Source organism: Vreelandella nigrificans, assembly GCF_002374315.1.
Lineage (GTDB): Bacteria > Pseudomonadota > Gammaproteobacteria > Pseudomonadales > Halomonadaceae > Vreelandella > Vreelandella nigrificans.
In genome coordinates this window covers 1-55037 of the sequence record NZ_NWUX01000024.1, presented here as the reverse complement: position 1 = coordinate 55037, position 55037 = coordinate 1, and the positions used below count along the sequence as shown (strand labels likewise).

62 protein-coding genes, 3 tRNA genes and 1 rRNA gene (1 of these 66 running past the window's edge) are annotated in these 55037 nt (G+C 52.3%); 13 read left to right on the top strand and 53 right to left on the bottom strand.

Translation table 11 applies throughout. The features are described from left to right. Positions 1-192, bottom strand: the start of a protein-coding gene (locus CPA45_RS19155; RefSeq protein WP_133066801.1) for a FitA-like ribbon-helix-helix domain-containing protein. The gene continues 462 nt to the left of window position 1, outside the view; the window shows 192 of its 654 coding nt (coding positions 1-192); it begins with the start codon at positions 190-192; its stop codon lies beyond the left edge, outside the window. A 262-nt stretch (positions 193-454) separates the two neighbouring features. Here CPA45_RS19155 and CPA45_RS19150 point away from each other — a divergent pair, with 262 nt between their 5' ends. From CPA45_RS19150 to CPA45_RS19140, 3 genes are all read left to right on the top strand, one after another. Then, positions 455-817: a toxin-antitoxin system TumE family protein gene (locus CPA45_RS19150; RefSeq protein ID WP_244287657.1), complete on the top strand. Its 363-nt coding sequence runs from the start codon at positions 455-457 to the stop codon at positions 815-817. Positions 818-824: 7 nt separating this feature from the next. After that, entirely contained in the window at positions 825-1226 is a 402-nt protein-coding gene (locus CPA45_RS19145) for an HVO_A0114 family putative DNA-binding protein (RefSeq protein WP_165771589.1), read from the top strand. A 107-nt stretch (positions 1227-1333) separates the two neighbouring features. Continuing rightward, positions 1334-1795: a hypothetical protein gene (locus CPA45_RS19140; RefSeq protein ID WP_096654326.1), complete on the top strand. Its 462-nt coding sequence runs from the start codon at positions 1334-1336 to the stop codon at positions 1793-1795. A gap of 51 nt (positions 1796-1846) precedes the next feature. On the opposite strand, the gene CPA45_RS19135 is transcribed toward CPA45_RS19140, so the two are convergent. From CPA45_RS19135 to CPA45_RS19125, 3 genes are read right to left on the bottom strand one after another with little or no spacing between them, the layout of a single operon-like run. Continuing rightward, complete coding sequence (locus CPA45_RS19135) at positions 1847-3388, bottom strand: conjugal transfer protein TraG N-terminal domain-containing protein (protein ID WP_096654324.1); 1542 nt, start codon at positions 3386-3388, stop codon at positions 1847-1849. Beyond that, on the bottom strand, positions 3388-3747 hold the full coding sequence (locus tag CPA45_RS19130; RefSeq protein WP_096654322.1) for a hypothetical protein: 360 nt from the start codon (positions 3745-3747) through the stop codon (positions 3388-3390). The genes CPA45_RS19135 and CPA45_RS19130 overlap by 1 nt, the downstream gene beginning before the upstream one ends. Continuing rightward, positions 3747-5198, bottom strand: coding sequence for an integrating conjugative element protein (locus CPA45_RS19125; protein WP_096654320.1), 1452 nt, complete (start codon positions 5196-5198; stop codon positions 3747-3749). The genes CPA45_RS19130 and CPA45_RS19125 overlap by 1 nt, the downstream gene beginning before the upstream one ends. Before the next feature lie 197 nt (positions 5199-5395). On the opposite strand from CPA45_RS19125, the gene CPA45_RS19120 reads away from it, so the two are divergent. Further along, complete coding sequence (locus CPA45_RS19120; RefSeq protein ID WP_096654318.1) at positions 5396-5671, top strand: hypothetical protein; 276 nt, start codon at positions 5396-5398, stop codon at positions 5669-5671. Positions 5672-5688: 17 nt separating this feature from the next. Further along, complete coding sequence (locus CPA45_RS19115) at positions 5689-6606, top strand: hypothetical protein (RefSeq protein WP_096654316.1); 918 nt, start codon at positions 5689-5691, stop codon at positions 6604-6606. 62 nt (positions 6607-6668) lie between these two features. Here CPA45_RS19115 and CPA45_RS19110 read toward each other — a convergent pair whose 3' ends face one another. From CPA45_RS19110 to CPA45_RS19055, 12 genes are all read right to left on the bottom strand, one after another. Beyond that, positions 6669-7634 carry a TIGR03756 family integrating conjugative element protein gene (locus tag CPA45_RS19110; protein ID WP_096654314.1) on the bottom strand — a complete coding sequence of 322 codons (966 nt, stop codon included), beginning with the start codon at positions 7632-7634 and terminating at the stop codon, positions 6669-6671. Then, the gene (locus tag CPA45_RS19105; RefSeq protein WP_096654312.1) at positions 7634-8083 is read right to left on the bottom strand and encodes a TIGR03757 family integrating conjugative element protein; all 450 of its coding nucleotides are present in this window, start codon (positions 8081-8083) and stop codon (positions 7634-7636) included. The genes CPA45_RS19110 and CPA45_RS19105 overlap by 1 nt, the downstream gene beginning before the upstream one ends. Positions 8084-8179: 96 nt before the next feature. Next, entirely contained in the window at positions 8180-8974 is a 795-nt protein-coding gene (locus CPA45_RS19100) for a thioredoxin fold domain-containing protein (RefSeq protein WP_096654310.1), read from the bottom strand. Beyond that, positions 8971-11901, bottom strand: coding sequence for a conjugative transfer ATPase (locus CPA45_RS19095; protein ID WP_096654308.1), 2931 nt, complete (start codon positions 11899-11901; stop codon positions 8971-8973). Before CPA45_RS19095 ends, CPA45_RS19100 begins: the two co-directional genes overlap by 4 nt. A 3-nt stretch (positions 11902-11904) precedes the next feature. Then, complete coding sequence (locus tag CPA45_RS19090; RefSeq protein ID WP_096654306.1) at positions 11905-12414, bottom strand: TIGR03751 family conjugal transfer lipoprotein; 510 nt, start codon at positions 12412-12414, stop codon at positions 11905-11907. Then, complete coding sequence (locus CPA45_RS19085; RefSeq protein WP_096654304.1) at positions 12377-13819, bottom strand: TIGR03752 family integrating conjugative element protein; 1443 nt, start codon at positions 13817-13819, stop codon at positions 12377-12379. Before CPA45_RS19085 ends, CPA45_RS19090 begins: the two co-directional genes overlap by 38 nt. Beyond that, positions 13816-14652 (bottom strand): TIGR03749 family integrating conjugative element protein, encoded by an 837-nt coding sequence (locus CPA45_RS19080; RefSeq protein ID WP_096654302.1) that lies wholly within the window; start codon positions 14650-14652, stop codon positions 13816-13818. Before CPA45_RS19080 ends, CPA45_RS19085 begins: the two co-directional genes overlap by 4 nt. Continuing rightward, a complete protein-coding gene (locus CPA45_RS19075) occupies positions 14649-15290 on the bottom strand; it encodes a PFL_4703 family integrating conjugative element protein (RefSeq protein ID WP_096654300.1) in 642 nt (213 codons plus the stop codon). The genes CPA45_RS19080 and CPA45_RS19075 overlap by 4 nt, the downstream gene beginning before the upstream one ends. After that, positions 15287-15667: a TIGR03750 family conjugal transfer protein gene (locus CPA45_RS19070; protein WP_096654298.1), complete on the bottom strand. Its 381-nt coding sequence runs from the start codon at positions 15665-15667 to the stop codon at positions 15287-15289. Before CPA45_RS19070 ends, CPA45_RS19075 begins: the two co-directional genes overlap by 4 nt. A gap of 23 nt (positions 15668-15690) precedes the next feature. Next, complete coding sequence (locus CPA45_RS19065) at positions 15691-16062, bottom strand: TIGR03745 family integrating conjugative element membrane protein (RefSeq protein WP_096654296.1); 372 nt, start codon at positions 16060-16062, stop codon at positions 15691-15693. 81 nt (positions 16063-16143) lie between these two features. Further along, the gene (locus CPA45_RS19060) at positions 16144-16383 is read right to left on the bottom strand and encodes a TIGR03758 family integrating conjugative element protein (protein ID WP_096654294.1); all 240 of its coding nucleotides are present in this window, start codon (positions 16381-16383) and stop codon (positions 16144-16146) included. Continuing rightward, complete coding sequence (locus CPA45_RS19055; RefSeq protein WP_096654292.1) at positions 16383-16751, bottom strand: integrative conjugative element protein, RAQPRD family; 369 nt, start codon at positions 16749-16751, stop codon at positions 16383-16385. Before CPA45_RS19055 ends, CPA45_RS19060 begins: the two co-directional genes overlap by 1 nt. Before the next feature lie 343 nt (positions 16752-17094). On the opposite strand from CPA45_RS19055, the gene CPA45_RS19050 reads away from it, so the two are divergent. Continuing rightward, positions 17095-17445, top strand: a complete 351-nt coding sequence (locus tag CPA45_RS19050; protein ID WP_208858556.1) for a hypothetical protein — start codon at positions 17095-17097, stop codon at positions 17443-17445. A gap of 40 nt (positions 17446-17485) precedes the next feature. Here CPA45_RS19050 and CPA45_RS19045 read toward each other — a convergent pair whose 3' ends face one another. The 32 genes from CPA45_RS19045 to CPA45_RS18890 form a co-directional block, all read right to left on the bottom strand. Next, on the bottom strand, positions 17486-18184 hold the full coding sequence (locus CPA45_RS19045; RefSeq protein WP_096654288.1) for a TIGR03747 family integrating conjugative element membrane protein: 699 nt from the start codon (positions 18182-18184) through the stop codon (positions 17486-17488). Positions 18185-18223: 39 nt separating this feature from the next. Continuing rightward, the gene (gene traD, locus CPA45_RS19040) at positions 18224-20416 is read right to left on the bottom strand and encodes a type IV conjugative transfer system coupling protein TraD (RefSeq protein ID WP_096654286.1); all 2193 of its coding nucleotides are present in this window, start codon (positions 20414-20416) and stop codon (positions 18224-18226) included. Beyond that, positions 20413-20940, bottom strand: coding sequence for a hypothetical protein (locus tag CPA45_RS19035; protein ID WP_096654284.1), 528 nt, complete (start codon positions 20938-20940; stop codon positions 20413-20415). Before CPA45_RS19035 ends, traD begins: the two co-directional genes overlap by 4 nt. Before the next feature lie 11 nt (positions 20941-20951). Continuing rightward, the gene (locus CPA45_RS19030; RefSeq protein WP_244287656.1) at positions 20952-21542 is read right to left on the bottom strand and encodes an integrating conjugative element protein; all 591 of its coding nucleotides are present in this window, start codon (positions 21540-21542) and stop codon (positions 20952-20954) included. Positions 21543-21557: 15 nt separating this feature from the next. Next, a complete protein-coding gene (locus tag CPA45_RS19025; RefSeq protein ID WP_208858555.1) occupies positions 21558-22388 on the bottom strand; it encodes a lysozyme family protein in 831 nt (276 codons plus the stop codon). Between the two features lie 11 nt (positions 22389-22399). Next, positions 22400-23125 (bottom strand): TIGR03759 family integrating conjugative element protein, encoded by a 726-nt coding sequence (locus tag CPA45_RS19020; protein WP_165771588.1) that lies wholly within the window; start codon positions 23123-23125, stop codon positions 22400-22402. Between the two features lie 29 nt (positions 23126-23154). Beyond that, positions 23155-23979, bottom strand: a complete 825-nt coding sequence (locus tag CPA45_RS19015) for a hypothetical protein (RefSeq protein WP_096654280.1) — start codon at positions 23977-23979, stop codon at positions 23155-23157. Then, positions 23966-24628 (bottom strand): PFGI-1 class ICE element type IV pilus protein PilL2, encoded by a 663-nt coding sequence (gene pilL2 / locus CPA45_RS19010; RefSeq protein WP_096654278.1) that lies wholly within the window; start codon positions 24626-24628, stop codon positions 23966-23968. Before pilL2 ends, CPA45_RS19015 begins: the two co-directional genes overlap by 14 nt. Before the next feature lie 743 nt (positions 24629-25371). Continuing rightward, a complete protein-coding gene (locus CPA45_RS19005; RefSeq protein ID WP_096654276.1) occupies positions 25372-27384 on the bottom strand; it encodes a DNA topoisomerase III in 2013 nt (670 codons plus the stop codon). A gap of 348 nt (positions 27385-27732) precedes the next feature. Continuing rightward, positions 27733-27954, bottom strand: a complete 222-nt coding sequence (locus CPA45_RS19000; protein WP_096654274.1) for a hypothetical protein — start codon at positions 27952-27954, stop codon at positions 27733-27735. A 21-nt stretch (positions 27955-27975) separates the two neighbouring features. Further along, entirely contained in the window at positions 27976-28581 is a 606-nt protein-coding gene (locus CPA45_RS18995; protein ID WP_165771587.1) for a PH domain-containing protein, read from the bottom strand. A 14-nt stretch (positions 28582-28595) separates the two neighbouring features. Beyond that, positions 28596-29195, bottom strand: a complete 600-nt coding sequence (locus tag CPA45_RS18990) for a hypothetical protein (RefSeq protein WP_096654270.1) — start codon at positions 29193-29195, stop codon at positions 28596-28598. After that, positions 29192-29698, bottom strand: coding sequence for a single-stranded DNA-binding protein (locus CPA45_RS18985; RefSeq protein WP_096654268.1), 507 nt, complete (start codon positions 29696-29698; stop codon positions 29192-29194). The genes CPA45_RS18990 and CPA45_RS18985 overlap by 4 nt, the downstream gene beginning before the upstream one ends. A gap of 84 nt (positions 29699-29782) precedes the next feature. After that, on the bottom strand, positions 29783-30289 hold the full coding sequence (locus CPA45_RS18980) for a DUF3158 family protein (protein ID WP_096654266.1): 507 nt from the start codon (positions 30287-30289) through the stop codon (positions 29783-29785). Between the two features lie 237 nt (positions 30290-30526). After that, on the bottom strand, positions 30527-31351 hold the full coding sequence (locus tag CPA45_RS18975; RefSeq protein ID WP_165771586.1) for a PFL_4669 family integrating conjugative element protein: 825 nt from the start codon (positions 31349-31351) through the stop codon (positions 30527-30529). Between the two features lie 145 nt (positions 31352-31496). Then, a complete protein-coding gene (locus CPA45_RS18970) occupies positions 31497-32879 on the bottom strand; it encodes an STY4528 family pathogenicity island replication protein (protein WP_096654262.1) in 1383 nt (460 codons plus the stop codon). After that, positions 32867-33487: a DUF2857 domain-containing protein gene (locus tag CPA45_RS18965; RefSeq protein ID WP_096654260.1), complete on the bottom strand. Its 621-nt coding sequence runs from the start codon at positions 33485-33487 to the stop codon at positions 32867-32869. Before CPA45_RS18965 ends, CPA45_RS18970 begins: the two co-directional genes overlap by 13 nt. Next, positions 33484-35388 (bottom strand): ParB family protein, encoded by a 1905-nt coding sequence (locus CPA45_RS18960; RefSeq protein WP_096654258.1) that lies wholly within the window; start codon positions 35386-35388, stop codon positions 33484-33486. Before CPA45_RS18960 ends, CPA45_RS18965 begins: the two co-directional genes overlap by 4 nt. Before the next feature lie 72 nt (positions 35389-35460). After that, positions 35461-36159, bottom strand: coding sequence for a DUF2786 domain-containing protein (locus CPA45_RS18955; RefSeq protein WP_165771585.1), 699 nt, complete (start codon positions 36157-36159; stop codon positions 35461-35463). A gap of 330 nt (positions 36160-36489) precedes the next feature. After that, positions 36490-37059, bottom strand: coding sequence for a hypothetical protein (locus CPA45_RS18950; RefSeq protein ID WP_096654254.1), 570 nt, complete (start codon positions 37057-37059; stop codon positions 36490-36492). Next, a complete protein-coding gene (locus CPA45_RS18945) occupies positions 37059-37283 on the bottom strand; it encodes a type II toxin-antitoxin system HicA family toxin (protein ID WP_096654252.1) in 225 nt (74 codons plus the stop codon). Before CPA45_RS18945 ends, CPA45_RS18950 begins: the two co-directional genes overlap by 1 nt. Continuing rightward, a complete protein-coding gene (locus CPA45_RS18940) occupies positions 37258-37497 on the bottom strand; it encodes a hypothetical protein (protein ID WP_096654250.1) in 240 nt (79 codons plus the stop codon). The genes CPA45_RS18945 and CPA45_RS18940 overlap by 26 nt, the downstream gene beginning before the upstream one ends. Beyond that, complete coding sequence (locus CPA45_RS18935; RefSeq protein ID WP_096654248.1) at positions 37484-38353, bottom strand: hypothetical protein; 870 nt, start codon at positions 38351-38353, stop codon at positions 37484-37486. Before CPA45_RS18935 ends, CPA45_RS18940 begins: the two co-directional genes overlap by 14 nt. Next, positions 38350-39762 carry a replicative DNA helicase gene (dnaB, locus tag CPA45_RS18930; RefSeq protein ID WP_096654246.1) on the bottom strand — a complete coding sequence of 471 codons (1413 nt, stop codon included), beginning with the start codon at positions 39760-39762 and terminating at the stop codon, positions 38350-38352. Before dnaB ends, CPA45_RS18935 begins: the two co-directional genes overlap by 4 nt. Then, the gene (locus CPA45_RS18925) at positions 39749-40615 is read right to left on the bottom strand and encodes a ParA family protein (protein ID WP_096654244.1); all 867 of its coding nucleotides are present in this window, start codon (positions 40613-40615) and stop codon (positions 39749-39751) included. Before CPA45_RS18925 ends, dnaB begins: the two co-directional genes overlap by 14 nt. A 98-nt stretch (positions 40616-40713) precedes the next feature. Beyond that, positions 40714-40789: transfer RNA gene (locus CPA45_RS18920), tRNA-Thr, on the bottom strand. Positions 40790-40861: 72 nt separating this feature from the next. Continuing rightward, a tRNA-Gln gene (locus tag CPA45_RS18915) sits at positions 40862-40936 on the bottom strand. A 5-nt stretch (positions 40937-40941) separates the two neighbouring features. Next, a tRNA-Phe gene (locus CPA45_RS18910) sits at positions 40942-41017 on the bottom strand. 179 nt (positions 41018-41196) lie between these two features. Next, a complete protein-coding gene (locus CPA45_RS18905) occupies positions 41197-41472 on the bottom strand; it encodes an oxidative damage protection protein (protein WP_096654242.1) in 276 nt (91 codons plus the stop codon). 52 nt (positions 41473-41524) lie between these two features. Continuing rightward, positions 41525-42622, bottom strand: coding sequence for an A/G-specific adenine glycosylase (gene mutY, locus CPA45_RS18900; protein ID WP_096654240.1), 1098 nt, complete (start codon positions 42620-42622; stop codon positions 41525-41527). A gap of 89 nt (positions 42623-42711) precedes the next feature. Next, the gene (locus CPA45_RS18895) at positions 42712-45045 is read right to left on the bottom strand and encodes an AsmA family protein (protein WP_096654238.1); all 2334 of its coding nucleotides are present in this window, start codon (positions 45043-45045) and stop codon (positions 42712-42714) included. Further along, entirely contained in the window at positions 45045-45527 is a 483-nt protein-coding gene (locus tag CPA45_RS18890) for an acetyl-CoA sensor PanZ family protein (protein WP_096654236.1), read from the bottom strand. The genes CPA45_RS18895 and CPA45_RS18890 overlap by 1 nt, the downstream gene beginning before the upstream one ends. A gap of 193 nt (positions 45528-45720) precedes the next feature. On the opposite strand from CPA45_RS18890, the gene hisB reads away from it, so the two are divergent. The 5 genes from hisB to CPA45_RS18865 all read left to right on the top strand — a co-directional run bounded on the left by hisB (position 45721) and on the right by CPA45_RS18865 (position 49067). Continuing rightward, positions 45721-46314: an imidazoleglycerol-phosphate dehydratase HisB gene (gene hisB, locus CPA45_RS18885; RefSeq protein ID WP_078090051.1), complete on the top strand. Its 594-nt coding sequence runs from the start codon at positions 45721-45723 to the stop codon at positions 46312-46314. A gap of 67 nt (positions 46315-46381) precedes the next feature. After that, on the top strand, positions 46382-47023 hold the full coding sequence (gene hisH / locus CPA45_RS18880; RefSeq protein WP_096654234.1) for an imidazole glycerol phosphate synthase subunit HisH: 642 nt from the start codon (positions 46382-46384) through the stop codon (positions 47021-47023). Between the two features lie 11 nt (positions 47024-47034). Further along, a complete protein-coding gene (gene hisA / locus CPA45_RS18875) occupies positions 47035-47781 on the top strand; it encodes a 1-(5-phosphoribosyl)-5-[(5-phosphoribosylamino)methylideneamino]imidazole-4-carboxamide isomerase (RefSeq protein ID WP_078090049.1) in 747 nt (248 codons plus the stop codon). Next, positions 47778-48551 carry an imidazole glycerol phosphate synthase subunit HisF gene (gene hisF, locus CPA45_RS18870; protein WP_096654232.1) on the top strand — a complete coding sequence of 258 codons (774 nt, stop codon included), beginning with the start codon at positions 47778-47780 and terminating at the stop codon, positions 48549-48551. The genes hisA and hisF overlap by 4 nt, the downstream gene beginning before the upstream one ends. 9 nt (positions 48552-48560) lie before the next feature. Further along, positions 48561-49067, top strand: coding sequence for a hypothetical protein (locus tag CPA45_RS18865; protein ID WP_096654230.1), 507 nt, complete (start codon positions 48561-48563; stop codon positions 49065-49067). Positions 49068-49075: 8 nt separating this feature from the next. On the opposite strand, the gene CPA45_RS18860 is transcribed toward CPA45_RS18865, so the two are convergent. Then, on the bottom strand, positions 49076-49678 hold the full coding sequence (locus tag CPA45_RS18860; RefSeq protein ID WP_096654228.1) for a YjaG family protein: 603 nt from the start codon (positions 49676-49678) through the stop codon (positions 49076-49078). A gap of 112 nt (positions 49679-49790) precedes the next feature. On the opposite strand from CPA45_RS18860, the gene CPA45_RS18855 reads away from it, so the two are divergent. After that, positions 49791-50483: a type 1 glutamine amidotransferase gene (locus tag CPA45_RS18855; protein WP_096654226.1), complete on the top strand. Its 693-nt coding sequence runs from the start codon at positions 49791-49793 to the stop codon at positions 50481-50483. A gap of 56 nt (positions 50484-50539) precedes the next feature. Here the strand turns inward: CPA45_RS18855 and selD are convergent, their stop codons facing one another. The 3 genes from selD to CPA45_RS18840 form a co-directional block, all read right to left on the bottom strand. Next, complete coding sequence (gene selD, locus CPA45_RS18850; RefSeq protein WP_096654224.1) at positions 50540-51577, bottom strand: selenide, water dikinase SelD; 1038 nt, start codon at positions 51575-51577, stop codon at positions 50540-50542. A 78-nt stretch (positions 51578-51655) separates the two neighbouring features. Then, positions 51656-53026, bottom strand: coding sequence for a DNA repair protein RadA (radA, locus tag CPA45_RS18845; protein ID WP_096654370.1), 1371 nt, complete (start codon positions 53024-53026; stop codon positions 51656-51658). Positions 53027-53107: 81 nt separating this feature from the next. Continuing rightward, a complete protein-coding gene (locus CPA45_RS18840; RefSeq protein ID WP_078090043.1) occupies positions 53108-53557 on the bottom strand; it encodes a copper resistance protein NlpE N-terminal domain-containing protein in 450 nt (149 codons plus the stop codon). A 194-nt stretch (positions 53558-53751) separates the two neighbouring features. On the opposite strand from CPA45_RS18840, the gene hisC reads away from it, so the two are divergent. Then, positions 53752-54813 (top strand): histidinol-phosphate transaminase, encoded by a 1062-nt coding sequence (hisC, locus tag CPA45_RS18835; RefSeq protein WP_096654222.1) that lies wholly within the window; start codon positions 53752-53754, stop codon positions 54811-54813. Positions 54814-54966: 153 nt separating this feature from the next. On the opposite strand, the gene rrf is transcribed toward hisC, so the two are convergent. Then, positions 54967-55037 (bottom strand): 5S ribosomal RNA (rrf, locus tag CPA45_RS23300); the annotation flags it as partial.

The window sequence follows — 55037 nt, the reverse complement described above, 5'->3', positions numbered from 1 at the left end:
ACACCCATCAACTGGGATAATCGTCTGCTTCTTATTGGCTGGAGGAATCTCTGGTTTTCCAACCCAGGCTCGAATAGCCGCCCGGGCCTCCGCCTCCCGAGCCCGTCCATTCGCCTGAGCGGAAGCATCAAGGGCTTCCATCACGTCTGGCTCTATACCTCGTACAGTCATTGCTAGTTTTTTATTCGACATATTATCCCTCAGCCCAAAAAGACATCATATTGATATCGATAATGATATCAAAAAGACCCTATGTCAACATTGGCTGAAGAATATCTTAAAGCAGATCTATCAAGTGTGAGACTGTCCCCACTAGAAGGCCAAAAACCGCATTCGGTAATCCCCCCCGAACAAGACAGTGGTGGTTAAAATCAGGCCTAAAAGGGGAGGAAGGAACGCAGATCACCCCACCATGTGATATCATCGGATGATAACGTGATAGGCTGAGGTGAAGGTGTCAGGTGAAAATAAAATAGATCCAGGCCTAGAGACCCTGTTAGACCTTCATGGAGAGGTCTTCCCGATGGAAAAAGGCGGCTACTGGACAAAGTTCGAGGCTTGGAGGGTTAATCCCAATGAGCAAATTCCTCATGGGGTTAAGTACTCCATAACCCTACACGATAAGCACAACAAGAGGATACTTGGGTATGACAACGCTCATGCCATAAAGCCTAAAAGAAGGAATTTTGCAGCAAAAAAGAAGACGTGGGATCACAAGCATAAAATGGAAAACGTCGAAGACTACGAGTTTGAGAGCGCCGGAAAGCTTCTAGAAGATTTCTGGAACGAAGTTGAAAACATATTGGCTATGAAATAGGTGTGAGATGAAAACTAAAGTCATGACGGTGGGCATCATCTCAAGAGAGGATTATCGCAAGCGGACTATCGCTATTGCGAAAGGAGAATATAAGCCAAAGAAGAAAGAACCAAAGGTATGGTTTGAGTCGATCACTTCTATGGCTCAGGTTCTTAATAGCGATAACCAGGAATTATTGAGAACAATAATTCACAACAAGCCGCGCTCCATTTCAGATCTTGAGAAAATGACCTCAAGGAAGAAATCAAATCTCTCCAGGACATTAAGGACCCTAGAGAAGTATGGGATTGTTGATCTAAAGAAAGAAGGCGGCAAGGTCGTGCCAGAAGTTATGGCAACAGACTTCAATGTTCAATTTGGACTTCACTACAGCCATCCAGTAAATGGTGAGAACGCCTTGTCAGTTTGACCCCAGAGTCCTTCTCGTTCAGCTTTGAAGTAGCGTTGATCGATTGCCACTCAGGCGAGGTGTGCTACCTTAGAGAAAATGACTGTAATCACCAGAGAGGTGGTGATATGGAAAAAAGCGGTAAAACAGACGGCTGGTCAGATGGTTGGCACACTCACGCTAGTACTGGAGATTCCCTCTGTGTATTGCGCGACTCAGTTGTTGGGGCTGCCAAATCAGCTGTCAAAACTGCCGCCACTGATGACACCAATGACAAGGGCAAACCTGACGGCTGGTCTGATGATTGGCATGCCAACGCAAGCCCACGAGAGTCACTCGGCGCCTTGTGCGGTTCCGCCATCAAAGCGACCACCACACGTGAAGGTTGGTTGAAAATTGCACGTGGCACTGGAAAAGTAGCAGCGGTCTCTGCTGCCGTCGGTTTCGTAGTACTCCGTAATGCGTTGGAAGATTCGCAGCCTGATCACTTGAAGAATGGGCTTCTGGAAAATGATCTACTTGAAAATGATCTACTTGAAAATGACCTTATAGAAAATGAGTCTATTGATGGCGATCGCACGTACCTCTAAAATGCGACAAGACCAGCGTTTGCTGGCCTTGTCGTTTGCTACTTGAGCCCCCTATAGCTTGCCGCCAGATCCCATTGACTGTCCCTTGCTACCACCTTTCTCGCCTGCACTTCTGGCTCCTTTACTACCATCTCCGGCTGCATTGCCAACACCACTCCCAACTTTCATTCCCGCCCAACCTAGCGCCCCTATCCAAAGCGCAGGCAGTACAAAAAACATCGTGCCCTCTACAAACATCAGCACCATGCGGTCATACATGTTAGTGGCGGCTGATAACCAGCTCATTTTAGCGGCATCACTTTTATAGATAAGTTCCACGAGATTGGAACTCATCCAGCGTGCGACTTCCCACCAAAAAGTTAAGAACCAGGTAGCAAATAACCCGAAGGTGGCCACCCCTGCAACTTTGAAAGAGTAACCAGAAATTAGCATCACAAAGGGCAAGCAAATCACAATGGCCATAACCAGTATGGCTTGAACCATGGGCAATGCCTGCTTTGCCATATCCATACCCGATTGGAAAGGTAGTGCTCCGATCCCGCCCCCAAGTATCGCGCCACCCGAGACAGCGATATCCACAAGCATATCTAGGCCAGTAGAATGCCCACCACCGTCAATATCCCTATATCCCACAGCAGCCTGATTTAAATTACCATTAGCGGCACCAGAACGAGGGCTCACCATTCGTCTGATAACATAATCCTCAGCGTCAGATCGCGTGAAGACACTACGAACGCTATCCCAAAGCTTTGTATCAACCTGATCATGTAGCCGAGCCCGTAGACCTACGTCGCCTGTTGACCACCATTCTGAGCACGTGGGATACCCATCCTGCCCTGGCCCAGTATTGGGTCGAGAGGCATCACGTGTTTCGTTGTACGGAAACCCTTGCACGGGGCGCCCAGAATAGAAACTATCATAGTAGCCAGGTGTTCCTAGAAAATAACTACTACCAATCCAGTCCACATCTTGACCGCGACTACTATCTACACTTCCTGATTGCTGAAATAGGCGATTGCGTGCGGGGCCAAAGCAGCTCAACTGAAACTCTCCCACCTCTCGTTGCAGCACGGGGTCTTCAATACTGTTCAGGTCTAACTCGGTTCTAATTGACTGGTAGTCTGTCGTACAGGGGATCGCTGCTATCGCTGCACCTGTCACGCCATGAGAGACCGCATGTACAAATGCCCACCAGACCGGAATGCTTGGTACTTGACCATCGAGGGAGTTAAGCGTGGACTCACCCCATTGGCCTGATGCAAATTGCCGCACGCCGCACTCCTCGCTGCGCTTTATATCAACATCCACTGTACTCAATTGAATAGACAGAATTGGCTGGCAGGTAAATAAAAATACTATTGCCATCGCATAGAGCCGAGTTTCGATTCTATTAATGCTCAATACGCCTTTGTTCCCTTCATCATCGCCTTCCTGTCGAGCTCGATACCACTCAGACACAATCAAGGCGATGAAAGGCACAGCGGCTAACCCTGTCTGGGTAAATACATCCCATAGGGCGTTTTGAATTAACCATCCCAGCATCAGTAACGCATTGGAAAAGAAATCGAATACGATTAATGGAGCGTTAAGCATCAGGCACCTCCCAGCCAGCGGGGCAGGTTCAGGACTTCAAGCAGAAGCAGTAGGAGTAGAACTGAGCGCTCAAGTCGACGAAGTCGATGAGCTGCTTCAGGATTGTTTCCAATGCGTTGTAACACGCGTGGTTTGCTGTAATACCACCAGACCGCAGCGATCGCCGCATAGAGTACAGCGCGCCACACGAGCAACCACCAACCTGCTTCTCGCCAGGCGCTTTGAAATGCAGGCAGGCTGCCAGCGATACGAATACCAATAGTGGCAATGATACCGCTGACAACCACCATACCTACTAGCGCCACGAACGCGACTAGGAAGGATGACCATCTTTTTGGATGTAGAGAAAGTTTTACCATTAGGGCTCTTCCTCATTCATTGGACGACCCCGGCTATCCAACGTAGCCCCAGGACGAGTAACCTCTCCTGCACTTGAGCCTGCTGCACGATTACTGGCTCGATCTAGTGCAATACCAGCGGCGCTGGACGCTAGCGATTTGCGAATTTCCATCTCCGACTGCAACGAATCAATATCACGATCAAGCGCCGCCAAACGGCGGTCTAACGCACTCATTCCAGGCTCATTATTGGCAATGCCAGGGTCGCTAGATCCGGCCAACAAGATGCGCCGCGCCCAAATAGCCTTCGTTAGCGTTCTTGCCAACGCCATTTCGGTAGCTAAACGGTGAGTCAGAAAGCTTCCTTGCGGGTCGTTACGCAGTGACTCGATAACTCCGCGAGAGACAGTGAGTCCATCTGCCGAGATGTTGCGGAGGTTATCTGGCGTTGGAGCTGCACTACCGCTGACCAAATCGGCTAAGCGCTGGAACACCTCTTCTTGCTCTCGCTCAAGCTCACGCATTAGCCCTGTTCCTGCTTGAGACTGTCGCTGTTCACAGTTCTCACAGGTCTGTAAATCATCGTCACCAATGACAGATCGCGTCCATTCTGATGCAGCTTCGGGGGTTGCCCAAATGGTACACATTCCACCTCGACACTCAGCCCCACCAGCTCCACCGGTCCCTCCACCCGACCCAGCAGTACCGCCACCACCAATCCAGTTGCCATTATTGGTAGGTACTGAACCCCAGCCACCACCTCCGCCTGAGACAGCCTCATTCGACGTCGGATTAGTTCGACCGTGAAGCAGATTAAACCCTGCCCGCGCAGTGTCTTTCACAACGCGGATGGGCTCTTGTCCTTGCCCACCACGCTTTTGTCCCCCGACCCAGGTCGTACCGCCATTGCCACCGCTCTGCTCAACCTGCTGTTGGGCTGCAACCACATCGTTGGTACCCTGCGCCGTTGATTGCCAATTTTCAGCGACAGCCATCTTATGCAATCCCTGGCCCATGGCTAAGTCTGCCATCTGATCAGCCATGTTCTGACAAGAGAGTTTTGATCGATCAAAGTCCATACGCCCTTGTAAAACACCATTGCTAAGCAGGTCATATAGACCAGGGTTAGCCCGCTGAATAATCATTGCCGGCAATGACGCAACAGCTCCTTGAGCGTTTTGCACGACCTGTCCCATCATGTTCTGGAAGCCCTGGGTGACACCATTGAGTTGATTGCTCACGGTCGCCCCGATGTCGAAATTCCCACATGAGGCATTCATATTCCAACGAACGCCAATGCCAGTGACGTGAGGGTTATGACCTCGACCAGCAGAGATAGAAAAAGGTGATGCTCCGCCAATCTGATAGTAGAGATTGTCGGCCGACTGGGCGTGAGCGCCTTGGGACAACAGAAGTGTCGACGCAAGTGAAATGCTGAGCGTAAGAGTTCGTAAGTGCTTGCAGGGTGTCACGATCTACCTCCTCGACGACGAATGACACGTTATCGTCAGAAAGCCAGATCTTGGTCCAAGTAGCTGCCAGAAATGTTAATGCCGGAAATTCTCTTTTCTACATACAGAACAAAGTGGCCTCGATAACCTCCTCCCATAGACAGCTAATACAAGATATTTTCCGCTTTATGAACATGACGAGACTTATGAGGACGATCATGCGCCACGATGACATCTTGAAAAACCGCGCCCATATCACAAAGGATTCAGCAGGCGATACCACTAGCTGCCAGTCCTGTGGGAGTGAGGTAATATTTGCACTGCGGGATAACCATCATGAATTTTCAATGAGCCTTTCCACACTATTACAGTGTTTGCATTTTGCAGAACAGGAAGGGCTAGTTCCTCCTGTTGATACGATGTGGTGGTCTCAGGTAACCAGTAGATACTGCCTAGTCGTTCCTGATAACTTGGCCACTGATGACTCGGCATAGGTTAAGGAAGCGTCAAAATGGATGTTTATAAGCTAAGGGTTGATCATGTGGGTGGTAAGCCTATCGACAAAGATCGCGTCGAATCAGAGACGAAGTGTGGATACCCCTGGTACCGACCTAGCGCTCATGGCAGGAAGTCTCAATTTGCGGTCTGCCCTGCTTGTGATAATCCGATACAGCTAATTGGCCTCTATGAGCTCCCACCCAATGTGAAGCACCCGTTTGGAAAACATCACGGTCGCTCTATAGAGGATCTCGCACCGCTTGATGTAGAAGAACGAGGTAACTGCCCTTATTTCAAACCACGTCAACACCATAAATCAGAACGAAAGTCTCGTTTTGAAGGTACACCAAGGAAAATTCTTGAGCTGCTGATCAGCCAGTTCGACAGAGTCGTCTATTTGCTCGAAAAGGAAACTAACTTACGTTTTTCTCACAAAACGCTCCGTAAAATGCTTCGTGAGTATCAGGGCGAGCGAGGCTTCATGTATACAGGAGCCTCACTACGGAACGTCCCCTGGTGCTTTGCTTACATGTCTGATGCAACCAATTTATATGGTCAGAGCATTAGAAATGAAGCGCTGGCGAGTGCAATTCTTGCTCATGTTCCAGAAGCTCACATTGATGAAGTTACACATCAGTTGACAGCACAAAAGCCTCTTGATGGCTCTAAGCCACGTTTTTTCGAACTCAGCCTATGCTTTTTACAACATCGTTTTCATAAGCAAGAGGATGGCCATTTGCTTGAAAGCATGAAATTGAACATCTCAGTACGCTGGGACAATCAAGTTGAATTCCAAGACGTTTACGAGGAAACCATTGAATTTAATCATGATTTTTTTGACAGATTAATCAATACTCCCCCTCAACGAGCACAGCGCAACCAACGGCTGTTGGATATTGCGCAAGAGGAACTAGGGAGCTTGTTGAAATAGCCTGTGCGCTGGAACATCAATCCGGTATACCAACGAGAAAAGATGCTCCGACGCAACCGTACTTAAAAATTGTAATGGTCTATTAGCTCAAACCCTCTGCGCTGACAGCACTCATAGCGCCGCCAAAGTGCAAACGCATAATCCCCCCCCTCATCCAGGCGCTCAGAATAGGTGTGTTGCGGGGATCTATCCGGCCAAATGGCGCAGGAGCTACTTCGATTAGGATAAAGATCCTGCCACTGGTGATTTTTACTACCTTCTTCTACTGGCCCAGGCGGCCAATAGCCATTTCGTGAGCTAGCTGTACTAATTACTGGTTGATAGACGTGCGGCTGCCCCTCTCGCGTCACTATATCTGCTGCGCGCTGCGCCATTAAAGCGGCACTTTTATAGTCATGGGTCTGGGAAATGAAGCCACTCCGGGGAAAGATGTTTCCCCAAAGGTCACCTGGTTGTCCTAACTCACGCCGCCCAGGTATAAGTGCCTCTGGGTAGACAGATTCAGGGATGCCCGATCGCCACGCCAGGGCATCCAGCGTAGAGACAAAATATGGCCGCATGGACTGAGTTGCCCCTTGGCATGTAAAACCGAATTGACTCGCAAAATGGTTGAACATGGACGCTCCTGGATGCCCAATCGCGTCGACGTTCTTGAACCTCAACTGTTGGTGCATAGTGGGCTCGACATCCCCCGTACTCCTCCCACCCGCCATTGCCTCACCGGTGGGCGGAGAGACGGCCGCGATTTCAACCCAGGGGTTCCTCCCAGTATTTTCATAACTCGACACAACTAGCTCTGGAACAAAGTGCCCCACTTTCACAGAAGTCCGTATCCGACAGCCACTAAAACCACAGTAAAGCCATAGACATACGCCGACGACTTTATAATCCATACAATTATGTGACGCCGCTGACGGAATGATGCTGGCTGTCGTCAGCCGAGCTTCAGCCTGATTAGCACTGGCCACAGCACTGACCAGCCCGATCGCTAGAACGGCACTTCGAACATAACGTGTGAGCGCTTTCATCACTCAGCCTCCCCTGCTATGAACGCCGCAATTTCCTGAACGGCCGCTTCAACGTTGTGCTGTCCATAAATTACGTATTGCCCATCAACGACAACGGCTGGCACCTTCTCAACTCTCAATAACCATGCGCGGGTAACCCCCGTATGAAGGTCGCCATAACGCTGCATAATGCTTGGCCACTCCGGCGACTCCATACGCTCACGCATACTGATTCGCGCAGCATCAAGATCAGTAGATAAACCCTGAGAGATTTCCGCATCGAGGCGGGCAGGAGCATCAAGCTCGATCACGGCGACCCCTTCGGGGACATTGCTGACCGGTTCACCCGCCGTCGTAAACACCTCTATTGACTGTCCCAGTACACTCATTGGAGCCCAAGCAAGAGCGCTAACAGCCAAACTGGCAATCCAGCGCCGCGAAACGCAAAAATTAATGGTCTGTCTCAGCATGATGTTCGCCACTCCAGGAAATGAACTGTCACAGCAAACGGTATGCCCTGCGATGTACTGTCACAGCAAAAAACGTTAACCCAACGCGTTGGCTTTCTATGAACCGCTCGACATAACGGCATGCACAAGGTGCTCGACAGGCATGTATCCCTCACCCATCTCCCCATTTGGGAGCACGATGGCCGGTGTGCCCTCGACGCCGAAAGAGTGGCCGAGTGAATATGCACTTGCTACGGTTTCTCCGCACCGATCCCATGCTTGCCCATCATTCTCCACGGCCAAGCCCGGATTGAACGCTGTACTCAGTTCCTTATGAGGGGTTTCACTGCACCAAATTTCCGATAATTGCTGAGCCACTGGGTTATTGAGCCCCATCCGGGGAAACGGCAGATAGTTAACGGTGATTCCGGCCGCATTTATGGCATCAATGTCACCGTGCAGCATCCCGCAATATGAGCAGCTGGTATCGGTGAACACCGTAATCTCGCCTATTTCTTCATTGGAAGCCTGGAATGTGATGAAACTATCCCGCAGGTCTGTAAGGGCCTCAATACGCTCCTGGCGGCGAAGAATTTCCGTGACATTGACTAAGCGATCGTCAGCGTTCTCGTAGAGCGTGCCGAGAATTAGGTATCGACGTTCTGAGTCGGTATAGAAAATCTCTCCTGAAGGCAGCACGACCTCATCCCAGCCCTCCATAGGGGCCTCACCGATGCGCTTAGGAGTCACGGCCTGGCCACCAATCATTATTTCTTCGTGGGTCTCCTCTAGCTCTTGTGCTTGATGTTTATCCGAAGCAGAAGCCAATGGGGTACAAAGAACTACCCCCAGAGCCGCAGTCAAAGTAAAAGTGGCCGCACAAGAATAGGTGCGGTTCAAACCGTTCTTCATGTCACAATTCCCCGCTTCTCATCCAGCCTGCGAGCAATCTCAATGGCTGCATCTAGTTCGGAGCACTTAAGCTCACGCATCACGCGATCACGCTCGGCTTTTTCATCCCCCTCTGTACCTGCTAACGCCAAATACAGACTCGGAGGCACTACGCGGAACAACGCCTCTAACCGCGTCGATAAGACGACGCCTTCGGTGTACTTCTTGTTGACCTTGGTGGCCGACAGCATCAACTGTCGTTGGGAAGGTGTCAGGCTCTTAAAACGTGCCACCTGCTCGACTTCGTCAGGCGGCATTGTTAGACAGATCCACCACTCAACCATGTTAAGCAGCTTCTCTGCAGCATTCGGAAAATCTTCCAAGTTCTGAGTCGCAAACCAGAGCCAATGGGATAGCTTACGGCCCATCTTGCCAACTTTAACGAAGAATGGACTCAACAGAGGATTGACGGTGACGATGTGACTCTCGTCAACTGCTTGCACGATAGGTCGACCGGAAAACTGCTCACGTTCGGCTAGGTTTGTAATCATGTTAGTAATTGAAATTACCGCCAGGGCCAGCTGAGCTTCATAACCCTCACGTGCGTAGTGAGCGAGATCGATAATTGTCACATCGCACTCTGGCCACGACTTCCCCGCCCGGTTGAACACCTCTCCGTCGAAGCCATCAACGAAGAGTCCAAGTGATTCCCCCATGTCGTACGCACGCTCGCGTGCTGATTCTGGCAATTCCGAGTCGTTAGCGATTTCACGAAACGCCTGCCGAACATCTTCGGTCAGACAGGTACGACCAGCCGCATGTGACGTCCGGGCTGCCCGATAAATCGCATCCCTGACCATGCGTCGGTCTGAACGCCGAAACTGAGCCTCTTCTTTAGGATCCCCGCCGGTAATCATCAGACGCGCAGCGATTTCCATCTCGCCCATCAAGTCACGTTCATCGCCCTCACTGTCACCGTCAGCATCCTTAACCAGGGTATCCACGGAGGCTTCTTCGTAAGGGTTATGATCTTCCCTGTCGCGCTCAACGCGGGCTGCTTCCATCTCTGCATCAAGCAGACGATGAGCCTCTGAAAATGGGGGTAAACACGCACCTGAGCCAGGTGCCAGGCGCACTTTATTTACCGTCATTCCCTTACGCTGAAAATAGTCACCCAACATGCCAAAGGAGTTGCCGACTTCAATGACAAAGAGCCGCGGACGATGAATGGCCATCACTTGGCTGAGAATACCGTTCAACGTTGCTGATTTACCTGCACCGGTTGGTCCAAAAATCAACATATGCGCATTGGCCGCTCGGTCATCCAGGTTTAGCGGGTCAAAATTAAACGTCCCACCCCCTCGGTTAAAAAAACTGATTCCTGGATTTCCTGTGCCCCTAGCACGACCAAAGAGAGGCGTCAGGTTGGAAATGTGCTGCACAAAGTTCATCTGGGTGTACCACCCAGAGCGATCTAGCTCAGGGTCGTACGCCATCGGCAGCCATCTCAAATAGCTATTGAGTGCAGCCACTTCATCTTCAGGATCAACTGGTTTCAGTTGGGCGCTAGTCAAACGCGTCGTAAGTTCCAATAAGCGCTTTTCCAGTTCCCGCTCATCAGCACCATTGACATAAAACACCAGGGAGGACTGATACAGTTTGTGATCATCACCTAAAAATTTGCGGGCCTTGTCACAATCTTCTCTTACTTTTTGTGCCTGCACAGTGCCGCCAACGGCTTTCTGGCGCAGCTTATCAATATGATCTTCAAGAGGCTCCTGGGGCGTCGCGACAACAGTTAAGCAAGCCTCAGTGCCTTCTGGTAACAAATCCAGCAATGCATTCGATATTGTTCCACCGCTTTGGCCATTATTTCTCGTCACCTCGCCAGTGATGTGACCAACCTTAGGTATCTGGCGCATTTCTTCGACGGGGACGACAGCGTGAGGCATTCCATCAAAGTACCAAAGCCCCTTATCAACATCGCCAAACGGAGAACTGGCAAGCAACCCCTCCGATAAGTCGTATTGAGGCAAACGGTCATCGTCATCAGGATAGTCAAATACATCGTAAAAACGTTGTGGATCATCTGGCGAGGTGCGGGGTCGAGGATTGAAACGAGGCATCAACCAACGATGAAAATCTCGGCCATCATAGCGTCGAAAGGTCAATCCGCCCGGTTGGAGCGAGGTCACCAAGCGGTCAAAAACTTGATTCACTGCATCCTCAGGATTGCTTAACGACTTTCGCTCCCCCATCTTTTTGGCTTTACCACTGCCCAGACGACGGTAAAGTACCAAGCGAGTACGCCTTGATTGTCCACGCCACTGCGTTTGAGTGACTCGATCATCTTCAAACAGCCCGCCTGGCTTCGCAATCGCTCGCATATGCGCATCCATGCTAGCCAGCCACGCCTGAGTAAACTGGGTATCTAGCAATCCAGGGCGCGTATAAGCGCGTAACTTTTCTAAATCTGGACGCGGATCAGTATCATCGCGAACATATAGCTGTAGTACCCAAGGGTGGTGGTCGTATTCGGGTAGACAGTCCTGTAATGCTGAACAAATGATGTCGCGCACATTTTCCAGTGCCTCTTCACTACGACCTTCGGTCGGGACAGGAATAACCTCCGCTACGATACCTACTGATACCCCGTCTTCGAGCAAGAAGCAGCCACTCTCGGACAGATACTCAACCCAGGGTAGCTGCGATGCAAAACTCGGAGCCCTGCGATAAGCAACACGCAAGCTACTTTCGGTGATGGGTTTACCACGCGGCAAGGAGAGTGGGCGTCCGCTTAGATCGGTAAGCAGCGCTTCTACCTGGGGTGAGACCTTCACAGATTCATCTGCAGCGCCTAACTTGGCACCCTGATCCCGCTCCTTGCTCTTTTGGCTTTGGCCTGTCGGTGGAAAAAGCGTGCTCATAAAAGAATCAAAGGCTGACATCAATCACTGCCTCCCAACCAGCTCTACGCTGACATGACCGTGTTGCTGGGCAGGCACTTGAGGCCGAGCAGTTTCCCCCGGCATTGCGTACTGTGGTCGGGAATAGAGAGTGAACACAGTCGAATAACCAGGGATCGGAACCGGATCTGCTCCAGCAAGGTGCGGGAACACATACATCACCAGGTCAGGATTCGGTAGTCGTGAAAACTGGCTATAGATCTCATTCGCTGCCGAGCGGGTGTAATTAACCCGCTGATCGATCAATGCACCATCATCAATGCCACGACGTAACTCGCTACGAGTGTCAAGCAAGCCGCGTTGGGTTAAATCATCACCTACCCCACCAGTCCCGCCTTGCTGCCACAGCTCTTGCATCGTCGGAGACCCGTCTAAATCCCACATATCATTTTTTGACGTGGCGCAGCCGCTCAAAAAACTCAGCCCGAATGTCAACGCAATCCCACTGATTAGCTTCTTACGGCATGTCGTAGCCGAGCGATAAATCGCGGTCATAATGCACCCTCCTGCCCTGTGTTTCGTAATCGATCTGTAGCTCCCGGTCGATATGTATGGCCACGTTTCGGCCCGGTGGTACAAAAATCGCTGCAAACGCCTCGCCATACAGCCGGTTAACCCAGCGCGACATATCATTCACGCCAGACGCCATAATTTGCTGGGCTGCTTGGCTGCCAGACATTGCCGTGCTCACACTGCCATCTGTATTGAATGTCGTGGAAATATCGCTATCGTCACTCATTAACGTTGCGACACCCGCCCCTGCAGCTGTTAAGAGCGCCTGCGTTCCTAAAAACTGCTTTGCATTACTACTGCGCTGGCCACTGACACAGGGAATACCAATGGAGTCTGATAGCCAGCCAATTTTTGTACGGGAGGCATTGTTTGAGCCGCCTCCAGAGTTGACATCATCAGGTTCTGGCAAAGTACGAACAGTGCCGTCTTCAAACACAAAGGTGATTGAGTGAACATCTCCCCGGACACATGACAGGGTCCAATCACCACTGGCGGTGCCGCTCATGATCGCTGACTGCACTTCCGGGAGTTCAATGCCGTTGGCAGTTAAGTTGTCCGGACCGACGATGACCTTGAATGGGTAGGGATCGGTGACCGTACCGTCCACCGGCACCCGACCGATCAGTGCTGTCATTGACAGAGATCCCATCAAGGTCGAATTTTGCGGCACGGTATACACTGGTTCGACCGTCGACGCAGGCGGCTGACCAGTTACTCGACGCTCTACCGTATTGGCTGCATCCTGAACGGCACCACTCACCGCACCTGCTGCTTCTCCAAAAGCAGTAGGAAAAATCACCTCTTCTTGGCGGCTTCCTCGACTGGGCATTTCGCGTGCATCAATGGGGTCAACCCATGACAAACTGCTCGAGGTACCATAACCACCACCTTCAAGTCCGAGTCCTATCGGCAAATCATCATCTGCAGAATTTGTGTCCAAGCGTCGTCGCAGATCACTCAGTTCACGTTGAACTGAGCTCAACAAACTCTGATCTTCGCGACTACGCTGATGGCTGTTATTTTGTTGACGCTCACGCTCGGCACGTAGCGCCTCATGAATGAGCTGGTCCACATTTTGTGTGCGCTCGGTCAGACGCTCATTTTGACTACGCAGTGCCTCACTCTCCGCTGCAGTACGCTCAAGGTCGGAGCGCATAGCTTGCACCTGTCCGACGAGTGTCGCGACAGTATCCTGAGGGGTATCCCCTTCAACACCGAGCGCTCGAAGCTCATCTTGCGTCAACTGTAATGTTGGATCTTCTTCCCGGTTTTGAGCAGAGCCGGTGTCTGTTCCACTACTACTGCAGGCACGTAGCATCACCACGATCACAATGACCACAAACACGGGGATCAAAATTTTCAGAAGTCCATTGCTCTTAAGCGTCATGAGCCAGTCTCCTCATCCAGAGGAGAATGAAGCATCGACTGAGCCAGACCATTTCCTCGTGTGACGACAAACAGCGACGTTGTATCTTCAACGCTTCCCTGCGGCCCGATACTTGGGTGCATAAATGACGCGCTATAGAACTCTCCTTGCAGCCAGCGCGGATCCAGCTCAAATGCACGGCTAGCATCGTTGTTAGTGAGACGTATAGCAGTCACCGTGTAACCATTAAGCGTCCACGCTGCCAGCGGTTTAGCCGTTACTGGTAGGGCAGGCATTAACGTCGGCAAGTTATCTGGTAGGCGCATCGGTACTCGCCGAACACCTGGTACTGTCTCAACTGCTCGCATTGGCGCATATAACGACTGCGCTGCGTAACGTGTTAACGCCACCGGGACAGGAGGCAGTGCAACGCCTTGCTGCGCCGACTCCTGCCCTTGCTGCTGTGCTGTCTCCTGAGACGTTCGATCCTCTGCCTCGACTATCCGGATATCCTCGTCACTAGCTCCGTCACGAGCCGATAGATCAACTAATAGGATCTCCCCGCTTTCCACGTCCTGCAGCTGAACCCTTTGGGCATCAAATGCCTCATGAGCCAGTAGATACAGCACTCCGCCAGAACTTTGGACCCTAAGAGTTTCCGCATTAGCAATTGGTCCTGGCAGACCAACACGGACATTTCTATCGAGAATCACAATACGTTCGATACCAACAGGGAGAGGGATATCCATAGGACGGCGCTCCCATTCAATGATTTCAACCGCCCAGCTAGGCTGGGCTATCATGACCCCAACAGCTAGCAATGCTCCTTGACGCAACAGGCGCAACAGGCTCATGACGCACCTCCTTCGGGTGTGGGCATTTGCAACCGCTGTGGTGTCCTTGCGAAGCAGTCCAGCTGCAGCCCCCATGGATTGTTCTGAGGATCGACATCTGCACGTACAACCCGCACTGGATAACGAATAAACAGGTCACGAACCTGAGTACCCCGATACTGCTCGTCGATAGCCATATCTAGGGTTACTACCCAGGCATCCCTGCTCAAAATCTCAACAGATTCTGGTCGATACCCCCTGCCAGGTATTTCGTAAATGCCTCTGACTCGGTTATTCAGCTCATTGCTATTACGTCGCTGTTCATACTCGCGGTTCAGCTCAATCTGGCACGACGGAGTGAGAAAATGCTGGTATGCGTAAAGATTGCGACGGTAGTCATTTTCACCGTTACTCGGCCAACGATTGATTTGCTGCCACACGTACAACGAGAATGCGTAAACGCTCGACGGGTGGATTTCCCACCATGAACGAGTGCTACCGCTACGCAGATCAGGTGGATTATGGATCGTTAGTTCTGTAGGCGCGGACTTCCACCCCCACCACATCACCGTACAAATGACGAGCAAGGCTACGATGATCCCGCGTAGTGTCAGAATATGAGAATCCCGAGCAGATAAAGCATGACGGTAACGGCTCATGCACGACCTCCCCGCTTGTTTCTCTCTCGATGTATCCTATAAACACTTGAGCGAGTAATAAGCGACTTTCCATCACCGATAGGAAACCCCGCACTAGCCAACTTCCACTGAAAATGACGGTAGAGCCAAACCGTGCTACGTCCACGTCTCAGCCGCCGCATCACCGTTCCACCGAACCACAGAAAAATACCAGCAGTTAGGAACGCAACCGTAGGCACCATGGCAAACATTCGCAGCAGCCAGGCACTCATCGCCCCAATGGGCAATCCAGTGCAAAAACCAACTAGGGCCATCATGCCTACCTCGCGCCCCGTCATCCCCCGGAATACAACTGGCGGCTCGTTTAGACGTTTAGGAATAAACGCAATCGTCGACATAGTGCCTACTCCTGAAGTGATGATTACTGGGACAGAATCGGGAGCGCTTCAGTAGCCAGCCAGATGATCGCGACGATCAGCACAACCCCCACTACTACAGTTACAGCAAACTTACCCCAGGTTTCACGCTCACGTGCCTCCTTAAACGAAGCGACGGCAGACGCGCCCACCATCAGAAAAGCGATGGTGCACAAGACCAAACCAATCAACGCCCCGAAATCATACAGATAGCCCTGCAGTGTCGAAATGAGCCCACCGCCACCTTGCGATGGCGCCTCCATCTCCGGCAGTTGCGCCATCGCAATTGCAGGCATACCCATGACCAGAGCAACGCCCCATGATGTCAGGAACTGCTTTGCACGATTAAACCCAAATGCATTTGAAACTTGCTTCATAAGTAACTTACTCCGTTAGTTACGCTTCTTTGATAAGCTACTCATTGAGTTTGAGCAGCAACGGCCACACTTACTGAGCAGCTATCCGCTAGGTAAAAACACCCAGTAAAATATGATCAGTAACAACACGACTCGTAGGCATGCGTAGACAAAGGTGTTGTCATCAACACGCTCGTTGACCCATCCCTTGTAAGCGGACATAGCCGTCCACATCGCCCACAAAATTGCGACCACACAGCCTGTTCCGGAAAGCATCAAAAAGATGGTGGTGCCATCAAAACCAGCCGCTGTTTGGAAGGCACTAGCACTTTCTGCAGACATTAAGGTCCCTCCCTCAAGTAGTCCCCTGACAACGGGACAGGCACACGAGGAGGCAGGCGAGGTGGAGCCAGATAGCCATCAATGCCTTCAGAAATGCGGTTTACATCTCGACGCAGTTGATCTGTATCTAGATAGAACCTGTGGCTAACTGGATTAGTGGCCGCTTGACGTCTCTCCAAGCGCTGGATGACAACCTCAATCTGATCCAGCTGCGTTTGTATAACTGCAAGATCACGACGCAGGATCTCGTCGCGTACCTCATCACCCAAAACGACATCAGGCAATACAGCTGTAAGCGCTACGGCGACGGTCAATCCAAAAGCGAGTGGATAGCGACGTCGACGTATCAGGGAGAGTGAGTGCAACATTGGGTCAGCTCTACAATGTCAATGTGTGTGCTAACCATGGTGAGCGAACTGCAACGCCATTTAACGGGATAATGTTAAGGACGAATCAATTGTATTTTTGCGCGGTATCGAGCGGATTCTTGACACGGGTAGCAGTCCCGATAGCATTAATACTGCTCGTGCTGTCGATGACAGCCCGGTGGTCTCAACCGGCATCAATAGAGACGCCCACCCAAAGCTCCACCCACCTCATGAAAAGGAGCGTCGCTTAGGCGATTTGAGGTAAGACTTCACGAACCACCCATTGGGGAGAAACCTCCCCAATGGGTGAGGTCTCCCCTATACTCATTAGAGGAGACAGGAGATGACGATGTACGCCATCGATACACTGGAATTTGCCAAGAAATTGCGCACGGCTGGGCTTGCTCAAGACCAGGCTGAAGCCATTGCCGAAGCCCATGGACAGGCGTTTCGCGAAGCTGCGGAACATACCCTGGCGACCAAGCAGGACTTGAGCAGGCATCCGACAAAAGAGGAAGTAAAACAACTTCTCGATAATGCATTGGAGCCATATGCCACCAAGCATGATTTGGCTGAGGTGAGATCTGAGCTCAAACAGGATATGAAAAGCTTAGAGTTGCGAATGACGACCCGATTGGGTGCCATGATGGTAGCAACGACAGGTATTCTGCTAGCCGCCATTCGCTTTCTATAATTTTGTCCTAAAGCGCTCCTCTATGGAGCGCTTCTCTGTCCTACAGATACTTCTTGAACGACCCCGTCGCGATACTGATCAATACCCCAAATAATGCAGCACATGGCAACAAGAAGACGTTGGGATGGATGGCAAACGGTACGCTGAGGTAGCAAATCCACCCAATCACAAAGATTGGCCCTACCATTTTCTTCGCATGATGGTACACAAAGGCAGACTCACGCCCTGCCCCAAAACGACGTAAATCACGCCTGACCAATCCATCAACAAACCCCACCAACGCTGCTAACGCAAAGAGCGGCGACGTCAATGCCAGTATTACCACCCTAGTGAGGGTCATTAACGTTACGTAGATCGCTGCCTGTACATAGTCAGCAACAGCTCCAAGCCAACCACCACTGGTGCGGTTACTCTCCAGCAAGCCCACAATGCCTGTTTTTACAAAGCTCCATTCATACACCAGCCCAACGAAAGAGGTTGCAGCCTCCACCGGCCGAGAGACGATGAGTGAACGACTAAACTCCGTATCCAGCCATCCCATTTCTCGTTCCATCGTAACGCGAGCGTGCTCAGCCCCAGGCTGTGACCACCACTGGAAGTAGATGCCAACCCACTCAATCAAGATGGAGCAAAAGAGCGATACAAACAAAATGGCTAATAATTGAAAGGGTATGCCTAGCGTTTTGGAGAACAGCCCCCCGCGCTTTTCTTGTGTACGTTTAGCTGAGTCAGTCGCCATCAGTACTCACCTTTTACCGCGTGCATCAACGTCAACGTATTACTCATTCCAGGCCGCATCTTCGCGCTCCTCTAGTTCACTCCCCGCGATGCCCCCCGGCGGCTGATAGAGAGCTACACGGTTTCCATTCTGAAACTCAGCAGGTACCTGAAAGTTTACCGGCGGTGGCATCACTTCCTCCCACCAGCGATCCCCCGTGCTGTACTGACTGCGCATACCCTCAGCAATGTCATGGATATTACTAGGAATGTTTTCGCCCTTATCCGGCAAAGGCAAAGGCATACGAATCTTCCAGAGCTGCCCCCCTTCCATCAGTGCAAAGCATTGCCCCTTCGGAAGGCTCACCACATCAGCGGACTCAAGCATTGGCACTTGCACCGTACTAATACGATCTCCACCGGAACTAGTAAAGTCGACGCCCGAATCAACATCTGAGCTATCACCAGCCATTGACACCATCATTCGGCTAGCCACATTCACTTTACGGAGCTGATCAGTCAGCGTGCGAGCAGTACGCTCTTCCCGTACTCGCAGCATAAAAAGGTTATTAAAGTTACCAATAACCTGTCCCGCTTTCGCAGCATTACCGATCCGTGCCTCAATATCAGAAATCGTCTGGGTATAGGCCGTTACCTGAATGCCTGCACCACCGCCTTTGTTTATCAGCGGAATGAATTCATCGCCCATTAACTCGTTAAACTCATCGCAGTGCAGGTTGATGGCCACCTTCCCCGACTGACCTCCAGCAATCTCTGGCAGGCCATCATCAACGCCATGCTTATAGATATGGCCCGCTACGGACACCAGGTCGGCAAACATTGAGTTTCCCACCGCCTGGGCAACCTCAAAGTCCGACATAGCGTCGAGAGCTACATAGACAATGCCACGCTTACGAATAATTTGTTGCCAATCAAAAATAGGACGGGGATCTTCGAGGTCGTGATAGTCGGGAGACAGTAGTTCAGCAATCCGTCCTGACGTCAGTTTCTCAAGCAATGGCAATAGCGACGCCACGATCTTATCGAAATAGGTCTTGTCATAGCGCACCGCCGACCGTAAGCCTTCTAGAACCACATCACGAATTTTGACCTGCTGCAGATACTGCTCAATGGCGACGACGCGTTTATCACGCCCCTTCATAGCCAATGGGATATTCTTGTCATTTAGCTGGCTTTCGATACCACTGATGACCTCCCATGCATTCGGGTGGTGCTTTGTTAACGTATCCTGGGCATATTCAATCAGGACACCATCGATGTTCACAACGTCAGTCAGTATCTGCTCGTAGTTTGGTCGTTGTCCTAACGCATGCCTAGCACGTGCAACAATGTTGACGAAACGCCAGGCAAATTCTCTGAAAGCGGCACTGTTTCCCTCCCCAGATAGCTGTCCAGCGATTCGAGTCGCCACTTCAGAAATACGCCCAAAGCGCCCAACGGCATTGTAGCGAGCGCTCATCTCCGGAAAGCCAAGGTGAAACACGTAAAATTCATCGCCGCGACCAGCACGCAGCGCTTCGATATACATGCGAATCATCAGATCAGCATCACCCTTCGGGTCAAAGCAAATTACCACCTCGTTCGTAGAGCGTGCGATATCCTGCGTGATCATCGTTTCAGCCAATCGGGTTTTACCGACCCTGGTGGTCCCCTCGACGAGCGTGTGGCCGACTCGCTCGCCCAGCGGGAGCCTGACATCAATTTCTTTCCACTCAACAGCATGTAACGCCGCAATACCACCAACGGGCGGCAATGGTCGGAATGGATTTAAGGCGCTGTCCGCGCTCAACAAACGAATGACAAAGTAGAGTGACCGCACCCGCTCTAACCGGTTTTCCATCCGGCGCGCCCAACGATAAAGCCCGGATGGCTTCACATATTGCGCAGCCTCTGGCTGTTGACTTTCGTGCAGACGCTGTGTGTGTTTAGCTTCCCATCTGAACCCCTTTCCCAACCACAGGCTACGCGTACTCACTGGTATCTGGTCACTTCGAAGGGCAAAGCGAGGCAGGCGACGCATGTTGCGGCGATAACGCAACACAATCCAGGCCTGCCTGCCGCGATACACGCCAAACGATAAAAACCCTACCCCCATCCCCATACCAACGCTGGGTATCAACGCGAGAGCCCAGGGAGCAAATACACATAAAAGCGCGCACATTACGCAGACAATCGCGGTATTTAACTCCACAGCTGGGCGTAACAGCGCCTCCAAGGGATGTTGTTGCTTCAAGGCTGCTGCTCCCCCAGATGCACAAGCACTAGATGTGCAATTTCATTTAGCACCCCTTGTGCGGCCATATTCGCCAATATTGCGTTGTAGTGCGCCTCATCGTAACGACACGCTGAGTCAAATCCCCTGAAAAGCTTCACCAAGTCCTCATCGTCACTGAGTGGTCTGTTGCGAAGTACCAGTATCAACCCACATAGACGTCGGTCGCGCCCTTGATAGATTTTAGGGATCGCATCCTTTCCGAAGCTCGCAAGCGTCTCCTCAATATCGTGCCAAACCTCAGCCGGCAATACCTCTAGGGCAACATCAATCACCAGTGCATCCAGCCGATCAATGGAGCTAATCTGTCGAATCAGTGCATCTTCATTGAGTGGTCGTTGGAGCTTTCGAAACGAAAGGCCCGCCATCATCAGCAAGCGAGCAGCAAGTAACCGGCGTTCATCTTCGGCAGGTAGGGCAGGAAAATGGCCGATCACAGGAACATCTAGAGAGTCAAAAGCAGTGGTTGGTAGTCGAAGGGGCATAGAAATGTTCCTCACTGCTCAATACGAGTCGCGGTAATCAAAACAGGGTAGTGAGATAGGCCAACGCGTCCGGCAAGGTCATCGCCTGCGACAGGTCGGAGCTCAAGCCCTGGAGCGGCATTGCGCAGCCGCTCCATGCCTTCGGCACCCTGAACGTTTACCACTAAGCCCACTGCATACATGGAGCGAAGAATATCGCCACGTTGTTCCAGCCATTTCAATGAGAGATCATCATCTCCGACTAAAAAAAAGGGGGTTGTCCCCGCAGGCAACTCAAGCGACCGTGCCTCCGCACGCCCGGGTGTTAATGTTTCACTTACAACAGGTAGCATATCCAACTCACTGATCGACAACGGTTCCTGGGGCTCTGATACATACCCCTCTGACTCAGGAACACCTGCCATTCCGATGGCCACAAAATACGGGCGAGCAGGCTCTCCCCCATGATCAGCCACAACCGTCAATTCCGGCATTAAGTCAGCGGCCACATCCCCCACCTCTGACTCACTTGGCATCAGTTGGGATTGCGCCATCATCGGTGTACTGACAACTATCACGGCAAACACACCTGCGAATGACATAGCCATTCTTATTCGTTTCATAAAGCAATTCCTTGGTTATTGAGCCGCCACCAGTCGGTCCCAACGCACATGCGGGTCAATCCATGACACGGGTTCTGCGGGTTCTGGCTCCGACGGAGACACCCAATTAAGAGAATGATCAATAGCAATCGGCTGGTATTGCTCAGATACAGAAGCAAATGAAGATTGAGGGGTTGAGCTATATTGTGATGCTGCAGAGGCATTAATCTCCTCTACAGAAGCAAACTGAACTTGGAGTCGGCCCGTTGAACGTTGAAAAGACGGACTGCCCGCCTCCAGTTTCGCCAAGTTGGCGGCGATAGCTCGCCGATACCGGGCAGCGGGAGCGCCGCCCGCTGGACGATGGTAGCGACCAGCGGCTACCAGCCAATCACCACTGTCGTCGTAATGCTGCCGTAACAGCCTGGCAGCCTCCTCCAAGTTCGCATACGGCTCAAGTGCATCACAGTGATGCACAAATCGGTGTCCAGCCCCAAATAATTGCGGTTGCCATCGAACATTGAGCTGAGCAATACCTACATCGATGATCTCTGTTTCAAACAGTGCTCGGAATAGCGCGTCACATGCCTCATCTCGCGTTGCAAAATGGTACCCCTTACCCGCAATATTCAGCGTCCATGGCCATGGACGAACGCCGTGATCAAGCTGAACCTTAGACTCATTAAGGGCAACGGCGTAAAGGATCTCCGGGGGAACACCATGCATATCGGCCGCCAAGTGATATGCCTCCGGGATATCCGTAGCAGCTGCAGCTGAACTCAAACCTGACAGGCAAAAGGCATACAGAACAGACTGCCGCTTAAGCGTTCTCCCCATCCTCCGAATAAAAACGTTGAATGCGTTCACGGCTACCTCCACTACTGAGAAAAAACCTGAGGAACGCTCTCAATCGTTACGCCTAGTGACGGTTGTACACGCCCATGATTAAGGGTGATTTCGCGACTCTGAACACGGCTGACAGGTACAGAGTGCTCTCGCGCCCACGCACGGATCTTGCTGTCATCACTGTCCGTTCCGATGACAAAAATATCCATGCTGACACCGCTCGACAGCAATTCTGCTATCGTTTGATCACAACGAGTACAACCGTCTGCAGCAACATGAACGCTCACCCGTGGAGGGTTTTGAGTCTCGGGAAACAAAGAGCTGACACGGTGCCCATCACTCTCAAGAAACGGATTGATCGGCATATCATCTGGATACATGCGAGCCCAGGCTTCGTCATATGCATGTTGAAATGCCAGCTCACGCTCTACCCTCGCTTTCTCGATCTCTACGAGCAGCTCGGCATAACGTCGACGCTCCTGTGCAGTTTCGGCCTCGATTCCCAACGCCGTCACTGGATCCAGGTTTGGCGACCAAATGCCACGTAGCCCCTCCATCAATTGCTCGTAGCGTTCCAGCTCCCGCTCATTGAGTCCCCACTCTTTAGCCTCAGTGCGAAGCGAACTTTTTTCCTCAGTCTCTTCCACTGATAGTTGCTCCAGAACAGAGGATGATTGAGCGAGGACTTGCGTTGACACCATGGAGACCATGGCTGCCCCAATGGCCAATCCCAAAACTCGCGTTGAAGCAGGATTCATTTGATCACCCCTCTCATCCCTCAATTGTTTCATGGCAGTGGTACCGTCACGCTGCGCCCCCGGTAGTAAAACTCAGCAGACGAGCTACCGATGTTGACGAGCTGCCACTCTCCTTCGGAATCACGCTCACCCAACAATTTCACATCACCCAGCGAGTTCACCGGCCCGCTCGCAATACTCAAGAAATTCCGACCACCTCGGAATTCCACACCTGAAATACTAAAAGGCGGTCGGGCTGGAGATACAGGCCTTGTCGATGTTTGCGATTGCGAGGTTGATCGAGCTGCCAAACGCTCTGCTTCTGCTTGCGCTGAAGCCGCCCGCCGCGCCTCATCTCGAGCGAGCTGAGCCTGCTGTTCAGCTGCCTCAACAGCGGCCTCCGACTCCTCCAGCTTGTTCTCTAACCGCTCTGAGAACGCCACCATCTGTAATTCCACCTGAGAACTGAACTGGTTAATTCGCTGTTCCAATGCATCCATGCGAGTTTCATAGCCGTTCAGGCCTTCCAGATTTTCACGTAGTACATCGCCCCCCTCATCCAAGCGTTTCAAGCGTTCTTCAAAGCCCTCAAACTGTGTCAGCCGCTCTTCTATGAGTAGAAGATCTGCTCGCGTGCCAGCTACATCCATCTTCAAATTCTCGAATTTCTCCTCACCACTGCTCTCCCCCCGTATCAGTGCAACTAAAATGAGGAATCCCCCCACGAGAACGACACCGCCTACCCCAGCTTTGACAGGTAACGGCATCTTCGAACGAGATTTAACACGAGACTTACCGCTGCTTTTCGGCTTCGGCGGATGATCATCATGCTCAGCAACAATCGTATCTGGAGACTCATCGTTAGAGCTGTTCATTGCTCACCTCACGACTATCTTCTCCCTCACCAGCAGCGCGATAGACTACGTCCCAGGTTTCAACGGTTCGAATGTCACGCTGCTGATAGCAGGCTTCACGCAGTACCGGATCGATTTCCAGCTCCCAGGCATCACCTGCTAGTACCTGCAGCGCCTCACGTAGCGACATTGGCCCTAGGTGGTAATGCGTGGCTGGCAGGGGGCTGTTGAACAGCAGGCGCTGGTTATTTTCCTGACCAGAACACAGTGAAATACCCGTATTCTTTAATGTGTATCGGATTCCATCGCCAACCGTAGTGACAACGCTCGGCGGGATACGGACATGAATGGTTTGTTCGAGCAAATGACGCTGGCCTAAAGGCGCACGAGTGGTCACAAGTTGGTAACGTCCTGTACGCAACACCTCAACGGGGATCAGATCCTGGCTGTAGACATCTGGATCAACGATGCCGGTACGCGGAGGGTTTGGGCCGGTAATGACCCGATGTTCACGACGCACAAGATCAGGCTCTCGCTTAGGGGTAATTTCAAGTGATGTTGCCGCATCAACAGTCCTGGAATCGGTCGTGGGTGTGGTTTGGTGGTGGGCACATCCGGCCAGTAAAGCAGCAGCCAGACCACTGGTAATCAAACGGAGGGGGAAACGCATCAAGTTGGCCTCGTGATGACACTGAACAGAATCTGTCTCACGGTGCCGCTAGCACGGGAAAGGGTCGATAAGAAATGTTAATCGGAAGGATGAAGGAAAGGGGATGTATTGACGCAGTACAAACTAAGGCGCTCCGTTGGAGCCCCCCAGCCTGAATTATGTGAATCACGACGAATCGAAGAGTATGCACCTACCTGCCGGTGGGTAGCTCAAGATAGCTTGCCACAATGATTGTCATTTCAAACATGTCCCTCATAGCCATGTACTGAAACAACCCACACCCGATCCTATGGTGGCGTTGATCGGCATATCGTACTTAACGATTTTGCGCGGCTTCTCCCCGCACAAACGGATCCCATTGGTTAAGCGGCGGGCACCGCCAATGTGAAGACAAAGTCAGTCCGGCCAGCAAACAATCCCTAACAGTAAGAGACAGTTTGCTGGCCGGACTGAACAGTTAGTGCAGAGTGGTCAACGCACCAGGTTGACCTACGACAAATGAACCACAAATCCCCTCAACAGTGCAAAGTGGTGGCCATCGATCTGGCAGCGGGGACGTCTCCTTGCATGTGGTTTGGGAGACTTCGGGACCGAGAGTGTCAGAGCACTCAAAGGGCGTTACTGATGACCGACAGTAACCAACGGGGTTCGCCGCTATTATGGCACCCCAGTCACATTGGTCAACATTTCAACAACTCGCTGAGAAAGCATTTTTACTAAGGGAGCCACAAAACATGAGAATATTAAGTAGAACGCTTTGCTGCTGGTCGGCGTTTATCATTACCACGCTTGCTATTATTCCCGATGTTGATGGTTCCCTTGCATTCGGGATGACGGCTACATCCCCAGAAGGGTCCATTCCCCCCCTTGCGCTTCCGCATGGGAGATCCACACAACGGGCACTTCTTGGATGGCTGTTGCGGTAGCGCCATCGTCACGCCAGACGCATGTTGAACCAGTTTGGTAATCAAGGCTTCTTGACGTTCCATAAACGCCTGTAGGCTCAAACGTCCTGCTTCAACTTCATCCAGCGATTGCTCCCAAAGTGCGGTCATGCCAGGAGCGGTCAATAGCTCCGGCAACGCCCCAATCAGCTGCTGGCCAGTTGGCGTTGAGCGCAATGCACGTTTTTGGCGTTTTAAAAAACCACGTTTGATAAGTGTTTCAATAATCCCGGCACGTGTCGCTTCCGTCCCAATACCTGCTGTCGCCTTGAGCTGAGCCTTCAGCGTCTCGTTTGGCTCGAAACGCGCAATATTCTTCATTGCAGCAATTAGCGTGCCTTCCGTGAACGGCTTGGGTGGCGTTGTCTGCTTGGTCAGCGTATCAAGAGAGCGGACAGGACAAACCTCACCCTGTGACAACACTGGTAACGCCTGGCTACTTCCCTCTTTACTCTCCTCATCGTCCTCACTGGTCACACGTGGAAAAAGATCACGCCATCCATCTACTTTTACCTGTCGCCCCGTCGCTACAAAGTTCTCTCCCTCAAGCTTTACGACTACATCTGTCTGATCATACTCATGCTGAGGCATAAACTGGGCGAGATAATGCCGCCGAACCAAATCGTAGAGATTTCGCTCCGGCTCGCTCATGCGTGATAAATTGCAAGGAGACGTCGTAGGAATGATGCCATGGTGCGCGGTAATTTTACTGTCGTTCCATACGCGACTCTGACGCGTCATATCCAGCCGGTTGCGAAGCGGCTGAAGCGACGAATCCGATTGCAGTAGCGCCGTCACAACCACCTCCGCTTCGTCCAGCATCGACTCTGGTAAGTAGCGGCAGTCGGTCCGAGGATAGGTTGTCGCCTTATGGGTCTCATACAGTGCCTGTGCAATATCCAGCACTTGCTGGGCCCCATAGCCATAACGCCGCGATCCCTCCTGCTGCAATGTCGCCAAGTCAAACACCAACGGCGGAGCTTCTTTCTTTCGGGCTGTTTCAAGGTGAACAATACGCCCTTGGCCATTCGTTGCCCGCTGGACCAGTGATCGTGCGGCCTGCTCATTGATACAGCGCCCTGCATCATCAAGTAGGGAGTCATCTCGCGGCTTCCACTTGGCGCTGAATACACCACCCTCAGCGTTAAACTGACCCACGACCTCCCAAAATGGCTTTGGCACAAAGTTCGCAATCTCACGATCGCGATCTACTACTAAACGCAGCGTAGGGGTTTGCACACGCCCAACCGACAGCACACCATCATAGCCGTGCTGCTGTGCCAGCACTGTGAAAGCGCGAGTCATATTCATACCGACCAACCAGTCAGCACGACTGCGCCCAAGCGCAGCCTGGTAGAGCCGTAAGGTTGAATCGCCAGGTCGAATATCGGCCAGAGCTTTACGGATTGATGGCTCGTTCATTGCCGATACCCAAAGACGTGTCACCGGCCCTCGATAGCCGCAGTAATCCAGTATCTCACGGGCGATGAGTTCACCTTCCCGCTCAGCATCGGTGGCTATCACCACGGATGATGCTTCTTTGAGTAGCTTTCGGATAAAATTGAATTGCTTCTTGGCACTCGCCTTGATTTCAAGCTTCCAATCAGTCGGCACAATAGGAAGTAACTCAAGTGCCCATCGCTTATAAGCAGGATCGTAGGCCTCAGGAGGAGCTTGCTCCAGCAAATGACCAAAAGCCCAAGTGACGATAGCTCCAGCACCTCTCAGACAACCGTCGCCTTTCTGGTTTGCCCCCAAGACACCAGCAATATCCCTCGCTTGAGACGGTTTTTCACAGAGAAAAAGTCGCATATTTATCTCCCATTAGATGATAGGAGACAGGATCAAGGAGTGAGGCACGGTGATGAAGAAGAATCCGTAATACCGGATTGAGTGATTTTGGCCGCCCTCCCATAGCGATTAAAAATGCTAACTGGTTGATGAGGTGCCACTTACCGTAGTGGCTCGACGTTCAACGTCGGCTTCGGTAACGAGTCCACGTCGGGGTCACGGAATTGATCGCGGAGGGAGTTACTGAATGTGATGTCTGTCATAACATTTACTTCTCTTAGGAATATTTCAGATGATCGCGAAGCGACTGAAGCGACGAATCCGATTGCAGAAGCGCCGTCACAGCTACAACGACTAACGTCGAACACATCACCCCTTCCCGATTTTCTCAGCCACGGCCATAACATCACCGAAACGAAAGAGCATCTGTGTGCCACTAGAGCCACTACCCTGCACCATTGGCTGAGGCGGAGTATTGCCTCGCAGGTCTTTCCCAAGACGCAACGCCTCCTTGAGTTCAGAAACACTCACACCTAGGAGTCGGGCAGCATTAAGTATTCCAATACGCTCACTGCTCAGATCTTTCGGCATATTCTCTATTCCCCATATAAATCACCCAATCCCCTGGGTGCCTTCGAACTCACGATACCCAAGCCGTGCCCGTTCGCTGGCATTCAGTTCATGAACCCAGTCCTTGAGCTCATACACAGACTTCTGTGCTATCAGATCAAATTGAGGATGCGTACGGTCAACCGTCTCCATTCTCAGCGTCCCCAGTCCAAGTAACCGCTGAACCAGCGACCGAAAGGCTGTCAGGTCACGCACCCTCACAAGTTCAATCTGATCCCGCCGCCGACTAAGGATCCCGACGGTATAGCGAAGTCGACGATTTGTGAACTCGTATGTAGCCGTCTTCAATTCTAGAAGGCGAATAAGTGGCTGTAGCAAACAGAGGCACCAAACGCTTCCTAGCAGCCACCAAAACCAAGTGTCATTCGGAAAACGATCACCAATTATTTCAGCCAGTAGATTCGCACCCCACGCCACCTCAACGTAGAACTGGATCAGCAACCAGGTAATGGCCACGGCGACTATCAGGTAAAAGATCGCCATAGGGATCACAGCCCGTGCAGAAGGCTTCAGTACTTTAAGCGTCACTTCTTCAGTAACCCATTTTTCGTTAGTAGGACGACTGATACTATCCTGACTGTGACCCATCACCATCCTCCTGTTTACCTCAGTACCGTGTCGAACCGCTGCTGCAGTGCAGCTTGCATCTCATCAACGTTATATGTGAGTGTTCCACTCGGCACAAATTCAACATTGATACGCGAACCACTGCCACTGCGCTCTAACTGAGCCTTGAGTATGATCAGGTGTTCACGTCCATCAATCATCTGACGCTCATAATCGCTCAGACGATAGAAAGACCCTGGATTAGCATCATGATGATACGCAACATCGCGCTGCGCCATGCGATCACTCAGGCTATCCAAGAAATCCGAGGGTGCACGGAAACGAAATCCAGAACGGAGTCGTGCGTAAGCTGTATCAACATCGACCTCTGACTCAATACGAAAACTTCCACGACCGTTGCCAGTAACATCCTCCGGTACCTTCTGGACCGGTTGCCCACTTGCTACCGCTTGCTCTTCGAGGCCCGGGTTTTCATTTGGGTCGTAATTAATCGGCTCACCCGTGATTGGGTTATTAATGCAGGTTAAGCAGTGACTACCTGAGTAGACATGATCAGTAGTCGCACAACCTGAGATGGCTACAACCACTAAACCAGCCCCTACTAGATGAGTCCAACGCATTGCTTGAATAGTCATTGTTGCCCACCATCTTCCATGCTTGGTTGCGGGTTCATCGGGTATTGACTTGATGGTGGGTGCTGATGCTGCTGATGCATAGGCGGCTGGGGAACTTGGCCTTCATTTTGAACAGGAGGTGTCTGCTGCTCCTGGTTTGGCCTTGCCTCCATAATCACCTGACTGACACGAAACGGCAGAATACCAACCCGATCTCCCATTACCTTAAATGCCGGTTGAGGTACGCCGTCTTTCTCCCAACTGCCATCAACCATCCGTCCAGATACCAATACGCGTTGACCGCGTTGGTATAACGAAGCCCACTGCTCAACGTAGCGCCCCCAAATCTCGACATCCGACCAAAAACCACCTCGATCAACCATGCCGTTGTCACTAGGCATTAAGTTATCAAATCGAACGTTCAGCCTCAGAACACCGCGTGGTGGTTGATTACCATTGCCTGGGAACATTTTGAGTACTGGGTCTGACCCAATATTCCCCTCGCCGAAAAATCGCGTGCCCATTTAAAGATCCTTGTGTTGATTGGTGAATCACCAATGTCGCGCCAAGGAGCTCGACTGTCGTCGGAAAATATTAATAGCGTGATGTCATGATTCTTTATCTCGATTAAACAGACTCTCAGCCCTCTCCATCCGTTTAATGATCTTGCGTAAGTTACGCAGCTCTTGATTGACCATTCCCGCACGACCATTAAACGAGCATCGCTTCATTTCGATATCAAAAAGCTGTTGTCGCATCGGTTCAGCAAGATCTTGCCGCAGCATCGCACCTTCAAAGAGCGCATCCCCCATTTTTTTCAGCCCCTTGTCACGCCACCTCAAATAATGAGTTCTCCGCCCTTGGTCCCCGTGTCGTTTAATGGCAATGCCTATGGAGTACAGCCAAGGGTTGTACTGCTGCTCAAAGTTAATGGCTTCTTGGTTCATAGCATCAGACTCCGACATCAACTCATCCCGTAGCCTAAGGATTCCCCCCTTACCCTTATAAAAAGGTTTTAAAAGGCCCTTTGCGTAGGGATTTGGTGGGAGCTCTGTGTTGCTACCTGGTGGAAAATCATTGTTAGATTGCATCGCAATGGCCATCATGTTGTTCATTCTCGAGTTCAGAGTTGGTCAGTGTTAGGGTCAACTTCTGCAACTTTTCCGCCTACAGCACTACCTAATTAAAATTGATTCCAGTGGAATCACCTGTCAGCGCTCTCATTGCCACCCAATTTCCTAATTAAAATTGATTCCAGTGGAATCACCTGTCAGCGCTCTCATCGGCACCCAATTTCCTAAGTAAACTCTATACCCCCCGGCATAACTCACTGCCTAGATCACACTTCATAATTAGTCTTCGGCCAGTTCATCGTCATCGTTCAAGTCTGCATACAGGTCTGGCTCTCCCTGCTGGGCATTACCTGTTGCAGTACTCCCATGCTCAAGCTCTGGCTGAGCTGTTGTAGATGCTGCTGCAACTTTTTTTACCTCTGAGGGAGCTGTAGATACTGGCTTCTGGATCGGCGGTGCATAGGGGCTACGCAGCGTACCCTCCAATATCTCTTTGGGGAGATCGCCAAATTTTTCACGTGCGTCACGGGCCTTAGCATTGTTGGCGGCAAAGTCGTCTCGGGTCACACCGCTATAGCCAAAGTAGCGCTGAGGGAAAGCACACATACTGCGTAAGGCGTGATTTGCTGACCGCAAAAGATCAAATGCATCATTGCGAGAGATCAGAGCCACATGGCTTGCTAGAAGAATGTTGCGTGCAAGCCGGTCAAAATCGATCAGCAGGCGCAACGCTAACCAACCTTGTTGCCCGCCGGTATACACGGGTGTCGTAAACGGTTTCTGGTTCACGTTTTCTTCGATTGAGAGTTCTTCGGGGATCTGCTGGAGGAGATTTTCTGAATCTGCCAGGAGCTGATCCACCACCTTCCGAACATCCTCTATTTTGGCATCAATCTGAAGCATCCAGTGGTCAGCATAAGGATCGTCACGGGTCACGTTGCGCTGTATGGCACCTGTCAAAAATAGAAATTGCCGCATCCCAATAATCTGAGGCTTGCCAGACTCAACGCCGCGCCCCCACCAGAGCCTGGTCGCGTGGTACGTATGCAGACTCAAGTTAATCTTGCTACGCAACGCCCCCATTGAATTCATATCTACAGCCATATCCAGTCTCGCTCTCGCGCTTGTTGGGTTTGCTCGACACTGCCCCATGGGCATATCACGATCCACCCAAAAACTTAATTCCAGCCAAGTAAATAAAAATAACTTTGTAAATAACTTGGGCTGCTTGCTTTAGCCATTGCGGTGTCTATCGCAGCGAAGGCGGCACATCATCTCGCTTGAGCCCCACTGCTTTCATCATCATCTCCCGTGCCGCACGTGCAGTTTGTTTCGCCTGCTGTTGTGCTTCGGGCGACACAGCTGGCTTGGACGCTTGGGAACTTTGCGCCGATGCCGGTTGTGAACGGTCGGGTCGACTTACGGGGTTCTCTTGCTCTGAGGCGTCTTGGATATACCGCTCCCCTCGTCGTTCTGCTTGCTGTTGCGCATGCTTGGTGGGCCGAAACTCACCTGCTGCTGCTCGCTTGATTAATGTGTGCAGCAGGCCCATGGGACTAGAGCTCTTGCCGACAGCGACCTTTCCGGCGGTTTCATCCAGCACTGCTTGCTGGAGATCGAACGGGAGTTTCTCGATCGAATGGAGAATCGAATGGCGTTCTCCAGAAGGGATCTCTAGTTTGTCAGACCAGAACAGTTTCCGCTCCTCACTGCTCTGACTCCCCTTACAAGTACGTAAGTTATTATAACTACTACGTACTGTAGTAAGGGCTGAGTTCGCTAGAGGAACTAAGCGGTAAGCGCTTGATTTTAGACTTAGTTCTCTAGAAGAACTGGGGGTAGTCCGAGTAGAGAACTGGCTTAGTTCGCTAGGAGAACTAAGGGGTAAATCCTTGTTTTTCGACTGAGTTCTCCTAGAGAACTGGGGTAGATCGTTGGAGAACTGCCCAGATTCCCCCTTGTGCTGCATTTCCTGGAAGCGTTGAGCCCGGTGATTCAACCGATCATCAATGGATCGAGAGGCTGTCGTCACTTGGCGAGTATTTCTATCTGTGTTGTCCTCTATGGCATACCCTTGTTTCAAGAGATCAATGCGAACCGCTTCAGCCACTTCACGGACAGCTCTATGATTGTGCCGCAGCGACATTTCGACAAACTTGAAATACTCTCTATCGAGGATACTGGCATCGGCGGGGTTTACCGGTTCATCGTGCAGTACGTAAACGTTGCCGATCACCCGCCCGTTAGTTTCGTGGCGTGCCCGATGACTAAGGCTCAGCCAGCGCGTGAGCCGTAGTATGGCCATCACTCTAGCCACGGTACCTCGTGAGGCTTGAGTGCCAATGCTGCTTCTGAGCAACGGTTGGAGATCATCGTAGCTCGGAAACGCCGTGGTTCGGTCCGCGTTGCATAACATGCGAATCATCTGCCAGCCAAGAACATCAACCGCTCCCAAACGGCGGTCGAGCAACAACCCTCTCGGCACTGTCTCATGGACATTTCCGAGGAACAGCAGTCCATCGGTGGGGTCATCGTTACCTTGCTCGAACGCCGAGGCGTGATTGCCTCGGCGCTGTGTCATGGTAGATGCCGCTCGACCGATCAGAATTTCCCAGTCTTCTATGCGCGACATGCAGGCCCTCTCGGCAACTGGTTATTGGGAGCTTCCTCATCAGGATCTTTAGAGGGATCGGCATTTACCCAGCTTTTAACCAAACTCCAAATCGCCGTCAGGGTGAGGCCTGTTTCTTCTGCTAACGTCAGCATGCCGGTCAGGTCGTCGGGGGCAAGCAGGGGGTCTTGTGCATCAGAGGAAATCTCTTGCCAACGGTGCCAGGCTTCATGTTCCTCCTCCTCTGGAGGAAGCGCTTGGCGCCCTGGGCGTGTTTCAAGATTCAGCATGAGACGACGTGTCGAGCAATCATTAGGCGTTAAACCGAAAAATTTCGACATCATGGCCACACTAGCTCCCAGTTCGAGACACCTATCAATCTGCGATTCACGGTCTTGATCTTGGGTTAACCTACGAATCCGTGCATGAAGCATTTCGTGATCCACCTGTACACGACATATCGCCTGTTTTTCTCTGGCCAGCTCTTCGAGATCACTGGCCGACAGGCGACGCAGTTCACGAAGTTCACTCTCGGTAAACCCCAGTGACCTAGCACGGCTCATATTGCCCTCGCGAATGAAAACGATGACTTGGTTGAGAATGGCGAATGTCACAGATTGGCTACTCATGATGCATCCTCCTCGTCACGCTTGATCTCTTCGCGCAGGACGCGAACTAGGCGAACCATGCGGTAGAAACGGACCAGCAATTCATCTGGTAACGCATCCTCGTCACTGTTGGTTCCTAACAGCTCTCCGATCAGAGATGCATCTGGGTACATTGGATGAAGTGGTTCTCCAGCCAAACTGGCTAGCAACTGCCACATTTTTTGTGCACGTGGAGACTGGGATTGCTCATCGGATAACGGCTCTAACTGGTAACCCACTCCAGTGTTGGAAGGCTGTACTGGGTACAGCTCGTCCCCTGGCTTGCAGAATCCCGCCCAACGAGCGAGCCCTTGAGCAAACTGGTTGATCTGTACACGCAGGTCCCTAGGAGCCAAATACTGAGGTTCAACGGTCCAGATATCAGTGACTGGATAAACCGGACCACCTTCAGGGCCGTCGCTCATGAGTGGGATACTACGAACAGCATTGGCCTCAAAATTAATAGGTTCACCGCCTTCCTGGCGAGCTAGCATCTCACGCAGATTCCGGTGCCCTTCTGATTCATGAACCGGTGAGAGGGTCTGATCGGCAATGCGCTGCTGCCGCTCTTCGTCGCTTAACGACAACACTGCGTCCCCCTCAGCATCGTTATCGTTGCTATCCTGCTCACTAGAACGTGGGACACTGACCTCGCTGATCATCGAGGTCGGAGGCACTACAGCTTGTTCCACTAGGGATGCATTCTCTTCCTGCAGCTCCGCTAGCTTTCGGCGCAGAGCAGCAAGTTCGTCATTCTCACTATCGCCGCCTTGGTCTTTCTCTGAAGCCTGGAAAGAGAGAGTGCTATCACCAACCTCTTGTGCTGATTGGGGTTCTACTACCTGCTGAAGCGTCGCCGTCTTCGTACTGTCCGTACTGTCGGGCTTTGCTTCTGGCAACGGTGGATAGGTGGTTCTTGGAATTCCCTCCGCACGGCCCAACTCTACATCCAGAGGGCCCCAGATCTGATCGCGATGTTCCTCTAGTGAGTAGCGGCGTTGGCGATACTCAAGAATGGTGCTCAAAGCATGATCCAGAGGGGCCAAGTGAACCTGCATTTCGGCCTCAAGCATGCCTAAAAGTCGGTCTTCGACGATCGACCACGGGAGAACATCTTGATCCTCACGATCAAATTGGGACATGGTCGTGTGCCAGGCCCCTGCGAAATCCTCCTTCGGCTTAACCTCGCAGTACACCCAAATCTGCAGCGTGGCTTCACGATAACGGATAGCCTTCTCGACTTGTGGTTTTCCCATACCGCTTTGCAGCGTTAGAGGTAGCGTTGGCCAGAGGTGCTCCAGGGTGTAGAGCATCTTGCTAATATGGCTCTGGTTAATCGTATACCCCAGCCCCTGGGCAATCGATACCAGTTCGCGCTGTGAGAATGACTGATCCGCCTCCTGCTCCAGCTCCTGCTTCAGCTCCTGCAGCCCCAAGCACTTCTCAATCCAGCTCAGATCGCCTCGGTTTTCATTTTCAGAGAGGTGGCCCGCCATGGCCGCCGCTTCTGAAATCCACGGCCTGAAGATGGCATGGAACCGGTAGTACTTCTCATCACCTGTCTCAGCGTAAAGCTCTGTCAGGATCTCCAGGCGAGTGTTGCCGCCATCAGAGATCATGTACAGATCATCACCGGGCCGCTGAGTCAGAACTGGAGCATGCTTCAATCCAGCGGCGCGAATCGACGCCTTGATCTCGTCATATTTGGGGTTACGCTGACTACGAGGGTTCCGGTCATAGGGACGCACATCGTTTAGAGTGACCTCGATGCCCATCTCGCGCAGGGGAGCCCCTAGGCTCTTAACAGGCTGGCTTTTGAGCGTTGGGCCTGGCTGCTGTAATTTTTGCAGGATTTCGTTCTGCGACATATGTTTCTTACTCATTGGATGTTTCCCTCCGCTGTATCCGCGACAGCGGTATCCATTCCTGTATTGAGCTGATTCAGGGATATCGTGTTATCCATGGGCCAACTCCTCCCTGTGAGTCGTGGCAACGCCAGCAGATAAGCGGGCCTTACTGCCAGCTTGATAGCCTGCCGTGGTGGCATGCAGATCGTGTTGCTTTAATGCTTTGTGTTCACGGGGCTGCAGAGACTCCAGCTCTCCATAACGAAGCTCCCGATATTTACGATGGAGTTCTCTCACTTCGTCAGTGAGTGCTAGCGGGGTTACTACCGTATACGCTCCAGATACCCACGCTTCTGCAAACGCATCGCCACGGCGAGTTTTGGTATCCCGCTTAAGACGCTTGTTGAGCGTCCTCTGGAAAGCTCGACGGTCACGAATTAGCTGCCTCTGTAGAACCACATAGGCATAAGCAGCGACCTGGGCGGAATCCTTCGGACCGAAAAATTCGTAGCGGCCGCAAATACGAATTCCATCGCGATCGCGACGAGCGGAGTACACAGTGGAGGTGCCAAACACCTGGTTGATCAACTGAGCAAGCAGCTCCAGATAGCGCGGTGGTTTTTTTCCCGCTGCGGTATCGGCATTCGCCATGTCAAAATCAGCTAATGCAAGATCCTCTTGGTTGATACCGTATTGGGCCATCAGGGTCTGTGCCTGACGCAGTGCGATGCCAGCTTCGTTGTCATTGGCACTGTTCGACAATGCTAAGCACCGCTTGATTTTGCGCATCACGCGATCAGGGATCATGCGACACCTCCAGCTCTGGAGGCGCCCACGAAAGGGTGCCGGGCGCATCCCATGGTAGATTGATGGGGCTCTAGCAAAGCAACCTTCAAACTACTGGCCAAAGGAGGCCCGACATAATGGAAAAGATGGAAACCCAGTTCTCTGTGACATGTGAAATTGTTGATAGCGATATCGAAGTACCCAGTGGTCGGGGGTACGCCGTTATCCCCATGTCTGGGAGTCCGCCAGTTCTTCCACGCGAAGGTGAATTGTTTGGCATGAACACTAACGTTGCTGATCCAACGAGTCCATGCAGCGAATGGCATCGGGTCAAGAGAGTGTTTCATCATTTCACTTACCCTCAGGACGGCGATCGTCCCATTTGCTATCACCATGTGACGTTGCTGCTAGAGCAGATTTGACGTCATCCGGAGAGATACGCAGTGCGCGTAGCACCCGCTTAAATTCTTGATAGGCTTGTGTCAGCCAAGCTTGGGGCTGATGTGTGCCTTCCGCTCGCAGAAAAGTCTCGGCATATACCTCGCCAAGCTCCCAGTCTTCTTTCGGACGTTCCTCAGGCGTGTTGAGGAGATCGCTGGCAAGCTCCAACATCAGCGCCACTTCCTCGCCCAACTGGCTTTTCCCGACAAGAAAAGGCTTCATCGCATTGAGCATGTCCACAGACTGGACGTCGAGCAGCTGCATAGCCGTCAGAAAGTCGCAATAGGCAATGCGTCTCCACAGGCCTGATGAACGCGGCGTCTCTGAGTGGGCATTGAGGCAGGCCCTGATCCAGTCCCCGCCAAAGTGGCTATTGTGCGAATGATCCAAGTACTTCTGCATATCTTCAGCAGGCTGATCGATGCTGGAATACAGCTCCAGTAGCACTCTCGTGGTGGGTGACTTAGTTTGTAAGGCCATCAGTGCAGCTCCTGTTCATCACGCTCAGCACGGCGTAACTGGGCAATCGCGTTAAGGGATGCCCTATGGCTGTCGCTCGGTGTGCAGCTGGTAAAAACGGCAGCACAACCTGGCTTTGTCAGCCTGATGTGTCCGCCACGCGTGCGACTTACCTGCCAATTGTTCGACGTGGCATAACGGATGACTTTTTCAATTCCTTTAGTACCGCGTAGCTGACGAGCCATGCCGCACCTCCTTGAGTAATTGCTCACTGAGACTCATCTGGTCACGAAACAGATCGAGCTGCCCTTCCAGGCTTTGAATCAACTGACGGCGTTGTTCACGCAGGGAGCAGCACTCTTTTTCGAGTGCTCTCAACTCATCGCGCAGGGCCTGCAACCGAGTCTCTAGATCATGTAGTTCCTGAATTGGATTGGGCGCATGCTCAGTGCGTGCCATGACGAGACCCTCCTAATGGTTCTTGCTCAACCCACATCGGCCGTTTGCGCTGGACAATCTTAAGAGCTCCTTCAAGGCTGTCAGCATCACCCCACCAGGTAGGCGTATTACCAGTGCGGCCGTCGAGACAACGCACGTGAAAGGCTTGGCCATTAGGAAAGCGCTCAAGCCACTTGGCGCGGATGTTCTCCTGATTATTGGCCCACTCGTGCTCGGTCATTGGCTGACTACCAACCGCTAGGACACGACTTGCATAGCCGTCATAACTTTCGATGCCTACCTCAAGCTCACGAGTAACAATGTAGGGTCGGTTCCACCAGTGGCTCTTCTCAACGAGTGTGAGTTCATGAGGCTCATGCCCCTCCTCGAATATCGAAGGCAATACTGGGTTCAGCAGTACCCCATCATGGCAATCCTCTGCGCGATACCAGTGCGGGGCGGGGTCAGGGGTGGTAAGTGAAACTGGATCGAGCTTGATCCTCTTCAGTGGTGTTGTCGGGGGAGTACCAGACTTACGAAGCGCATTGAGCTTCAGCCATACCTGTTGCTCAATGAGCCGCTGGAGGGGACTACTACTGACGTCAGGCTCAGTGGTGTCGATACTCTTGAGAATGCCAGCGATGGTTTCCTCGTCATCCTCAAGATGTACGTGAAACCAGTTTGGCGTGGTACCGTGAGGCAACTCACCAAATTCGATTGCCTCTCGCAGAGCGTGACCATCAACCCATGCAATGTATTCATCAGGGCTGATTCGGCAATAATCGACTTGTACCCATAGTTTGTGGACCTTCCGATTATCCGACTCGAACCAGTCGTAGAACACGGTCGAGGGTTTGCTGAGTGTGATCTCCCTCATGACCATCCCTCCTGTTTGTGTTTCCATTCAAGTGATTCGAACCGAGTCGACTCTCCTAAAAAGCTGAGATGCACAGTACCTAGAGGCCCATTACGCTGCTTCGCCAGAATGAGTTCTGCGAGGCCAGTGTTGTCGGGATCATCGGGGTAATAGACTTCGTCGCGATAGACGAAGCCAATCACATCCGCGTCTTGTTCAATCGCGCCGCTGTCGCGCAGATCAGCCATCACTGGCCGTTTATTGGGGCGGGTCTCAACCCCCCGGTTTAGCTGAGAGAGAGCGATCAACGGACAGCGAAGGTCTTTTGCAACGCCCTTCAAAATTCGGCTGATTGCGCTGATCTCAAGGTTTCGGTTTTCACTGTTGCCTTCCGAAAGCAGTTGCAGATAGTCGACCAGAATTAGAGAGGGGGTTCCGTGGCGGCGAGCTAAGCGGCGAGCTCGCGCCTTGAGGGTCGAAGCTGAAATCCCAGCAGCGTCGTCAACAAACAGCCTACCTTCCAGTTCCTTGATACGCAGCGTCGCAGCAGCCAGTTTCGACCACTCTTCTCCCTCCAGATCACCTGTCCGCAGTTTCTGAAGGGATATACGACCAATGCTAGCCAGCCAACGCAGCATTAACTGATCTTCCGGCATTTCGAGTGAGAACACGAAGACCGGCCCAGAAGCGGTGGTTGCTTTAGAGAATAGGGCGTTTTCACACAGCCCGAGCCCGAAGGCGGTTTTCCCCATGCTGGGGCGTCCCGCGATGATGATCAGGTCACTAGGCTGCCAACCAGCAGTCATACGATCCAGATCTGGGTACCCTGTCGGAACACCGGTAACACCACCATCGCTTTGGCAGGCGGCATCGATCTTGTCGACAGCGCGGTTGAGCATGTCGGTGACGCTGCTGAGCTCGCGGCCACCACGCTCCTCAACGATGCGGAAAAGCGCTTGCTCACCCGCCTCGATAATGGATTCGGCAGTCTGCCCAAGAGGATTGAGTGCCTGGCGATTCATGTCAGCGGCGGTCTGAGCTAGGCTTCTGAGTTGATAGCGATCACGTACAATATTGGCATAGGCAACGATGTTTCTTGCTGAGGGAGTATTGCGAGCCAGTTCAGCAAGTGCAGCAAGACCACCAACAGCATCCAGTTGGTGGCGAGTCTCTAAAACCTCAGAAACCGTCACAACGTCCAGAGGGGAGTCGTCACTAGCAAGTGTACGCATGGCATCAAACACCATGCGGTGAGCAGGACGATAAAACATGTCTGCCGACAATTGGTCAGCAATTTCATCCCATGCATGGTTATCGAGCATCAATCCGCCTAGCACCGATTGCTCAGCCTCAATACTGTGCGGCGGCAATGCCTCGAAAAGCGATGCTTCGTAATCAGGCACCGGTATCATTTCATTAGTGGCGGACATCGTTCTTCCCTCCACCGCGAACTGACATCGAGTTGATAGCGCCCGCCCAATCAGGATTGAACTCGCACGCGACGGCCTTGATCAGGTCCGCCCCTGCTGGGGTTACACGCCGATAGGGCTTTACTGGTTCATAACGATGTATTGGCTCGCCTGCTGCTCCAGCCATCTTAAATGCAGACAACATACGGAACGCACTACCCAGAACTCGAACCCGCTGACCTTGGTCAACATTGAACATGCTGCGCAGGGATTGAGCGACTTCCTGAGAGTTCCGGGTTTCATCGAGTTGATTGAGGAGTAGGGACAACGGAGGGACAGACAGAGATGTGTAACGGGTCAACAGCTCTAGATCATCGAACATGCCTAACGTGCCACGCACAAACTCACGTGCCGCCAGTACATCGGCGGTGATTGGCGAGAGGGCGTGATCGGCAGCAAGCGTAGCTGCCTCAAGAGTGATGGAGCGTGCACCTTGAGTGTCGAGCAGGATGATGTCGTAATCGGCCAGTGGGCCGGTTTCGAGCAGCTGGGACAGTCGGAAGCGCCCATCCGGGGCATTTAACAGTAGCTGTTGCAGTTGACCTTGATAGTCATTTGAAGCTACTAGATCGAGGCCATCTATCACGGTACGCGAGATGATGCGCTCAGCACGAGTTTCGCTGAGAGCCATCAGTTCGTAAACGCCGCCCGGCGCCTCGTAGGAAAGAGAGTAGTAACTGGAGAGAGTGGGCTGGATATCAAAATCTACGAGCAATACTCGGAAACCTGCATCCGCCAGAAGACCGCCCAAGTGGGCTGACGTTGTTGTTTTCCCAACGCCACCTTTCGTTGATAGTACGGTTATTATACGCACGCCAAAATTCCCCGTCTCTGTAGAAAGATCGGAGGAAAATCATTTGACTGGCATGTCTTCGAGAATCGTCAAGCTAACGCTTTTTTACCATCACATGATGGTGCCGACACCAGGAGTCGAACCCGGGACCTACTGATTACAAGTCAGTTGCTCTACCAACTGAGCTATGTCGGCGCTTCACGTTTTCTTGAGAAAATGACTGCATTGCTATTAGGCTTTGCAATCAACAAGAAATCTTGTTGGCAATGGCTGGGGTACCAGGATTCGAACCTGGGAATGCCGATACCAAAAACCGGTGCCTTACCACTTGGCGATACCCCAACGTTTGGTGGCCAGAGACGGAATCGAACCGCCGACACGGGGATTTTCAATCCCCTGCTCTACCAACTGAGCTATCTGGCCGCTGCCAACGGTGCGTATTAAACTAAAAACTCCGCTTTTCGTCAATACCTTTGTGAAACTTTCTTTCTAGTCACGCGGTTAGGACAGACTCGATACTAATTACACCAGGGCCAAAGCCACGTCTTCCGTGGCTTTTAGGGACCTTCTCTACAGGCTAAGCTCAAGCGACACTTCACATACTAGGCCTGAGAGGGTGGTACATAGCCTTCTGCCTGGTCTGTTTCTTCATTGTCCAGGTAGCGCTGCATCTGCTCCATCAGATAGGCCCGCGCCTCAGGATCCAGCATGTTTAGATGCTTTTCATTGATTAAGCGTGTTTGTAAAGCCTGCCACTCTTCCCAGGCTTGCTTGGAAACCGTAGCCTGAATCTCTTGGCCCTGCTTACCCGGTAGCGGTGGAAATGGCAGGGCGGGCAGTTCTTTTTGATACTTGCGGCAGAAAACCGTGTGGCTCATGGAGTACTCCTATGCATAGTGCGAAGGGAAAGTTTGAATCAAGCTTGTATCGTTAACGCGATGGCCCTGGGGTCGGGTCCAGGGCAAATGGCGCCAATTGGCTTAGTAACGCTTTCACCGGTGCTGCTAAGCCTAGCTCAGGTGGTCGGTTAACGTCATACCATACGCCGCTTTCTCTTACGCCGCTCAGCCTATCGCAGCTGACCGGCTGGGGAGTAATCGTCAGTCGAAAGTGGCTAAAAGTGTGAGTAAAGCTAGGCAGCGCTGCATGGCGCTTGGGGGCAGCCACATTATCTTCTAGCCAGTCATTCAGCTCGCCATGGCACTCAAACTGAGGCAGGCTCCACAAGCCACCCCATAATCCGCTTGGTGGCCGCTGCTCTAGCCATACCCTCCCCTCTCTGTCACTCAGCATCAACATAATTGTTTCCCGCTGAGGCAAGGACTTTTTAGGTTTAGATTCGGGAAAGCGCTGCGGCTCGCCCTGAGCGTAGGCGCGGCAAACATCGTCAAAGGGACAAACCAAGCAGTCGGGTTTGCTGCGTTTACACAGTGTTGCCCCGAAATCCATCATCGCCTGGGTGAAGTCAGCAAGGCGAGTCTCAGGGGTATAGTACTCAGCAAGAGACCAGAGCTGGCGCTCCACCGCAGGCTTTCCTGGCCAGCCTGCAATAGCGTGCAGCCGGGTGAGCGAGCGCTTTACGTTGCCGTCTAAAATCGCCGCCCGCTGGCCAGTGCTTTGGGCAATAATCGCACCAGCGGTAGAGCGACCGATGCCAGGTAGCGCCATTAGCGCTTCAACGCTTTCGCAGGGGAGTTCGCCACTATGTTCATGCACAGCTACCTGGGCTGCTTTATGTAGGTTACGAGCGCGAGCGTAGTAGCCAAGCCCTGTCCAAAAGTGTAGCACCTCATCCTGGGGGGCATTCGCTAGGTCCCCTATGGTAGGGAAACGCGTGATAAATCGCTCGAAATAGGGGATCACCGTGGTGACTTGGGTTTGCTGCAGCATGATTTCAGACACCCACACTCTGTAGGCGCTGCGGGGCGATTGCCACGGTAAGTCATGGCGGCCGTGCAGATCGAACCAGTTAAGCAAACGGCGTTGAAACTCTTCCGCCGCTAGGCACGGCGTCGGCATATCTGCCATGATCTCTCCTGAGGGTGCTTGCCATGAAAAAGCGCCGGCGATAAGGCCGACGCGTGCAGGTTGTGTTGCATCAACGCAGGTTGGGCAAATTAGTTAAACAGACGGCGGATACCTTCACGAAGCTCCTGTCCAGCCCCTTCCCCCAAGCGCTCATCAATGCGGTCAAGGGAGTCTCCTAACCGCTCTTCCAGCTCATCTGCCACGCGGCTACCAGCCTCACTACGCAGCAGGTCGACCACAGAGGCTTGGAAGGCCCTGCGATCAAAACGACACCACTTGGTTTTATCATCTCCCAGATGCCCTTCACAGAGTACGGGGAGCGATAGCTCTTCTAAACGTGCATTAACTCGACAAGCAGCATCTGCAGTATCTACTAAGCGAGCGTTCGTCCTGGTAAGAAAGTTCATACTAGTGAGATCAAGCTCTCCCTCACCCTGCACATTAATCCCTGGTAACGTGATCAGTAGGTCATCACTAGACACCACGCCATTGCGCACTTGAAGAGTTGCATCGAAGCGCTCAAAACGCGTATCAGGGTGCCAGTCACGCAGTGTACCCTCACCTTCCAGCTGGGCGACAAGTTCACACATTTCCTGGGAGATATTGGTTTCCAAAATAGCGCCGTCAGTAAGCCTAGCGGTTAATCCACCATTAAGATTATTGGTGAGCACGTCGCGAGTATTCCCCTGGGTAGTAAGCGCGCCCTCTAAGTTGAAGCGCCCACGCAGCGGCGACGCTTCTTCGCTGAAAGTCTCAATCAGCGGCGCCACCTGTACATTGCTAATGTACGGAGAGAACTGCCATTGGAGTACGCTCTCGCTAGCATCAAGGCTTCCAGTGGCGTTGAGTTCACCGCCATAAAAGCGCGACTCAAACGCCGATAGCTGATGCACACCATCGCCGCCGCGTAGCTCTATGCGTGGCTCGCCGAAAGTAAGCCCAGCAAGTTGAAGCTGATTAAGGCTTAGCTCTCCCTCGAGTGCCAACGTGCTAAGCCACTCTTGAGGCAGCAGCGCACCGTCTGTTTGCGCGAAGGCTGTGCGCATCAAGCCACGGCTAGCTTGTTGCGCCGTCACACGCCCTGGCAGGTAGTGATCCAGGTTGAGCTGGTCGCCTTCTAAATCGAAGCTTAGCTGAGTGCCATCAAGCGCAGCAGATACTGCACCGGTAAAAGTGCTGCTATCAACCACCAAGGAGAGACGTGGTAGAGAGACTTGCTCCCGATTACCTTCAATCGGGCTAGTCATTGCCACATCACTAAGTGCGGCTACATTGGCAGTATTAAGTGTAACACCCGCCCGAGATAACCATGGCCTTAGGGTAAAAGGCGCTGCGGTAAGCTGGCCACTGTACTGCGGTGCATCCCAGAGTTGCTCAATATTTATGTGGCCACTAACCCTCAAACCATCTGGCCCAGTAAGTTGAGCATCTTTAATCTGGGCCGTTTGTGTCCTCCAGTTACTCTCCAACCCAAACGCCAGTGAAAGCGCAAGGCTACCCTGCCAGTTTTCAGGGTGGCGTAAGCCTGCCTCTAATACGCCCTCATTAATGGTAAGTTGCTGCTCGCCCAGACGGGCTACGATTTCTGCGGCGTTAAGGCTTAGCTGCTGCGGATCGCTTTCGTCGGAACGTCGGGTACGGGTGGTTAGCTGAGTATTTTCAAAGGTTAGCCGCTCGTCATCCAGCCCAAGCCGCAAGCGGGTTTCCAAATTTACTTCGCTGGTCAGTTCGGGCGTGCGCTCCAGTGCTTCAGCGTCCAAGCGGTTATGCTTGGTGAGTGTAAACATTGTTTTTAACGGGAAGGAGCGTACCGGGTTAACGTTGCTACCTGATACATTCAAAGGCTGAACCCGCCATAGCGCTTGTTCTTGCTCATCACGAAAGCGGATATCGGCACCCTTTACTTCTACGTTCGCAATGTTGAGCACCACCGACAAGCTGCCGGCGTCTACATGGGGCCCAGCGCTTGCGGGCGCCAGCACAGTTTCGGCAGTTTCATTACTTTGCTCTGCCAGGCGATCAAGCAGTGGCTGCCAGTTACCTTCACCCTCTGCATTACGCTCAAGGTTTAACCGCATACCATCAAGGGTTAACCCATCAATAGCAATTTCGCCTCTCAGTAGCGGCGCAAAGGCAACACTCACTTCTGCTCGCTCAATCGCTGCAAAGGAGGCATCCTCAGGTGACTGCTCTGGCAGCCATGCACGTGCACGCTCTACACCAACGCCAATACGCGGGTAAAATGACCATGTGATGGGGCCTTCAAGAGCAAGGTTAAGTCCGGTTTGCTCTTCCACAACGGCAGTTAAGCGAGGTTTGAAGTCCTCTGGGTCTAAAAAGGTGGTGACATAGACCACTGCGGCGACAGCCACCATGGCTAAAATACCAACTGCGGCCAGCAAAATACGTAATAGCTGTTTCATTACCCTTTCCCTTGTGGGTCTAGCTCAACAAAACCACTGGTGACTGGGGAGTTTGGCTCGGCGGGCTGCTCGGTTGCCACCGGCCGATAACCCAGCTTGGAGAGCAGCACTTGGTCGGCGAGCGGCAACTTAGCGGTCGCAATACGCAAAACTCGCCCGTCCTGTTTTGCTTGCTCACCTAACAAGGCCATCAGCCGTGTGCCTACTCCTCGGCGCCGTGTGGTTTTTCGTACACACAGCTCAGATAGCCACCACGCACGGTCGTTGGCCTCTTGAACCGCCACCGCTCCTAATAGACGATCATTAAAGTGCGCGCAGGCAAAAAAGTGCTGCTGATTTAAATGCTGCTGTATAAATGGCATAACCGTTGGGGTAGGTATACGCTCCTGGGGCGCATCTTCATATATGCGCACCAAGTCGATTCGCACCTGCTCTTCTGCTTCCCAACGGGCCTGGTCGACATACTGCATTGTCACCGGCATGGTGAAATCCTCTTTGCCGAAGCAGTTAGACTGCTATTCTACCGCCATTAAAGGCGGCTACATTTCGCGCATTGTAGCGGATGGGGGCGCCGATTCTCTATAATGGCCGTTTTGGCCATAGGTTATGCCTTGATTACACGGTGGTAACGTCACCCACACCCCTTAGAGTGCGCCAAAGCGCAGGAGATGCAACATGTCAGCGCGTATTGCCACGGTAAGCCGTGACACCAACGAAACGCAGATTACGGTCAGCGTCAACCTTGACGGCGAAGGCCGTCTCCGCTGTGAAACCGGCGTCCCGTTTCTGGACCACATGCTTGACCAAGTGGCGCGGCATGGAATGGTGGATCTCGACATTCAGGCCAACGGTGACCTGCATATTGACGACCATCACACCGTAGAAGACCTGGGCATCACCCTAGGCCAAGCATTTTACCAAGCGATTGGTGATAAGCGCGGCATTTACCGTTACGGCCACGCCTATGTCCCGCTTGATGAGGCGCTCTCTCGGGTGGTGATTGATTTCTCTGGTCGCCCTGGCCTTTTTATGAATGTCGACTTTACCCGCGATACCATTGGCCGCATGGACACCCAACTCTTTTGGGAGTTTTTCCAAGGCTTTGTGAACCATGCACGCGTGACGCTGCATATCGACAACATAAAGGGCTTTAATGCTCACCACCAGGCTGAAACTATTTTTAAAGCCTTTGGCAGGGCACTGCGCATGGCAGTGGCAGAAGATCCACGTATGGCGGGCCAAATGCCGTCCACCAAAGGAAGCTTATAATGCTGAGCACTCTTGCTAACGATATGACTGCTAGCACCCCCTCGCCTACGACGATAAGGAGTGCTTCATGACTATCGCGGTAATTGATTATGGAATGGGCAACCTACACTCTGTGGCGAAAGCGCTGGAACACGTCACCCATGAAAATGTGATCATCACTCGCGACCCACGGCGCATTCTAGGAGCCACACGCTTGGTATTACCTGGCCAGGGCGCTATTCGCGACTGCATAGGTGAGCTTGAACGCACCGACTTGCGCGGTTTAGTGGACGATATTCTGAGCCGCCAAGCCAAACCCTTGCTGGGCATCTGCGTAGGCCAGCAAATGCTGCTGGAACGCAGCGAAGAGAACGGTGGCGTAGATTGTCTGGGCTTTTTCCAAGGCAGCGTTGACCGCTTCCCAGCCAATATGCGCGACGAGCACGAACAGCGCTTGAAAGTCCCCCACATGGGGTGGAACCTAGTCTCACAGCATCACGATCACCCACTATGGGCAGGCATTGACGATAACGAGCACTTCTACTTTGTGCATAGTTACTACGTGAATGCAGTCGATGACGCACAAGTGTTCGGCACTACCCAATATGGCAAGGTGAATGCCCACGTGGCGATTGGCCGTGATGCAACGTTTGCTGTGCAATTCCACCCAGAAAAAAGCTCCCGTGCGGGCCTTCGCCTGCTGGAAAATTTTGTCACCTGGACGCCCTGAGAGGTTTCACTATGTTGGTAATTCCCGCGATTGATCTCAAAGACGGCCAGTGTGTGCGCTTGAAACAGGGCCGAATGGAAGACTCAACCTCTTACGGTGACGACCCTGTTGCCATGGCTGCCCGATGGGTAGAAGCAGGCGCTCGACGCTTGCATTTGGTTGATCTCAACGGCGCCTTTGAAGGCAAGCCGATGAACGGCGATGCAGTAACGGCCATTGCCCGCGCTTACCCCAACCTGCCTATTCAAATTGGCGGTGGTATTCGCACAGCAGAAACCATTGAACACTATCTGAATGCGGGCGTCTCTTACGTAATTATCGGCACCAAAGCGGTCAAACAGCCAGAGTTCGTGGGAGAGATGTGTCGTGCTTTCCCTGGCCATATTATTGTGGGCTTGGACGCTAAAGATGGCTTTGTAGCCACCGATGGATGGGCAGAAGTCTCGACCATTAAAGCAACCGAGCTCGCCAAGCGCTTTGCCAACGATGGTGTTTCCAGCATCGTTTACACCGATATCGCCCGTGACGGCATGATGCAAGGGGTTAACGTTGAAGCCACTGCAGCCCTTGCCCGTGAAGGCGGCTTACCGGTGATTGCTTCTGGTGGCGTCACTAACCTGGATGATATTCACGCACTGTGCAACGTTGCTGATAGCGGCATTCTAGGCGCCATTACTGGCCGCGCTATTTATGAAGGCAGCTTGGACGTAGCAGAAGCTCAACGCTTAAGCGACCAGCTTACCGGAGGCAACACATGAGCTTGGCCAAGCGTATTATTCCATGCCTGGATGTAGATGCCGGACGTGTCGTCAAAGGCGTTAACTTTGTGGGCATTCGCGATGCAGGCGACCCGGTCGAAATCGCCCAGCGTTATAACCTACAGGGCGCCGACGAGATTACCTTTCTAGACATTACCGCCAGTCACGAAGACCGCGCGACAACGGTTGAAATGGTAGAGCGCATCGCCGGCGAAGTGTTTATTCCTCTGACTGTTGGTGGTGGTATTCGCACCTGCGACGATATTCGCACTATGCTAAATGCAGGTGCCGATAAAGTCTCGATCAATACCGCAGCCGTTACCAATCCAGAATTTGTCCGCGAAGCCGCTGAGCGCTTTGGTAGCCAATGTATTGTGGTCGCCATTGATGCAAAAAAAGTGTCTCAGGAAGGCGAAGCCGACCGCTGGGAGATTTTTACCCATGGCGGACGGCGCCCCACGGGCCTGGATGCCATTGAATGGGCCAAAAAAATGGTGGAATTTGGTGCAGGAGAGCTGCTGCTAACCAGCATGGACCGCGACGGCACCAAAATTGGCTTTGACTTAGGTATCACCCATGCAATTTCCGAGGCAGTCAGCGTGCCGGTAATTGCCTCTGGCGGCGTAGGTAACTTGGATCACTTGGTGGATGGTGTGCTTAAAGGCGGTGCCGATGCGGTATTGGCGGCAAGTATCTTCCACTTTGGTGAGCACACGATTCCCGAGGCGAAGCGCTATATGGCGGAGCGCGGCATCGAAATGCGGCTTTAGGAGTTTGACATGCCTCGCGCTTATCCATGGTTGGGAGGACTGGCAGGGATTTGGCTGAGCGCATCTGCCTCTGCTTCTTCTCTGTCTAACGAGCCTCTCGTACTGGAGCTCGATCATATGCTGGTGCAAACCAGCCTACTAACCCGTCACTTCAGTCCAGACCCGGAGCATACTAACCAACAGAATTTAGTAAGCATTGAGCTACACAACCCAGATCGCTGGTTAGCGGGAGCAGCGTGGTTCAAAAACTCCTTCGACCAGCCCACCTGGTACTTTTACGCTGGCCGAGAGTTTCCGCTTGGCCAGCTAACCGAAGAAATTCATCTAAGAGCCAAGCTGACAGGTGGCTTGCTACGCGGCTACAAAGATGAGTTTCGCGACAAAATTCCTTTTAACCACTACGAAATTGCACCGGCAGTATTACCCAGCATTGGCATACAGTGGGGGAGCTTTGAGTCGGACCTTATCGTTTTCGGAACAGCAGGGATGATGATAACGGCTGGCTGGCGATTTTAATCAACCGGTTACTCGTCCTCATCATTGAGCGACAGCCCCAAATTACTAATACCATTGTTACGGCCTAGCTGACGAATCTCTTTAAGGGATGTCTTGCTAATAGGCTCACTCACAGCCTCTAAAACGGCGTCCTGAAAGTCGTTTTCATCAGCCATAAGAGGATGGTCACGGATAACCAGCGCAAGCGTCTGGGCATCCTCTTCGCCTTCAGTCAGCTCAATAAAGGCTCGCACACCGGCTCGCGAGGTACGGCTAACGTCCAGCACAGCTTCAGGGGATTCACCCTGTAGCGTGTCCAGCAGCGCCGACACTGAAACCACTGCGTCTAGCGCACGGCGTGCACCAAAGCTTTCATCCGACTCAGGAGGCTCACACTCGGCAAGCTTTTCAGCCTGACGGGCGAAATCAATACTCGCATTGGGCACGCTTAGACGCTCCCACACCAGGTTGAGCACGGTACGTACGGTATGCCCATCGCCATAGCCAGAGGTCTGCTCGTAAAGGGCGTAGTTGGGCAGCAAACGCTCACACAGTGCCGCCATAAATGCTTGCTGAGCGGGCAGCGGAAGCAGTTGCAAACGCTGATAAAATCCTTGGGGTTTAGCCACCATGCTGATTTCCTGACTCACAATATTGGTGAAATGAACGCGATACGTTATCGTCGCACATACGTAGCGAAGAACCCTCGCTGCGTTTGATATATTGGCCGGCGAGGAGATTGCCATGCATATTCATCTGCTACAGCACGGCCCTGACCATGTCCCAGCCCGCCTTACCGACTGGCTTGAGAGTATGGGACATAGTTACACCGTTTTTCATCTCTATGCAGGGGAACTCACCCCACGCTTTGGAGAGTGCGATGCACTTATTGTACTCGATGGTCCAGAGCTGATGTTCAAAGAACCTCCTACTTGGTACAAAACAGAGCGCAAGCTGATCCATCGCTACCTAGACGGACAAAAGCCTGTATTAGGCATTGGCCTGGGTGCACTATGGATTGCTGACATGCTAGATGCCGTTGTTGCTCCTGGCACCTATCCTGAAATCGGCTGGCATGACGTTACCCTGGCACCAGAGAGCACCTTTGATTTACCCGAACAGTTTGAAGCATTTATGTGGCATCGCTATGTGTTTAGCTTGCCAGAAAGTGCGCTCCCGTTAGGCGGCAGTGTAGCAGCACCACTACAAGGGTTTTCATGGGATGCTGGACGAGTTGTCGGCCTACTGTGTCATTTGGAAGCTACCGCAGCCAGCGTATCAACACTGCTTAGTACAAGCACGCGGCCTCAACCCAAAAGTGCTGCTGCTGGACGCTTTATGCAAAGCGACGAGCAAATCTTAGAAGACGCAACTCGCTTTCATAAGTTAGCACCACTGCTTGACCGCATGATGACCCAGTGGCTGAAAACCACTTAACAAATCCGTGGCTGGCCTGCCCCATAAGGCTAAACAACACAAGGAGAGTGGCAGGATTAGCCAATCACCTCTATCTGCACGTTCCCCTGCGGTGTTGTCATAACACCAAAAGGCTCAAGGCTAATACCGTGTTCACGCCCGATTCGCTCAACGTCATCTTCCCAGGCAGGATCAACACTAATCAACAAGCCTCCCGAGGTTTGTGGATCACACAGCCATTGCCAATGGGCTTCATCCATAGCGGGTAGCGCTGTACCGAGAGCATCACGGTTACGTAGAGCACCACAGGGGACTGCCCCTTGCCGGCGATAGGTTTCAGCTTCCACAAGACGTGGCAGTCGACGGAAATCAATCTGTGCCATCACTCCGCTGGCACTACACATTTCAGCTAGATGCCCGGCAAGACCAAAACCAGTCACATCGGTCATCGCATTGACGCCCTTCACCCTGGAAAGCGCAATACCAATCGTGTTGGGCTTTAGCATGGTTTCCCGGGCAAGCCCGTGGTGACCTGCCTCCAGCAAGCCACGCTTTTCAGCGGTGGTTAATAGCCCGATACCCAGCGGTTTGGTAAGAAACAGTAGGTCACCGGGTTTTGCTTGGCTATTCAGCTTTAGCTGCTCAAGATTCACCAGACCATTCACGGATAAACCAAATATTGGCTCCGGTGCATCAATGGAGTGTCCGCCGGCCAAGGCAATGCCCAGCTCGCGACATACCGCCTGAGCACCGGCCACTACATCACCTGCAATTTCGGAGCTAAGCTTCTCGAGCGGCCAGCCTAAAATCCCCAGGGCCATCACTGGTGTCCCGCCCATGGCATAAACATCGCTAATGGCATTGGCAGCCGCAATCCTGCCAAAATCGAAGGGGTCATCAACGATCGGCATAAAGAAATCAGTGGTGGCAATCATGCCTCGGCCATCGCCTAGATCATACACCGCAGCATCATCACGTCCCTGGTTGCCTACAATAAGCTGCTTATGTCCTGCGGCAGGGCCAGCCTTAGTAAGAATACCGTCAAGCACGTCAGGGGCGATTTCGCAGCCGCAGCCTACAAAGCGGCTATATTGAGTTAACCGAATCGTACTCATGATGCCTCTCCTTACTCGTTAACGTAGTCCTGACGTTAGCCTTCTGGATCAAAGCCACTCTATAAAGCATAGCCTACGTTAGAGTGCTTCTAAGGCATCACTTAATTTATCGACAGGAATCACCTCCATCCCCTTTGGCGATTGCTTGGGCGCATTGGCACGGGGCACGATGGCGCGTAAAAAACCGTGTTTAGCGGCCTCGGCAATACGTTCTTGGCCGCTGGGTACCGGGCGTATTTCTCCCGACAGGCCCACCTCGCCAAACACTACTAGCTCTTTGGGCAACGCCCGGTTTTGTAGGCTGGACACCACCGCAAGTAATACCGCCAGGTCAGCACTGGTTTCGAGCACTTTCACCCCGCCCACTACGTTGAGGAATACGTCTTGGTCACCAGTGAATAGCCCGCCATGGCGATTAAGCACCGCCAATAGCATCGCCAAGCGGTTCTGATCCACGCCGACCGCCACACGGCGGGGATTACCTAATGCAGACTCATCCACCAATGCTTGCACTTCCACTAAGATAGGCCGCGTACCTTCCCACACCACCATTACAAGGCTGCCCGGCGCCTGCTCTTCCTGGCGCGATAGAAAAATCGCACTGGGGTTTTTCACCTCTTTCAGACCCTGCTCAAGCATGGCAAACACGCCCAGCTCGTTGACTGCACCGAAGCGGTTCTTCTGGCCACGCAGGGTACGAAATCGAGAGTCTGCCCCTCCCTCTAACAGTAGCGATGCATCAATCATATGTTCGAGCACTTTAGGGCCTGCTAGAGTGCCATCTTTGGTTACATGACCTACCAGCAGTAATACGGTATTCGTTTGTTTGGCAAAGCGTGTCAGCGCCGCCGCCGATTCACGTACCTGAGCAACACCACCAGGTGCTGAACTGATGTCCTCAAGGTGCATGGTCTGAATAGAGTCGATCACCAGAATCTCCGGTTTCTCGCGCTCGGCGACGGCTAAAATAGTTTCAACACTGGTTTCCGCCAGCATCTTTAGCCCATTAGTGGGTAGCTGTAAGCGGTGCGCTCGCATCGCCACCTGGGATAGTGACTCTTCTCCGGTGACATAGAGAATACGCCGCTGCTGGGCCAGCTTACAGGCAGTCTGTAGTAGTAGCGTGGACTTACCCGCCCCTGGATTACCGCCGAGCAACACTGCCGAACCAGGCACCAAGCCGCCCCCCAATACACGATCAAACTCAGCAAAGGTGGAAGTTAAACGCGGCACCTCGCTTAAATCAACATTGCCAAGATCTACCACATCGCGGGATAAATCACCTGCGTATCCAGCTCTACCGGCCGTGGTGCCACTGCCAAGACGCGCGCTGGCCAAGCGAACCTCACTCAACGTGTTCCACTCTTGGCAACTAGTGCATTGTCCCTGCCACTTCCTATACTCAGCACCACACTCAGTACATACAAAGGCACTCTTTACTTTCGCCACTGCCATTTTGCTCCCATCACACACTGCTCGGCAGAAAAAACAAAAGGCGGCCAATGGCCGCCTTTAAGTGTTACGTCAGAATTATTGACGCCTCAACTGCAGCATCTCGCCGTTCTCAAAACGACGGCGTTCAGGATCAATTAACTCAAGCGTGCGTGCATCAATACGCATGAAGTAATAGATCTGCCCGTCACCATCAGGCGTTAGCTCATACACCGTCGCATCTGGATCAGACGGTGTACCGGTTAGCACCTCCCAGTTACCCGCATAGTTTTCATCTGGCGGCGTTTGGGGATGATTACGGTAAGTTGCATCTAAAGTGAACGTCCTTGCTTCAGGAGCGCTCGTCTCTTCACCCACTAAATTTACATCTAGATCAATGCCGTCACAGTTACGACATGGCAGGGTTCCTTTATAGTTAACCTGCGATCCACTCACTCCCGCCTCTTCGCGCTGTTCTGTCGGGCCTGCTGCGCAGCCCGCCAGCAGTGCCAACATAGCCGAACCGGCTAGCAAACTCCTGAATTGCATTGGGTGTCTCCTTATCGTGTTGGACATACATTCTTTTCGCGCGCTTATGACAGCATAACCGCTACAAGGTGCAACGCCCACCCCTAGTCAGGGCGGAAGTGGTTGTTATAACGCTGCAGCATAGGAATGCTTGCGCTATGACAGCCATCAGGCGACCATGTTGTCATTACTGCTAGGATAATCAGGTTACCCTTATGAGCCAATACTGGAGTCCCGCCGTTAGGGAATTAACCCCTTACGTGCCGGGTGAACAACCCCGTGAACGCGTTATCAAACTAAATACCAATGAAAATCCTTATCCACCTGCGCCTGGAGTAAGCACAGCACTGCGCGATTACTCGACAGATCATCTACGCCTTTATCCTGACCCGACATCAAGAGCACTACGCGAGACACTTGCTGCAACCTATGGAGTAAACGTAGAGGAGACTTTCGTCGGTAATGGCTCTGATGAAGTGCTAGCCTTCGCCTTCCAGGCCTTTTTCTGCCATGGTGCACCGCTAGACGTACCGTCGATTACCTATAGTTTTTATCCTGTCTACGCCAACTTATACGGTGTCACGCTACGCAAGCATCCGCTGAACGCCAAATGGGAAGTAGACATGGATGCCCTTGCCAGCGTTACAGAGAGCAGTGGTGTTATTTTTGCTAACCCTAACGCCCCCACTGGCCATGCCCACTCTCTAGAAGCCATTGAGACTCTGCTAAAGCGCGTTACTGATCGTGTTGTCTTGATAGATGAAGCGTACGTAGACTTTGGCGCAGAAAGTGCGGTGGAACTGGTTGGCCGTTACCCCAATTTACTGGTAACCGGAACGTTTTCAAAATCACGCAGCCTAGCGGGCCTACGCTTAGGCTACGCCATTGGCTCACAGGAGTTGATCGAAGGCCTGCAACGCGTTAAGGATTCGTTCAACTCATATCCAGTTGATAGCTTAGCCAGCTTAGTAGGCATTGAAGCGCTTAAAGATAAACAGCACTTTGACGCCTGTCGAAATAACGTTATCACCACACGCGAGCGCACCCGTCAGCGCCTTGAGCAGTCAGGCTTTGAAGTACTGCCCTCAAAAGCCAACTTTATACTGGCTCAACACCCTAAGTTTGCAGGCGCCCAGTTATTTGCAGGCCTTCGTGAGAGGGGTATTTTAGTACGCCATTTCAATACCGACATGCTCAACAACTTCCTGCGCATCACTATCGGCACTGATGATGAGATGGATAGCCTCGTAGAGGCGCTAGAGGCAATCTGCCGCTAGTTATTAACACCATCCCATGCACATAACCATGCACATAAAAAAATCCCCCAAGGCACCAGCCTTGGGGGATTTTTATTGAAACAGACTTAAAGTGGACTAGCGCCCAACAAAAAACCCCAGTTCCTGTTGGAACTGGGGTTTTTCTTAATAAGTGCCTGACGATGACCTACTCTCGCATGGGGAGACCCCACACTACCATCGGCGCTAAGCGGTTTCACTTCTGA

Excerpts from the sequence above, each read along its gene's own strand:
- CPA45_RS18940 (WP_096654250.1), bottom strand. The coding sequence starts at position 37,497 with ATGGCACGCACTGAGCATGCGCCCAATCCAATTCAGGAACTACATGAT.
- dnaB (WP_096654246.1), bottom strand. The coding sequence starts at position 39,762 with ATGTCCGCCACTAATGAAATGATACCGGTGCCTGATTACGAAGCATCG.
- CPA45_RS19005 (WP_096654276.1), bottom strand. The coding sequence starts at position 27,384 with ATGCGACTTTTTCTCTGTGAAAAACCGTCTCAAGCGAGGGATATTGCT.
- hisA (WP_078090049.1), top strand. The coding sequence starts at position 47,035 with ATGTTGGTAATTCCCGCGATTGATCTCAAAGACGGCCAGTGTGTGCGC.
- CPA45_RS19045 (WP_096654288.1), bottom strand. The coding sequence starts at position 18,184 with ATGGCGACTGACTCAGCTAAACGTACACAAGAAAAGCGCGGGGGGCTG.
- CPA45_RS19115 (WP_096654316.1), top strand. The coding sequence starts at position 5,689 with ATGGATGTTTATAAGCTAAGGGTTGATCATGTGGGTGGTAAGCCTATC.
- CPA45_RS18970 (WP_096654262.1), bottom strand. The coding sequence starts at position 32,879 with ATGTCGCGCATAGAAGACTGGGAAATTCTGATCGGTCGAGCGGCATCT.
- CPA45_RS18840 (WP_078090043.1), bottom strand. The coding sequence starts at position 53,557 with ATGCAATTCAGGAGTTTGCTAGCCGGTTCGGCTATGTTGGCACTGCTG.
- CPA45_RS19095 (WP_096654308.1), bottom strand. The coding sequence starts at position 11,901 with ATGTCAGCCTTTGATTCTTTTATGAGCACGCTTTTTCCACCGACAGGC.
- hisB (WP_078090051.1), top strand. The coding sequence starts at position 45,721 with ATGTCAGCGCGTATTGCCACGGTAAGCCGTGACACCAACGAAACGCAG.
- CPA45_RS19070 (WP_096654298.1), bottom strand. The coding sequence starts at position 15,667 with ATGTCGACGATTGCGTTTATTCCTAAACGTCTAAACGAGCCGCCAGTT.
- CPA45_RS18985 (WP_096654268.1), bottom strand. The coding sequence starts at position 29,698 with ATGGGCACGCGATTTTTCGGCGAGGGGAATATTGGGTCAGACCCAGTA.
- CPA45_RS19100 (WP_096654310.1), bottom strand. The coding sequence starts at position 8,974 with ATGAAGAACGGTTTGAACCGCACCTATTCTTGTGCGGCCACTTTTACT.
- CPA45_RS18895 (WP_096654238.1), bottom strand. The coding sequence starts at position 45,045 with ATGAAACAGCTATTACGTATTTTGCTGGCCGCAGTTGGTATTTTAGCC.
- CPA45_RS19000 (WP_096654274.1), bottom strand. The coding sequence starts at position 27,954 with ATGCCGAAAGATCTGAGCAGTGAGCGTATTGGAATACTTAATGCTGCC.
- pilL2 (WP_096654278.1), bottom strand. The coding sequence starts at position 24,628 with ATGCGTTTCCCCCTCCGTTTGATTACCAGTGGTCTGGCTGCTGCTTTA.
- CPA45_RS19060 (WP_096654294.1), bottom strand. The coding sequence starts at position 16,383 with ATGTCTGCAGAAAGTGCTAGTGCCTTCCAAACAGCGGCTGGTTTTGAT.
- hisC (WP_096654222.1), top strand. The coding sequence starts at position 53,752 with ATGAGCCAATACTGGAGTCCCGCCGTTAGGGAATTAACCCCTTACGTG.
- hisH (WP_096654234.1), top strand. The coding sequence starts at position 46,382 with ATGACTATCGCGGTAATTGATTATGGAATGGGCAACCTACACTCTGTG.
- CPA45_RS18905 (WP_096654242.1), bottom strand. The coding sequence starts at position 41,472 with ATGAGCCACACGGTTTTCTGCCGCAAGTATCAAAAAGAACTGCCCGCC.
- CPA45_RS18945 (WP_096654252.1), bottom strand. The coding sequence starts at position 37,283 with ATGGCTCGTCAGCTACGCGGTACTAAAGGAATTGAAAAAGTCATCCGT.
- CPA45_RS18995 (WP_165771587.1), bottom strand. The coding sequence starts at position 28,581 with ATGGGTCACAGTCAGGATAGTATCAGTCGTCCTACTAACGAAAAATGG.
- CPA45_RS18960 (WP_096654258.1), bottom strand. The coding sequence starts at position 35,388 with ATGAGTAAGAAACATATGTCGCAGAACGAAATCCTGCAAAAATTACAG.
- mutY (WP_096654240.1), bottom strand. The coding sequence starts at position 42,622 with ATGGCAGATATGCCGACGCCGTGCCTAGCGGCGGAAGAGTTTCAACGC.
- hisF (WP_096654232.1), top strand. The coding sequence starts at position 47,778 with ATGAGCTTGGCCAAGCGTATTATTCCATGCCTGGATGTAGATGCCGGA.
- selD (WP_096654224.1), bottom strand. The coding sequence starts at position 51,577 with ATGAGTACGATTCGGTTAACTCAATATAGCCGCTTTGTAGGCTGCGGC.
- CPA45_RS18980 (WP_096654266.1), bottom strand. The coding sequence starts at position 30,289 with ATGAACAACATGATGGCCATTGCGATGCAATCTAACAATGATTTTCCA.
- CPA45_RS19085 (WP_096654304.1), bottom strand. The coding sequence starts at position 13,819 with ATGACGCTTAAGAGCAATGGACTTCTGAAAATTTTGATCCCCGTGTTT.
- CPA45_RS19050 (WP_208858556.1), top strand. The coding sequence starts at position 17,095 with ATGACGATGTACGCCATCGATACACTGGAATTTGCCAAGAAATTGCGC.
- CPA45_RS19090 (WP_096654306.1), bottom strand. The coding sequence starts at position 12,414 with ATGACCGCGATTTATCGCTCGGCTACGACATGCCGTAAGAAGCTAATC.
- CPA45_RS19140 (WP_096654326.1), top strand. The coding sequence starts at position 1,334 with ATGGAAAAAAGCGGTAAAACAGACGGCTGGTCAGATGGTTGGCACACT.
- CPA45_RS18855 (WP_096654226.1), top strand. The coding sequence starts at position 49,791 with ATGCATATTCATCTGCTACAGCACGGCCCTGACCATGTCCCAGCCCGC.
- CPA45_RS19145 (WP_165771589.1), top strand. The coding sequence starts at position 825 with ATGAAAACTAAAGTCATGACGGTGGGCATCATCTCAAGAGAGGATTAT.
- CPA45_RS19075 (WP_096654300.1), bottom strand. The coding sequence starts at position 15,290 with ATGAGCCGTTACCGTCATGCTTTATCTGCTCGGGATTCTCATATTCTG.
- CPA45_RS19035 (WP_096654284.1), bottom strand. The coding sequence starts at position 20,940 with ATGCCCCTTCGACTACCAACCACTGCTTTTGACTCTCTAGATGTTCCT.
- CPA45_RS18865 (WP_096654230.1), top strand. The coding sequence starts at position 48,561 with ATGCCTCGCGCTTATCCATGGTTGGGAGGACTGGCAGGGATTTGGCTG.
- CPA45_RS19030 (WP_244287656.1), bottom strand. The coding sequence starts at position 21,542 with ATGAAACGAATAAGAATGGCTATGTCATTCGCAGGTGTGTTTGCCGTG.
- CPA45_RS19015 (WP_096654280.1), bottom strand. The coding sequence starts at position 23,979 with ATGAACAGCTCTAACGATGAGTCTCCAGATACGATTGTTGCTGAGCAT.
- CPA45_RS19020 (WP_165771588.1), bottom strand. The coding sequence starts at position 23,125 with ATGAATCCTGCTTCAACGCGAGTTTTGGGATTGGCCATTGGGGCAGCC.
- CPA45_RS18890 (WP_096654236.1), bottom strand. The coding sequence starts at position 45,527 with ATGCCGGTGACAATGCAGTATGTCGACCAGGCCCGTTGGGAAGCAGAA.
- CPA45_RS18965 (WP_096654260.1), bottom strand. The coding sequence starts at position 33,487 with ATGAGTAGCCAATCTGTGACATTCGCCATTCTCAACCAAGTCATCGTT.
- CPA45_RS19055 (WP_096654292.1), bottom strand. The coding sequence starts at position 16,751 with ATGTTGCACTCACTCTCCCTGATACGTCGACGTCGCTATCCACTCGCT.
- CPA45_RS18990 (WP_096654270.1), bottom strand. The coding sequence starts at position 29,195 with ATGACTATTCAAGCAATGCGTTGGACTCATCTAGTAGGGGCTGGTTTA.
- CPA45_RS19135 (WP_096654324.1), bottom strand. The coding sequence starts at position 3,388 with ATGCTTAACGCTCCATTAATCGTATTCGATTTCTTTTCCAATGCGTTA.
- CPA45_RS19110 (WP_096654314.1), bottom strand. The coding sequence starts at position 7,634 with ATGAAAGCGCTCACACGTTATGTTCGAAGTGCCGTTCTAGCGATCGGG.
- CPA45_RS19130 (WP_096654322.1), bottom strand. The coding sequence starts at position 3,747 with ATGGTAAAACTTTCTCTACATCCAAAAAGATGGTCATCCTTCCTAGTC.
- CPA45_RS18935 (WP_096654248.1), bottom strand. The coding sequence starts at position 38,353 with ATGAGGGAGATCACACTCAGCAAACCCTCGACCGTGTTCTACGACTGG.
- CPA45_RS19080 (WP_096654302.1), bottom strand. The coding sequence starts at position 14,652 with ATGAGCCTGTTGCGCCTGTTGCGTCAAGGAGCATTGCTAGCTGTTGGG.
- CPA45_RS18955 (WP_165771585.1), bottom strand. The coding sequence starts at position 36,159 with ATGATCCCTGATCGCGTGATGCGCAAAATCAAGCGGTGCTTAGCATTG.
- CPA45_RS18860 (WP_096654228.1), bottom strand. The coding sequence starts at position 49,678 with ATGGTGGCTAAACCCCAAGGATTTTATCAGCGTTTGCAACTGCTTCCG.
- CPA45_RS18975 (WP_165771586.1), bottom strand. The coding sequence starts at position 31,351 with ATGGCTGTAGATATGAATTCAATGGGGGCGTTGCGTAGCAAGATTAAC.
- CPA45_RS19120 (WP_096654318.1), top strand. The coding sequence starts at position 5,396 with ATGCGCCACGATGACATCTTGAAAAACCGCGCCCATATCACAAAGGAT.
- CPA45_RS18950 (WP_096654254.1), bottom strand. The coding sequence starts at position 37,059 with ATGGCCTTACAAACTAAGTCACCCACCACGAGAGTGCTACTGGAGCTG.
- CPA45_RS19105 (WP_096654312.1), bottom strand. The coding sequence starts at position 8,083 with ATGCTGAGACAGACCATTAATTTTTGCGTTTCGCGGCGCTGGATTGCC.
- CPA45_RS19065 (WP_096654296.1), bottom strand. The coding sequence starts at position 16,062 with ATGAAGCAAGTTTCAAATGCATTTGGGTTTAATCGTGCAAAGCAGTTC.